Below are 57,671 nucleotides of genomic sequence, written 5' to 3'. Positions count from 1 at the left end.
CCGACGATAGCCACGTATCCGCAGCGGGTGGGCGAGGTGTCTGAATCGCTCAAGGGAAATCTCCGGGCCGTTTCGGCCTTCGCACAGGCCACTTCAGGGCCTGCGTCAAAAATGGGCATTTGATACTGATGCAGATTATAGAGTCAGCCCTGCCCGGTCAGTCGAGCGTAGGCTTCAGTGGCGGCGGCCTTTTCGGCGGCCCGGCGGTTACCGGCGGTACCGCGCACCGGTGCATTCAGCCCCGCCACACGGCACTCCACCACAAACTGCTGGGAGTGCTCTTCGCCGCCGATATCCACAACCCGGTAGTCCGGCAATGGCTTCTGACGCGCCTGCAGCCATTCCTGCAGGCGGGTTTTGGGGTCTTTGTCGGTTTCCAGAGACAGGTTTTGCAGACGCGAGGCAAACCAGGCCAACACGCGCTCCCGCGCCGCTTCGAGGCCAGCATCCAGGTAGATGGCACCGATAATGGCCTCCACCGCGTCCGCAAGGATGGACGCGCGGCGATGGCCACCACTTTTCATTTCGCCTTCGCCGAGGCGCAGGCACTCCCCCAACTCCAGCTCGCGCGCCAGTTTGGCCAGAGTTTCCCCACTCACCAGTTGCGCACGCAGACGGCTCATCTGGCCTTCGCGGCCATCGGGGAATTTTTCAAACAGCGCAGCACTGATGGTAAACCCGAGGATGGAATCGCCGAGGAATTCCAGCCGCTCGTTGTTGCGGCTGCCGTGGGAGCGGTGGGTCAGTGCCAGGGAGAGCAGGTCCGCCCGGGCAAATTGATACCCCAGGCGGTTGCCCAGTCGTTGCAGATGGAGGTCTGTCACCGGTCAGTAATCGTCTCGCTTGCGAAACTGCTCAAGATCCACCAACGGCTCACAGCAAAGCTCGGGTTTGGCAGTATTCAGTTGTTTGTCAAACTGCATCACCACGTCCACATTGTGAAACAGGGGCTGACGCAGCTCGTAATTAATGCTCACCAGGGTGCTGTCGGCACCGCGGATAATCTTTACCGACTGCGCCGGCTCGCCGCGCACATTGTTGATGGTAAAGAACCGATCCAGCTCGCGCTTGATCTCAGAATTGCTCATTTCACGAATGCCGTTCTGCTTGGACAGGGTCACCAGACCCTCTTCCACAAAATGCGCATCGATATAAGCCGGGCCCATTTTGGACACAATTGTCAGGCCGAAACCGAACACTGCAATCACAAACAGCCAGCCCCAGTAACTCATGCCCCGCTGGGCGGCCAGCGGCGTACGTTGTTGTAAAGCCATTGTGTAGTACCGTTTTATCGTTATTAACGCCGGTCCCTGGTTTCCCTGTTCACGGTAGCGGTGAAACAGCCACTGCCGCGACGGGCACCGATTCCTAATCGATGCCGCCTACCCGGTCGAAGCTGGGCAGGCTCAATAGTTTGTCCCAATGCATCCAGATTGCAAAGGCTTTGCCGACGATGTCTTTCTCCGGTACGAAGCCCCATTTGCGGCTGTCCAGGCTGTTGTCCCGGTTATCGCCCATCATGAAGTAGTGCCCTTCGGGGACCACCAGAGTGCGAATATTGCCGTAAACGCTCGGATTGACCTGCTTGGCCATCAGGTGGCGCTCGCCATCAATCTCTTCCCACAGGAACTCTTTCTGCGGGTTGCCCGGAGGCAGCGCCTGGATCAGCTCCTGGGGTGCCGGCTTGCCGTTGATGAACAGCTGGTTATTGACCACCCGAATCTGGTCTCCCGGCAGGCCGATGACGCGCTTGATGTAGTAGGTTTCATTGGCGTGCGGCGGGAAAAACACCATCACGTCGCCGCGCTTGGGCTCACCGATATTCAGCACCTTGGTACGGGACACCGGTAGGCGCAGCCCATAGGCGTATTTGTTGACCAGAATGAAATCCCCTACCTGCAGGGTGGGATCCATGGAAGCCGACGGAATCTGGAAGGGTTCTACCAGGAAGGAACGCAACACGAATACGATTGCCAGAACCGGGAAGAAGGACTTGGCGTACTCCACCACCACCGGTTCCTGCTCCTGCTGCCCCTTGGCGGAGCGGGCTTTGCGCCCGCGGGCCAGAAACAAAAGGTCCATCAGCCAGATAACCCCTGTCACCACCACCAGCAACAGCAAAATAAGGGGAAAATTGATATCCATTCAAACGTCTCTTTCTGACGGGTTCTTATCGATCGTCTTCCATCGCCCCGGTCAAACCACCGGGGCACCAAGTCTATTCAGGCCAGATATCAGCTGTCTACTTTCAGCACCGCCAGGAAGGCATCCTGAGGCACCTCAACCCTGCCCAGCTGCTTCATACGGCGTTTACCGGCTTTCTGCTTCTCAAGCAGCTTTTTCTTACGGCTGACGTCGCCACCGTAACACTTGGCAGTTACGTTCTTGCGCAGTGCCTTAACGGTAGTACGGGCGATCACCTGGCCACCAATGGCCGCCTGGATCGCCACATCGAACATCTGGCGCGGAATCAGCTCTTTCATCTTGTCGGCGAGGGCGCGGCCGCGCTGCTGGGCGTTGTCCCGGTGCAGAATGACCGCCAGAGCATCCACCCGTTCACCGTTGATCAGAATATCAAGGCGCACCAGTTTTGCCGCGTCAAAACGCACAAAGCTGTAATCCAGTGACGCAAAACCACGGCTCACGGACTTCAAACGGTCGAAGAAATCCATCACCACTTCACTCATGGGCAGCTCGTAGCGCAGGGAAACCTGGCCACCCACATACTGCATATCCTTCTGGATACCGCGCTTCTCCACACACAGGGTGATCACGTTGCCCAGGTAATCCTGCGGAACCAGAATACTGGCCTCCACAATCGGTTCGCGCATCTCCTCGATCATACCCAGGTCGGGCATGCGCGAGGGGTTGTCCATATTGACCAGATCACCGTTGGTCAGTTGCACTTCATACACCACAGTCGGCGCGGTAGTAATCAGGTCCAGGTCGTACTCGCGCTCCAGGCGCTCCTGGATGATCTCCATGTGCAGCATCCCCAGGAAGCCGCAGCGGAAACCGAAGCCGAGTGCGTCAGAGGTTTCCGGCTCGTAAAACAGGGAGGCATCGTTCAGGGACAACTTGTCGAGGGCATCGCGGAAGGCTTCGTAGTCGTCGGAGCTGACCGGGAACAGACCCGCGTAGACCTGAGGCTTCACTTTCTGGAAGCCGGGCAGCATCTGTACGTCCTCGGCGCCCTTGGCGTGGGTCAGGGTATCCCCCACTGGTGCGCCGTGAATGTCCTTGATACCTGCGACCACAAAGCCCACTTCGCCGGCCCGGAGAACACCGGTCTCTTTGCGCTTTGGCGTAAACACACCAACGCTGTCGACCACCTGCGTACGGCCCAGGGATTTGGTCACAATCTTGTCTTTGGTGCTGAGGGTGCCCTGCATGACGCGCACCAGCGACACCACGCCCAGGTAACTGTCGAACCAGGAATCGATGATCAGTGCCTGCAGCGGCGCATTTACATCCCCTTGCGGGGGCGGCACCAGGCGCACCAGATCTTCCAGTACCTCTTCCACACCCAGGCCAGATTTGGCACTACAGCGGGTCGCGTCGGTGGCATCAATACCGATGATGTCTTCGATCTCTTCCGCCACCTGCTCCGGCTCGGCCTGGGGCAGGTCCATCTTGTTCAGTACCGGAATGACTTCCAGGCCCTGCTCGATAGCGGTGTAGCAATTGGCTACTGACTGGGCTTCCACCCCCTGGGCCGCGTCCACCACCAGCAGCGCACCTTCACAGGCCGCCAGCGAGCGGGACACTTCGTAGGAGAAGTCCACGTGTCCGGGGGTATCAATAAAGTTCAGCTGGTAGGTTTTACCGTCGCGGGCGGTGTAGTCCAGAGTCACGCTCTGGGCTTTGATGGTAATGCCCCGCTCCCGCTCGATATCCATGCTGTCGAGCACCTGCGCCGCCATTTCACGTTCGGTCAGGCCACCGCAGACCTGAATGAATCGGTCGGCGAGGGTGGATTTTCCGTGGTCGATATGGGCGATGATGGAAAAGTTGCGGATATGGGAGAGATCAGTGGCCACTGCGAGGGTAAAACCTTTTTAAAATCAGTGAGTTAATAGGCGGACCGGGCCGCGCTGTGGGCGCAAGTCTAACAGGTTGCAGGAAAAGTGCATCCAATCTCCGCGGAGCCCTGACAGATCAAGGGTTCCGGGCCCTGAACCGGGCTCCCCACAGCAGTAGTACAACCGTGGGAGCCCGCCTACTCACTCAGGTCAATCCTCTTCGATCTGGATTGTGCGGAAGGTGGGCTGGCCACCGCGGAAGAAGCGGATCGGCAGCAGCTCGCCCTTGGGCAGCTTCTTGACGATTTTCTCGTAGTCGCCAAGGGACTCCACCTGGTCAAAGCCCAGCTGGGCGATGATATCGCCACCGCGCAGGCCGGCATTGGCACCGGCCTTACCCGGCACGACCTGTTTGACTAACACACCGCTTTCCACCCCCAGACGCTGCTTCACACCATCGGGGATTTCATCCACCACCAGGCCCAGACGGCCGCCGACATCGGAGCTCGCCGGTGCACTGGCAGCCTGCTGGTTATCGTCATCGCCGGGCAGAGCGCCTACACGAACCTTCAGCTTTTTCTGGTTGCCTTCACGCATCAGGGTTACCGGCACTTCGGCGCCCGGGCGGATCTGGCCCACCACGTGCGGCAGGTCACCGGACATATCGATTTTCTGATCGTCAAAATGGGTAATGATGTCACCAATCTTGATCCCGGCCTTGTCTGCCGGAGACCCGGCTTCCAGCTGACCAACCAGCGCACCGGACGGCTTCGCCAGGCCCATGGCCTTAGCCATCTTCCGGTCCACATCCTGGATACCGACCCCTAGCCAGCCGCGGTCCACACGCCCCTTCTCTTTCAGTTGCGCCACCACGTCCTGAGCCAGGCTCGCCGGAATCGCGAAAGAAAGGCCGATGGACCCACCGCTGCGGGTATAGATCTGTGAGTTGATGCCGACTACTTCGCCGCTCAGATTGAACAGCGGGCCACCGGAGTTACCCGGGTTGATGGCCACATCGGTCTGGATGAACGGCACGTAGTTTTCACGGCTCTCATTGGGAATACTGCGCCCCATGGCACTGACAATCCCCGCACTGGCCGAATAATCCAGCCCGAAGGGGGAACCGATGGCCACCACCCACTCGCCAACGCGCATCTTCTCCGAATCGCCCCAGCGCACGGAGGGAAGATCGTCCGCATCCACTTTCAGCAGCGCGAGATCCGAGCGCGGATCCGTGCCTACCACCTTGGCCTCGTATTCGCGACGATCCGTGAGGGTAACCAGGACCTCGTCGGCACCGTCCACCACGTGGTTATTGGTGACCACGTAGCCATCTTTGGAAATGATGAACCCGGAGCCCATACTGGCCACTGGCCGTTGCTGGCGCTGACGGGGCTCCAGCAGATGCCGGAAGATATCCGGGATCTCCTGTTGGTACTGAGGTGGCGCCCCGTTGCGTGCGACGCGGCTGCGTTCCACGGTGTTGATTTTCACCACAGCGGGTGAGTTCTGCGAAATGAGATCAGTCAGCTCCGGCAGGGCACGGGCGCTGACGTTGGCGGAAGCCAGAATACAAAGTACGAGCAGAAACTGCGAAAAGCGTGCAACCATATTTGTTACCCCTGATAAGCGCTTTTACTACTATTCAAAAAGTGTGTTCGGAAAGCTGGACTGCATGGCTGTCACTCAGTGTTCACCACCCAGTGAAGCCCACTACAGGCACCAATACCGGCCTCGTTGCCGGCCTCACCAACGGAGGGCGCCGGTCGGCCAGTTCCACACTGTTAGTTGGACGTTTCGCGGAAAAGTTCTCATAACTCAGTGTAAAACAGTGTTAAGGGCTCCATAACACAATATGAAACCAAGCCACCAGCAGACAGATTCCACACCGACGCTGCGCCCTCGCACTGAACGCGGGCTATTTCGCACCCAGCGACTGCAGTACGGGCAGTCGGTTCTGGGCGCCCCCCTGCTCTACTTCCCCGCGGATATATGCGACGAACATACCGGGATCGTCATGGCGGGCACCCACGGCGATGAGGTGGCCGCCGTGGTCACCCTCTCCTGCGCCCTGCGCTCACTGGAGGCCGGACTGCTCCGCCACCATGTGATTCTGGCGGTGAATCCGGACGGCTGCCAGCTCGGCATTCGCTCCAATGCCCGAGGAGTAGACCTGAACCGCAACTTCGCCACCATCAACTGGAAGGCCGGCGGCACCGTCTATCGCTGGAACAGTGCCGCCGACGAACGCGATGTCTACCTGTCCAGCGGCGACCGCGCCGGCTCCGAACCGGAAACCCAGGCGCTGTGCCGCCTGGTAAAAGAGCTGGAACCCGCCTGGATGGTCTCCATCCACGAACCACTGGCCTGCGTAGAAGACCCGATCCAGAGCCCGCTCGGGCACTGGCTGGCGGAACGTATGGAACTGCCACTGGTCACCGACTTGGGCTATCAGACGCCGGGCTCATTCGGCACCTGGTGCGCCGAACAGCAGTACCCCTGCATCACTCTGGAATACCCACCCATTGCCGCGGATATCGCCAGTGAAGAGTATCTGGAGGTAACCACCCAGCTTCTGCGCTATATCCCCTGACGCCGGCCTGACACTTACACCAGATATCTGCCCCTGACACTCATCGCTGACGCGCCACAAATACTCACGTCCAGTAAACGCGACCTTCCGAGAATCTCAGCGGCGCAATATCTTTTGCCAGCCAGGTGGGGCCGTCGAGATCCACAAACCGGGCGCACTTGCCTAAGGGCCAGGCCGCACGGATGGCGCGCGAGGTACACAGCATGCAGCCGAGCATTACTTCAAACCCCTGCGCCCTGGCCGCATCCGCCAGCGCCAGCGCCTCGGAAATACCGCCGGTTTTATCCAGCTTGATATTCACCATGTCGTAGAGGGGTTTCAATCTGGGCAGATCGGCGCGGGTATGGCAGCTTTCATCGGCACAGATCGGCAACGGGTGGGAGAATTTATCCAGAAACGCATCCTCCCCCGCGGGCAGCGGTTGCTCGAGCATCGCGACCCCCTGTCCGGCCAGGGATTCACACAGTGCCGGCAACCCGCTTGCCACCCAGGATTCATTGGCATCTATCACCAGCTGGCACTCCGGCGCCGCCGCGCGCACCGCCGATACACGCTCCAGTATTCGCTCGCGATCGAGTTTGAGCTTGAGGACCGACACCCCGGAATCCGCCGCCGCACGGGCCGCCTGCCCCATGGCTTCCGGCTCATCGATGACCAGTGTCTGCACGGTGGGAAGTGATTCAGGGGCGCCCATTTCGCGCCCGTTTTTTTTGCGCGCCCAATCTTCCAGCGCACAGTCCACCGCATTGCGCGCCGCGCCAGCCGGCATGACTTCTTGCAGTTTCTCCCGGCTCATCCCCTGGCCCAGCGCCGGCAACACTGACGAAATCTCGGCCAGTACCGACTCAATACTCTCCCCGTAACGGGGATAGGGCGTGCATTCGCCCACGCCGGTGACACCGTCCGCAGACACTTCCACCACAACGACCCGCGCCTCGGTGCGAGCGCCGCGGGAAATGACAAAGGCGGTACGTAAGGGCCAGCTTTCGGCAAAACAACGCCCCTCAAACATCCGTGCTCTCCTTATTCGAATCGTCCGGCGACATCGGCTGTGCCACCGCGCGGATCAGCACTCAGTGTAGAAAGTTATTTGCGAGGAATAGCTCGGGAAGCCAAAAAATCTGTCAGGAAGTGGGGTGGAAGTGGAAAGAAAAGCGGGTCACCCAGGCAGCTGGACGGCGGGAATGGTACAGGGCTTACCCTGCTCCACGCGCAAGAACTGCGGCGCCATAGCGGGGTTGTTGCGATTGAAATGACTGAAAAGGCGAATAGCGAATGCACCCAGTCCCAGGCCCATCGCGGCACCTGAGATGGCGCCGAGCTCACTGCCCACTACAACAGCATCACCCGCCAGTGCACCCAGCACCAATAACAGGAGCGGTACCAGATAAACCATCAGGGCGCTGGCAGCGAGTGTATTTTCCGCAACACCAATCACCACCGTGTCGTGCAACCGGATCCGCAGGAGGGTTTCAGGAGAAATCGAAACACGAACTTGAGACGCTTTGCTCCAGAAGTCACCCAGCAGCCCGGTGCCACAACCAGATTTGGCGGCACAGCTGTGGCAACCGCTGCGCTGCACGGTTTCCACCCAGATTCCACTCTGCTCGAGGGCCACCACCCTGCCGCGCTCTTCGATCATCAGTTTCGAGCATCCACTGATTTGGCCACCAACTGGGCGGTATTGTCCGGGATCTCACCCACCACGGTAATGGTATAGCGCTCCCCTTTTACATCCAGGTGATCCATATAGGCCACAGTGGCACCGCGCACCGCGCGTCCGGTGTAGTTCATATCCGGACCCAGCTTCTGTACAAATACCGTGAAAGCGCTCAGGCCATCACTGAATACCAGCATTTCACCATCGGCCAGTTCGCGTGTGGCGACAGCCTTGAAACCGGTGGGAGCCCATCCCAGGCGCCAGCGGCTGACCAGGCTGCCGCAGTGGCTGGACCTGTCGCTCTCCCGGGACTCACTGGATTGCGGTTGCAGATCGCTGTCTTTGATCGGCGCCAGGTCCAGCTCTACAAACTGGAATCGCTCCAGCACACGCCCGGCAGGCGCCACCAGCATGGATTTCAGTGGCAGGCCGGTCTCCCTGTCCACACTGATCACCACACCAAAGCGATGGGGATCTCGCGGTCGCGCCTCCAGCACCACTGCCTCGCGGTCGGCGATACGCTCTTCACCACGAATCAGGAAATGATAGATATTCTGCACATTCTGCAGCCCTGAGCTGCTCCAAAGTCCCGCGCGCGACAGCGGACTACCGTCGCGACGGCACGCCGCATCCTGGCCGCGGCTTACCAGCTCTCTCGGCGACCCGGTGAGGTAGCGAATACGCTCCACTTGCTCGCCATTGCGCACCCCGTGCACCACCTCCAGGGTTTCCATTACACCCACATGCTCAAAGGTCACAAGCCCGCGATACTCGAGGTTTGCAACGGCATCTGCCATTTTCGCCAGCAGCGCCTGAGTTTCCGCATCGGTGGCGGGTAATACCAGGCCAGATGACGGGCGCTCTGGGTCGCCGGCACTGGGCTCATCACCCGATACCTCGCCAGCGTTGGCCTCTGCAGAAGACACATTGGGTGCAGGAGTGCCGGGTACCGGTTGCGCAGGCGGACTATTCGCCGGCGGCTGTCCAGCACTTTGTGCGCTCGCCAGTGGCGACAGGGAAGCTGCCAACAGCAAAAAAGCCAACAGCGAGCTGTTGGCTTTAGGGGCGGTAAAACGGAAAACTTTCGCCATGATCATTCTTTATTAGTGGCTAACATCAGCGGGGGGAATTCATCGGTGACCGCAGGCGATGCGCGCTCCGGCCACCGCCATGTCATTCCGGAGGGCGCTCGCCGTAAGTGGCGCGGGCAAAGGGCACCATACCCTGACTACCCACTCGGGCCGCCTGCTCGGAGTGCTCAATCATAACCCGGTTGAGGTGACGCATCAGCTCCGGGGAGGGCACCATCTGCACCTGCGGCGAGGGGCTTCCCACACGCTGTTCGGGTACAAACTGGGGCGCAGTACTAACCGCGCGGGTATTCAGGGTAGGCACCAGGAAGCCGCTCGGCTGAGGCGCCGATTGTACCGGCTGCTGCGCCGGGCGCTCTACTTCAGCCAGTGTATCGACGCCGGGCTGGGGCGACTGCATCTGCTGCACACCCAGCACCGCGGCAAAGGCCACCGTTGCCGCCACGGCACCGCGGGACAGCGGGCGCCACCAGCGGCTGCGGCCGGCATCACTAGAATCATTGGCAGCGGACGGCTGCGCAGGCTCAGCCAGAGACGGCTCATCGGCAATTGCCGCAGAAATACTGGCTGCCAGACCGAGATCTACCGGCGCAACCTTCTCGCCCCGCAGCACATTGCCGGCAAGCTGATAGCGTGACCAGCGCTCCTGGAGGTCGCTGCCGGAGACATCGCTCTCCTTCAGCAGACGCTGAACCTCCAGCTCGGAAGCCTCGCCATCCATCAGAGCAGATAGCGATTCATTCAAACGCTGTTGATGATTCCCGTGGGACATACGGGGCAACCCTCTTTCAGTGCAATTCAGGGGATACAGCGGTATTCCGCCAAAGCATCCTGTTGTGTTGTTTTCTGAGACCGGCCTCTGCCGGAAAAGTTTTACCCAGCGGGCAAAATTTGTGTGAATTCGTCGAAATAATTAGCTGTCGTCCCGGTCACACCACCGTTTTAGATCAACAAGCTACCAGCCAGGCTCGCAACAAAACAAAACTGACTAAATCTTAGACGATCTCCTCTCGAGGCAACGGCGCTCAGCCGCGGCCATCCACCGGCTCCGGCTCCCCGGCCATCGCCGCCTGAACCGCGCGATCAATCGCCTCCCGGGCGCGGAAGATGCGCGAACGCACCGTACCTACCGGACACCCCATCACCTCGGCGATTTCCTCATAACTGAGACCTTCCATTTCGCGCAGGGTAACCGCGGAACGCAGGTCTTCCGGCAGATCGCGGATGGCGCGGTGCACCGTGGCTTCCAGCTGATCGCGGAACAACTGGTTTTCGGGGGTTTCGTTGTCGCGCAGAAGATCGGCGCCGGAATAGTACTCGGCGTCTTCCAGGTCCACATCGGACGATGGCGGGCGCCGGCTGCGGGAGACCAGATGATTCTTCGCGGTATTGATGGCGATGCGGTACATCCAGGTGTAAAAGGCACTCTCACCGCGGAAATTGCCCAAGGCCCGATAGGCCTTGATAAAGGCCTCCTGCACCACATCGTGTACTTCTGCGTGGTCATTGATGTAACGGCTGACCACCGCCATGATCTTGTGCTGGTATTTCAACACCAGCAGGTCAAAGGCGCGCTTGTCCCCTTTCTGAACCCGCTCTACCAGCTGGCGATCACTCGGTGACGCCTGTTGCCCTGTCATCCCCTACTCCCAACCGCAATTCCGGTCCAGATTGACCGCGAACCCAGGATTATTCTGTTGTGTCGAAGACACCGAAATTTGGTCATAAGTTCCTGACAAATCGGTAATTTTTGTAGATGGCGTATACTACGCGCCCCTCAACATGAATAAAACTCTATGAGCAGAGAGGCGAAGGAACCCTTGAGTACCGGCGAGACCAGCAGTAAGAATCACTATGACGTCCTGGTAATCGGCAGTGGCGCCGCAGGCCTCACCCTGGCCCTGCACCTGGCGACACGCCACCGGGTGGCACTGCTCTCCAAGCAGCGCCTGCGCGACGGTTCGACCTGGTTTGCCCAGGGCGGTATTGCCGGCGTTCTGGACGAGACCGACTCGGTCGACGCGCATATAGCCGATACATTAGATGCAGGAGCCGGACTCTGCCACCCGGATGCCGTGCGCTTTACCGTGGAAAACAGCCGCGATGCCGTGCACTGGCTGATCAACCAGGGCGTGGACTTTACCCGCGAGAGCGACGGCGATTACCACCTCACCAAAGAGGGCGGGCACAGCCATCGCCGCATCATCCACAGCGCCGATGCCACCGGGCGCGCGGTGCACAGCACCCTGATCGAACAGGTGCGTAACAGCCCGAATATCGACTGCTTCGAGCACCATATTGCCCTCGACCTGATCCGCCAGCCGGATGCGGATACCGGGCGTTTCCGCTGTGCCGGCAGCTACGTGTACAACAAACAGACCGAAGAAGTGGAAGTCTTCCAGGGCCGCGCCGTCATTCTCGCTACCGGCGGTGCCGCCAAGGCCTACCTGTATACCAGCAACCCGGACGGCGCCAGCGGCGACGGTATCGCCATGGCTTGGCGCGCCGGCTGCCGGGTGGCGAATATGGAATTCAACCAGTTCCACCCCACCTGCCTGTATCACCCCAAAGCCAAATCCATGCTGATTACCGAGGCGCTGCGGGGCGAAGGTGCGCAACTCAAGCTGCCCAATGGCCAGCGTTTTATGCAGCGCTTTGACAAGCGCGGAGAGCTGGCACCGCGGGATATCGTCGCTCGCGCCATCGACCACGAGATGAAGCGCCTGGGTGCTGACTGCCTCTACCTGGATATATCGCACAAAGATCCGGACTTCGTGCGCGAGCACTTCCCGACCGTTTACCGCAAGTGCCTCGAATACGGCATCGACATCACCAAAGAACCGATCCCGGTGGTGCCCGCGGCGCATTACACCTGCGGTGGTGTGATGGTGGACCAGCACGGTCGCACCGATCTGGATCAGCTCTACGCCATCGGCGAAACCACCTTTACCGGATTGCACGGGGCAAACCGCCTGGCCAGTAACTCTCTACTCGAATGCGTGGTATACGCGCGCTCCGCCGCCCTGCATATCGAGGAAACCCTCAACGGTGTGACATCACCGAAGCCCGCCCTGGCCTGGGATGCCTCACGGGTGACGGACTCCGACGAAGACGTTGTCATCTCGCACAACTGGGATGAATTACGGCGTTTTATGTGGGACTTTGTCGGGATTGTGCGCACCCGCAAGCGTCTGCTGCGGGCCGAACACCGGGTAAAACTGCTGCAACAGGAAATCCGCGAGTTCTACGCCAATTACAAGATTACCAGTGACCTGATCGAACTGCGCAACCTAGCGGTGGTATCTGAACTGATCATTCGCTCGGCGCTGGATCGCCGCGAAAGCCGCGGGTTGCACTACTCCCTCGACTACCCGGGGCTGCGGGAGCTGGCCATGGACACCATTCTGGTGCCGGAAAACTTCGCCAATCAGCGCCAGTTCATCGACCTGTCAGACACCCGCTAACAGCCCACTTGTATTGCGTACCCTCCCGCGTTCAGCGGGAGTAGCGCAGGGCGACCAGTAACCGCCGCCAGTCATCGGCGTCTGCGCCATCCCGACACAGCACCAGACGCATGCGTTTTCCGTCCAGATCGCGACCATTAATCACAATCAGCCAGCGCCACACGGTCAGTTCGCCGCAGAAGTGAATTTCCCGCTTGGCACCGCCCCTCCTTTGCCAGTACCAGCGCCGCTCCGACGTGGTAAGACGCCCCTCATACCGCGCTCCACGCCGCCATTCACAGTGGGCAAACACCAGAATTGCGGGTACGGCGACGGCCACCAGCCCCCAGGGTAGGCGTGACAGTGTCAATAACAGAACAGACAGGAACGCCATCAGGACAACGACGCCCTGCAACAGGCGGGAAGGCGAAAGGTCGCAGGCCAGGCGGGCGCTGCGCTCGGGGTGAGCGGCCCCCGTCTCGACGGCACTACAGCCCTTGGGGGCGGCAGCCTCGCGAGACGCTGAATCAGTCCTGCAGACCGGTGTTGTCACGGATGATCTGCACGATTATTTTCAGCTCAGGATCTTCCGGGTCATCCCGGCGCAGGAACCAGGCGAACAGATCCTGATCCTGCTCGTCCAGCAAGGTGATAAAGCGCTGCTTATCGTCCTCTGGCAATGTTTCATACACATTTTCCAGAAACGGCAGCAGCACCAGGTCCAGCTCCAACATGCCGCGGCGGCAGGCCCAAAACAGGCGGTTGCGATCCATACTTCTTTCTCAAACCCAGGTTGCGAATTGCGCGCAGTATAGCGGTAGTTGAAATCCCGCCGCAAAACCCCAAATACTGCATCATCGAAAACAGTGGCCGAGAACAACGGCCGAAAGCAGCGAGTTCAGCATGGATCAACAGCAGTGGCAGGAATATCTCAGCAGTCAGGGCGCACAGTGGAGCAACGGTGCTGCAGAGTTTGATACCGGAGCCGAGGCAGACTCCGCTGCCGACCTGCAACTGATCGACCTCACACCGATGGGGGCGATTTCCGTCTCCGGCCCAGACAGCCAAAAATTCCTACAGGGCCAGATCACCTGCGACCTGCTCAACCTACCTGATGAACACCTGACCCTGGGCAGCCACTGCAACCCCAAGGGTCGTATGATCAGCGCGTTTTACGCACTGAAAATCGACCAGAGTGAATTTGTACTGCTGTTACCCAGGGACCTGGTAACTACCGCCCTGGCTGCACTGAAAAAATACGCCGTCTTCTTCAAGGCCGAACTGGCCGATATCAGCGACCAGCAGCACTGGCTGGCACTGTGCGGCCGCGACGCGAGTACAGCCTCTAGCCAGCTGCTAAACCTGTCCAGCGGCGCCGACACCGACCTGCTGCCGGGCCAATTGCGCACCTTCGACCACAACGGCCAGCGCGCGCTGGCCGCCTGCGCCAATGAGCGCCTGGTAATGATCCAGGTGCCCACCGAACAGGCTGCCGACCTGTGGCAAAAATTGCGTGGCAGCCCCGCGGTTGCCGCTGGCTACAGCCAATGGCAGAAGCAGCTGATCGAAGCGGGCCTTCCCCTCCTGCACCAGAGCACCAGCGAGACCTTTATTCCGCAGATGCTCAATCTGCACCTGCTGGGCGGCGTCAGTTTCAAGAAAGGCTGTTACACCGGCCAGGAAGTGGTAGCGCGCATGCAATACCTGGGTGCCGCCAAACGCCGCATGTACCGCGTGCGTATCGACAGTGGTGAAGTGCCGGAACCCGGCGCGGATATTTTCACCCAAGCGGGTGGCTCCAGCGTGGGCAATGTTGTCATCGCAACCAGCGGAACCGATGAAGTAGACCTGCTGGCAGTACTGACCAAGAGCAAGGTCGCCGATGGCGAAAGCCTGCAGCTGAAAGATGCTCGGGTGCTGGAACTACTGGAGCTCCCCTACGACGCGGATGCAGATCCGCTGGCGTAAACGGCCTGCAGGCTCACACCTCCACCGCCACCCGCTGCAAGGCACTGGCCGCGGGTAACGCCCAGTCAATGGGCACTTCTCCGCGCTGCTGTAAATACGCATTGGCTTGCGAGAAAGGCCGGGTGCCGAAAAATCCCCGATGGGCGGACAACGGTGACGGGTGTGGCCCCTTCAATACCAGGTGCCGATGGCGATCGATAAAGCTGCCTTTTTTCTGCGCATAACTGCCCCACAGGATAAACACCAGCCCCTCCCTTTGCTCCGCCAGCGCGTGCACGGCCGCATCGGTAAACTGCTCCCAACCGCGCCCCTGGTGCGCACCTGCTTTACCCTCTTCAACCGTCAGCGTCGCGTTCAGCAACAGTACGCCCTGCTCCGCCCAGGGCTGCAAACAACCGTGCTCCGGGACTTCCACCCCGAGATCGGAATGAAGCTCTTTGTAGATATTCTTGAGCGAAGGTGGAACACGTACCCCGGGCATAACAGAAAAGCACAGGCCGTGAGCCTGCCCCGGGCCGTGGTAGGGGTCCTGCCCCAGAATCACCACTTTTACCTGATCAAACAACGTAGAGTTGAAGGCGTTAAAAATCTGGCCAGCGGGCGGAAAGATGTTTTTTCCGGACTGCTTCTCCTGCCGTAGGAACGCTCGCAGCTCGCCCATGTAAGGGCTGCTGAATTCCGATTCCAGGACGGAATACCAAGACGGATGAATTTTAATATTTTCCGGAACTTGCATACTTTCATTACCTGCCTCCAGGGCAGACCCCTACAAAATTTTGTGAACCTGCATACGCAGTGCCGGTACCACTTCCTGTTCGAACCACGGCCGGCGCTTGAGCCACAACGTATTTCTCGGACTCGGATGGGGAAGCGGGAAAAAGCCGTGGGGCAGTGCATCGATATAGTGGCGCACATTTTCGGTAATGCTGCCATACCAGTGGGGGAGATAGTAGCGCTGGGCATACTGCCCGATCAGTAACGTCAGCTGGATATTTGGCAGCTGCTCCAGCAACTGCCGGTGCCAGGTTGGCGCGCACTCGGGCCGCGGTGGCAGGTCTCCGCCTTTACCGCGTCCCGGATAACAGAACCCCATAGGCATAATGGCGATACGGGACTCATCGTAAAAACCTTCCCGATCCACCTGCAGCCATTCGCGCAGGCGGTCACCGGACGGGTCATTCCAGGGGATTCCGGTTTCATGCACCCGGGTACCTGGCGCCTGACCGATTATCAGCAAGCGTGCACTGTGGGCCGCACGCACTACCGGGCGCGGACCAAGTGGCAGGTGCGGCTCGCACAGGCGACATGCCCGCACTTCTTTCAGTAGTAGATTCAGTTTGTTCTGTGCCAAAACCGTTTTATCGAAACCCGTGTATCAACACCGTCATATCAATCTGTACCGAGCGAAGGGAAGGCCAGCTGCATCAGCAGGCCGCGACTGTCTTCTGGGGCCGCCACACGGGTGACACTGTTGTTGTCCAGTGCCACAAAAATACCCTGTGCATTTACCGCCAGCCCCTCACCTTTGCCAAAATTGGTTTTGCGGTATACGTACCCGGGCCCCTCTTCAATATGCCGGTACTCGATGCACCACTCGGCAACAAGGGTCGCCAGGCTTCGCCGGCATACGGCGAAGGCGTTGCGCTCCAGGGTAAACAGGGCGCCGTCATAAAATGCCAGTGCAGTCAGGTCTTCAGAGCGGTCGCGAAAATCCAGCCCGGCGACCGCCGGCAGGGTATAAAAATGCTGCCCCACCTGATCACCGGATTCAAGCTTGAGCAGACCCCGGGGATCGCGCTCCAGCGCCACCCAGAAATCGCCTCCGATTTTGACCAGCCCTTCGCTTTCGGCATTAAACAACTGCAGATAGCCCTGGTTGCGCGCAGATTCAGACCAACGCACCGGCATCCATTCGCCCTTGCCGCTGGCCTGATCCAGCCTGACGATACGGTTGTGCCTTTCGCTGAGCAGAAAGATCGCCGAGTCGTCACAGGTAATCCCTTCGAAGTCCATACTCAGCGGCGTACTCGCATAGTGCAGAGCACGCGCTTTTACCGAGATCGGTTGATCTTCCGGCAGTGGCGGTCGGGAAAAGTCAACTTTGGGAACCAGCGGTACCGAGTCGCTCCCGGGCTCGGGTGCAAGCCGGTAGATGCGCTCCGATACCTTATCCGCAACAGCGAGCAACTCTCCCCCACACAGACTCAGGCCGGATATATCCAGCCCCTCACTGCCATCCATCCACCAGGCCTGCAGCAATTGTGCCCGCACCACCGGAGTCTCCTCAGGTAGCTCCTCAATGAGTGATGACGGCTCAGCACACAATCCAGCGGCAACAAGCAAAAGCGACAGGCCGAGCATGTACCGGCGCAGCGGCCCTGACGCGCGAAAAATCCTTTTCAAACATCCCCCAATACGCCGCTACGGCGGTATTGCAATTAGACTCAATCGCGGAAATTGTTGAACTGCAGCGGCTGCTCCAGCTCCTTACCCCGCAACATGGCGATCACCTGCTGCAGGTCGTCGCGCTTTTTACCGGTGACCCGAACCTGGTCCCCCTGAATGGACGCCTGCACCTTCATTTTTTCTTCCTTGATGATCTTAACAATCTTTTTTGACAACTCTTTGTCGAGACCATTTTTCAGGGTGACGCCGACTTTAACCTGCTTGCCCGACTGCTCCTCTTCCCCAACTTCCATTGCCAGCGGGTCGATATCGCACTTGATCAGCGCCGCGCGCAACATATCCACCATCTGCTGCACCTGCATATCGGACTCGGCGCGCAGGGTCAGGGTGAATTCTGACATTTCCACCTCGGCATCCACGCCCTTGAAGTCAAACCGGTTGGTGATGGTGCGGTTCACCTGGTCCACGGCGTTGGTTAGCTGGTGTTTGTCTACTTCTGAAACAATATCGAATGAAGGCATTATCTGGCTCCGTATTTTGGCCCGCACACCGGCGGGCATGGTATGAATTCTATTTCCAGCGCTGGGGCAGCACTTCCACATTCTCGCTTTCCCCAGCTAACCACAGGTGACCGTCCTGAATGGTTACACTGAGGTCCATATTGCGCTGCGCGAGTGCGGCCAATTCCGCGCAGTTCTCCGCAGGGAGAAAAAAGACCTGCAGGTTTTCGAAACGCGCGCAGGCCGATTCCATTTTCTCCCACCAGACCGGCGCAGTGCGCTGCCCATAGGCGTAAACCAGCACTTTTTGTGCACGGCCGCAGGCCTTGCGGATCCGATCTTCCGCGGGCACGCCCACTTCAATCCAGGTTTCAATTTCCCCAATGAGGCTGTGCGCCCACAGGTCTGCCTCGTCTTCACTGGACAGACCGCGGGTAAACTCAAGTTGCTCACTGGCATTGTGCGCAAACGCCAGCAGGCGGATCATCATGCGCTCATCGGTTTCCGACGGGTGGCGCGCCAAGGTCAGCAGATGCTCGCTGTAATAATCCCGATCCATGTCGGCAATCTGGATCTTCGCCTTGAATATGGTCGCTTTTAGTGCCATTACTTGTCTCTAATTAAGCCGGCAGAACAGTCTTGCCGGATACCGACGGATTGGAGTCTATTATTGTCTTGTTCGGAACCAACATGGATGAACGGAATGAACGCTGCACTCACGGGAAAACCAAATTTTACACAACGCCGCCTCTGGCAATCCCTGCTACTTTCGCTGCTGGTATTTGGCTTGAGTGGCTGCGGAATCAACAATATTCCCACCTACGATGAAAATGTGAAGGCGGCCTGGGCCCAGGTACAGAATCAGTACCAGCGCCGTGCGGACCTGATTCCCAACCTGGTGAAAACCGTCAAGGCTTACGCCACCCACGAGCGAGAAACCCTGGAGGCGGTCACCGAGGCCCGCGCCAAGGTGAACTCCATGCAGGTGGACTCCGGGATCATCAACGACCCCGCCAAGCTGCAACAATTCGAGGCGGCCCAGTCCCAGCTCAGCAGTGCCCTCTCCCGCCTGATGGTGGTGGTTGAGCGCTACCCGGACCTCAAGGCCAATCAGAACTTCCTCGCACTGCAGTCACAGCTGGAAGGCACCGAAAACCGCATCAGCGTAGCCCGCCGGGATTATATCGCCGCGGTCGAACGCTACAACCGCGAAATCCGCACCTTTCCCGGTCGAATCTGGCACCGCGTCCTGTACAGCGACATGCCCATCCGCGACACCTTCGAGGCCACCAGCGAAGATGCTGAAAAGGCACCTGAAGTCGACTTCCAGTAACCTGCGGGGCCCTGTATGACGATCCAGCGGATCGCCCTACTCCTGTTTCTCGTGCCGGCACTGCTATGGGCCGGCGCTTCTCATGGTGACGTCACCTTTCCGTCTCTCAGCGGGCGCGTGGTCGACGATGCCAACCTACTGAGCCAGAGTACCCGCTACCAGCTCACCGAGATGCTGCAGGCGCAGGAAAAGGAAACCTCCAACCAGATCGTGGTTGTTACCCTGCAGGACCTGCAAGGGCTCACCATCGAAGAGTACGGCTACCAACTGGGGCGACACTGGAAAATCGGCCAGAAAGACAAGGACAACGGAGTGCTGCTGATTGTCGCACCCAGTGAGCGCAAAGTGCGCATCGAAGTGGGTTACGGCCTGGAAGGTGCGCTGACGGATGCCCTTTCCGCGAATATCGTCCACACCAAAATCCTACCCCAGTTCAGAAGCGGCAATTTTGATGGCGGGGTAACCGCCGGCGTCGAATCCATCATTGCGGCCATCAAGAACGAGTATGTACCCGAACCCACGGAATCCGGCAATGATCGCCGGTTAGCGCTGCTGGTTGGCATTTTCCTGCTGTTCATCATGCTGCAGATTTTTGGCGCCTCGGTGCTTGGCGCGCCGAGCGGTAGCAGCAACTATCGCCGCGGGCGCTACGGCGGCTATTACGGCGGTGGTGGTTTTGGCGGTGGGTACGGCGGTGGCGGCTTCGGAGGTGGAGGCTTCGGCGGGGGCGGTGGCGGCTTTGGGGGCGGCGGCGCCTCTGGAGGCTGGTAACCGGCCGGCCGAGACTGCAGATACGGAGCCCACAGGCCAAATGAGATAAAACCATGCTAAACGCACACGAAAAACGCACCCTGGCGGAAACCATCAAGGAGGTTGAAGCCCGCACCGATGCCGAGGTGGTCACGGTGCTGGCGGGCCAGGCGGACAATTACCTGTATATCTCCACCCTGTGGGCGGCTTTTCTGGCGCTGTTGATTGCACCGCTGATGCAGTTTCTGCCCTGGTGGATCGAATACCCGCAGGCATTCACCCTGCAGTGGATCCTGTTTATCGCACTGGCGGTGCTGTTCCGATGGCGCCCGCTCACTATGAAGCTGGTGCCCAAAAAGGTGCGCTTCTGGCGCGCGGCCAATCTGGCGCGGCGGCAGTTCCTGGAACACGAGCTGCACAGCACCAAAGACCGGCTGGGCCTGCTGATCTTTGTCTCCCAAGCGGAGCATTATGTAGAAATTCTTGCGGACCGGGGCCTGGCGGAACAGATTACCAATGAAACCTGGCAGGAGATCGTGGAAAACTTTATCCGCGAGATCAAAAAAGGAAAAACCGGTGAGGCCTTCGTGCACTGCGTAGAAAAGTGTGGCGAGCTTCTTGAAGAAGCGGCGCCCGCCACCACCATCAAGAATGAACTTCCCAACCACCTGGTGCTTCTATAATTTGCTACAGAGCGGAAAACGGCAGATTCTGGCGAAGGCAGATTCTGGCAAAAAACGAAGTCGATTGGTGAATCTATGATATTGCGCAAGCACGCCATCCCACTGGCGGCCATCTCCCTTCTTGCGGTGGGCGCAGCGATCGCTCACTGGACTTCCACCCCCTCCTCCGGGCAACCCACTACTCAGGAAACGATGTTTTCCAACACCGGCAACACTTCTGGGGATCTGGGAGATCGGGTCCAGCAGTTGGAAAAAACCCTGGATCAGACACTGAAAATCCAGGGGCAACTGCTGGAGCTGGTTAACGAACTGAGCAGTCGCCTCGACCCGGGGTCCGATGGCAACGAAACCCAACATGCATTCGACGCCCAAAACGAACATGAAGTCATCGCTCACCAACAACGCGCCCAGCGACGCCACCAGAACCGCTTCGAACGGATGCGGGAAAACCAGATTCGCCAGCTGACAGAGGCCGGCCTCAGCCCGGAGCGGGCTGCGTTTATCATCGACAAACAGGAGCGAATCCAGTACGAACAGATGCAGTTCAGCTATGAATACCACCACCTGCAAAACAAGCGCTCAGACCGGGCCAAAGAGCTGCAGGCAAACTTGCAGACCTACAGCAATCCTCGACGTGTATTCGAGCAGGAGCTGACCAGTGCGGAGTTCGAGCAGTATCTGGAAGCCTTCGGCGGCCGCACGGAAATGGAAATCGGCGACCTGCTCGAAGACACGCCAGCGTATGAGGCCGGCCTGCGCCCCGGCGACAAGATCATCCGCTACAACAACCAACGGGTGTTCCATATGGGAGACCTGCGCTCTCAGGTGTACCAGGCGGAACCCGGGTCATCCGTAGCGGTGGAAATACAACGCAAAGGCAGCTCTGCACCGGAGACGATTTACATTCCCGCCGGGCCGCTGGGTATTCGCGGCTGACCGTTTACGCCGCAACCTGAACCTCCAACAAAAAAGGGCGATGACCTTCACGGTCATCGCCCTTTTTCATTTTGTCGGTTTAACCCGCACCCATTTATTCAGGCGCAGTTTCCGGACGCATATGCGGGAACAAGAGTACGTCGCGAATAGACGGGGAGTTCGTCAGCAGCATTACCAGACGGTCGATACCAATACCTTCACCGGCGGTGGGCGGCAAACCGTATTCCAGTGCACGGATATAGTCGGCATCGTAGTGCATGGCCTCGTCATCGCCGGCATCTTTTTCTGCTACTTGCGCCTTGAAACGCTCCGCCTGATCTTCCGCGTCGTTCAGCTCGGAGAAACCGTTGGCGATTTCGCGGCCGCCGACGAAGAATTCGAAGCGGTCGGTAACAAACGGGTTGTTATCGCTGCGGCGCGCCAGTGGCGACACTTCAGTCGGGTACTCGGTGATGAAGGTCGGCTGGTCCAAGCGGTGTTCGACGGTTTTCTCGAAGATTTCGATCTGGATTTTGCCCAGGCCCCAGATTTCCTTGAGAGGAATCTCCAGCTTCTCCGCAACTTTTTTTGCACTCTCGATATTGTCGATATCAGCGGCTTTGAGCTCCGGGTTGTACTGCAAAATGGAGTCGAAAACACTGATACGATCGAACGGCTTGGCAAAGTCGTAGCTGCTGTCCTGATACTGAACAGTGGTGCTACCCAGCACGTCGGTGCAGATACCGCGGATCATGTTTTCGGTCAGATCCATCAGGTCGTTGTAGTCCGCATACGCCTGGTAGAACTCGAGCATGGTGAACTCGGGGTTGTGGCGTGTAGACAGACCTTCGTTGCGGAAGTTGCGGTTAATTTCGTAGACGCGCTCGAAGCCACCGACCACGAGACGCTTCAGGTACAGTTCCGGCGCAATGCGCAGGTACATGTCGATATCCAGGGCGTTGTGATGCGTCACAAACGGGCGCGCGGTGGCGCCACCGGGAATGACCTGCAACATGGGGGTTTCCACTTCCATAAAGTGGTTTTCATTCAGAAAGCTGCGGATGTAGCTGATCACTTCGGAACGGATGCGGAAGACATCGCGGGATTCCGGGGTGGCAATCAGGTCTACGTAGCGCTGGCGGTAGCGCATTTCCTGGTCGGCAATGCCGTGGAATTTTTCCGGCAGCGGGCGCAAGGCTTTGGTGAGCAGGGTGTACTCTTCGCAGTTGACGTAGAGGTCGCCTTTACCAGACTTGTGCAGCTGGCCTTTGACGCCAACGATGTCGCCGATGTCCCAAGTGCCCCAGCGCTCTTTGATGTCTTTTTGTGCGGTTTTGTCGGCGTACAGCTGGATGCGGTCAGATACATCCTGAATAACCATGAAGGGGCCACGTTTGGCGAGGATACGGCCGGCGACGCAGGCGGTGTTGCCCTCCCCTTCCAGCTCTTCCTTGGTTTTTTCACCAAACTCTTTTTGCAGGTCGGCGGCGAGGTGTTCGCGGCGAAAGCTGTTCGGAAAGGGATTCCCCTTTTCGCGCATGGCACTCAGTTTAGCGCGGCGCTCGGCGATCAGTTTATTTTCGTCTTGCTGAGTTGGTGTATTGCTCATGATCTATCACGTGTCTTTTTGGGTGTGGTGCGTGCTTCGTAGCTTGGTCGAGCTTTGTGCGAGTACCGTGGCGGCTGAGCACCGGGTATCCCTTTTCGAAACCGCTGTGAATACGTCCCTGTACGCTGCGGCGGCGACATCCCTGTCGCCGACGCTTTCGAAAAGGGATCCCCGGTACTCCGCCTTCGATTTGAAGCAATGTGCTTCGTAAGCCAGCAGAGTCCCGTAGCTTGGCTTTATAGACCCGCCTTCAGGCTCGCCTCAATAAACTGATCCAGATCCCCATCCAGCACTGCCTGACAGTTGCTGGTCTGGACATTGGTGCGCAGATCTTTGATGCGCTGGTCGTCCAGTACATAGGAGCGGATCTGGCTGCCCCAGCCGATGTCGGATTTGCTTTCTTCCATCGCCTGTTTTTCGGCGTTGCGTCTTTGCATTTCCTGTTCGTAGAGTCTGGCCCGCAGCATCTTCCACGCTTTATCGCGGTTCTGGTGCTGGGAGCGCTCGCTCTGACAGGCAACCACAATGCCGGACTCGATATGCGTCAAACGCACGGCGGAGTCGGTTTTGTTGACGTGCTGACCACCGGCGCCGGAGGCGCGGTAGGTGTCTTCGCGCACCTGGGATTTGTCCACTTCGATTTCGATGTTGTCGTCGATCTCGGGGGAGACAAACACGGAGGTGAACGAAGTGTGGCGACGGTTGCCGGAGTCGAACGGGCTTTTCCGTACCAGACGGTGTACGCCGGTTTCGGTGCGCAGCCAGCCGAAGGCATATTCGCCCTGGAAGTGGATGGTGGCACTTTTTATGCCCGCAACTTCGCCGGCGGAGGCTTCTTCCAGAGTGGTTTTGAAACCGTGGGCTTCGCCCCAACGCAGATACATGCGCAGCAGCATTTCGGCCCAGTCCTGGGCTTCGGTGCCACCGGAACCGGACTGGATGTCCAGGTAGGCGTTATTGGGGTCGGTCTCGCCGGAGAACATGCGTCGGAACTCGAGGGTCTCCAGTTGCTGCTGGAGACTTTCGAGCTCGCTGGAGACTTCCGCTACGGAGTCTTCATCATCCTCTTCCACAGCCATATCCAGCAGTTCACGACTGTCGCTGATGCCGCTGTCGAGGTCTTCGATGGTTTTGACCACGGTTTCCAGAGCGGAGCGTTCACGCCCAAGGTCCTGGGCGCGGTCGGGATCGTCCCAGACACTGGGCTCGGCCAGTTCCAGTTCGACTTCGGTCAGGCGTTCTTTCTTGCCAGCGTAGTCAAAGGTACCCCCTAAGAACGTCGGTGCGCTCTTCGAGGTCTTTCAGCTGGTTGAGAAGCGGATTAATTTCCATAGATGCGTCGGCTTCTGTCGGTTTAAATCGGGCGCGCATTCTACCGCAGGCGGCCCCGAGAAATAAGGGGGCAAGGGTATTCGTGCGCGCGCTGGCCCCAGGGGCTTGAACTTAGCGTCTCCCGTTGAAGGTCTTGGGTTGAGGACCTTGTATTGAAGACCCTTGAGCTGCTGGTCATACCAGCGCTAGAATGGCCTGACCAATAAGCAAAGCTATCAGGCCAATTTTGAGCGGAGCGGATGTCATGGCAACGCCTGTTGTTAACCACCTTTCTTCCCTTTCCCGCCTGCCGGGGATACTGATTCTCAGCGTGTACGCAGCGTGCGCGAGCGCCACCCCGGCAGAGCACATATTTGACGCGGTGGTCAGCAAAAACCCCGGCGAGACCTCTACCGCCAGTTATCCAACCATCTCTGAGGCCCTGGCAGCAGCCCCGCAAAATAGCGACGAGCCATTCGTCATCTATCTCCCCGCCGGCCGGTATACCGAGAAAGTACTGATCAGTAAGCCCAATATCCACCTGGCGGGTGCCGGGCGCGACAAGACGATCATCCGCTACGGAGACTATGCCGGCATGCCCGCACCCGGGGCAGAACCCGGCTCTGATGTGACGATGGGGACTTTTGCCACAGCGACACTGACGGTGGAAGCGAAAGACTTTCTCGCGCAAGACCTGACCATCGAAAACAGCTTTGACTTCCTTGCCAGCGATGCCCTGCCCAGGGATCACCCCCAAAAGGTCAACGGCACTCAGGCGGTAGCGTTGGAAACGGGATTGGGCAGCGACCGTTCCGCATTCCGCAATGTGCGCCTTCTGGGGTACCAGGACACGCTGTTTGTGCAAGGTGGCCGCAGCTATTTTCTGGACAGCGTGATCGAGGGCAATGTGGACTTTATCTTTGGTGCTGGCCAGGCGCTGTTTGAAAACAGTGATATTGTCACCCGGCCTCGCGGTACCGAACGCGCCAATGTGGGTTATGTGACGGCACCGAGCACCAATATCAGCAACGAATTCGGGCTGGTATTTCTGAATTGCCGGCTGCTGAAAAAGGAAGGCGTACCGGCCGGTTCATCTCCACTGGGGCGCCCCTGGCACCCCACCACCAGGTTTCCGGACGGCCGCTATGCGGACCCGGACGCCATAGGTGCAGCGGTGTTTATCAATTCTTATATGGATGATCACATCCCTGCCGATGGCTGGGCTTCCATGCGCGGCACCAGCCGCGACGGTACCAAGTCCACGGTTTTCACGCCGGAGAGTGCGCGGTTTTTCGAGTACAGGAGCTACGGCCCTGGCGCTGCAGACAATACGCAGCGCCGCCAATTGAGTAACGAGGAAGCCGAGAAATATACCCGCGAGCGGATTATGGCAGGGTGGGAACCCGCATTCTGAAGTGCGCGTGGGGTGCGTCGGCGGTCGAAAATTGCCAGCACCCCGACGCAGGGAGTCGATTCACCTGTCCCGCGGCGTGCCGGGGTTTACTTGCGGACAGTCGACCAGCTTGTACTGACCCTGTTTGGCCGGGTCAAAGCCCAGCTCTAGTGCGGCGTCGAGAAAACTGGCCGGAATGCGATGCATCAGCAGATCCCCGGTCGCACCACCGCAGACGCTGGGGTACATCCGGTCCGTGCGGACCCCGCAGCGGGACTCCTGCACCTTGATCCCGTTTTGCGCGAGGTCGGCGCCACTGGATTCGAGACTTTTGCCCCCGCCTTCGCACTGGCGGTTACCGCGGGGCTGCATGACCCAGAGGCTCTGAGCGCCCTGTTTCTGTTCACCCGTATCAGTATTTGAAGCAGATTCCGCGCCTTTCTGGTCAGACATTGGCGACGCCTCCTCAGTTTGCTGCGGTGTTTGCTGCTGGTGACTCTCAGGCTTGTCCGGAGACTGTTTACCCGGCCCCTGTTTTTGCGATGAGTCACAACCGCCGATGACTGCGGTCAATACGACTGCCAAAACCACTCGTAACCAGGCATGACACATAAACCTTCTCCTTTTTCGCTATTTTGCCGCGCCTGAGCAAACAGGCCACGAACAAACAAAGTTCCATCTGATCAGCTTAGCGCGAGCCACCCGCCCACGCCCAGCATCAAGGTGCCGGCGATGCGGTTCATCAGGCGCACATTTTCTCCTTTGTGTAACAGCCGGCTCAGTGTGCGACCTCCGCTGGCGTAAATCAGCATACAAATAAACTCCAGCGTCAGGATAATACACAGTAGAACCACCATCTGTGCAAGCAGCGGCTTGTCCTGGTGAATAAACGGTGGCAACAGGGCGATGAAAAAGGCCCAGCCTTTCGGGTTGGCCACAGCAGTTACGAACCCCTGGGTCATCAGAGAAATCGCCGGCACCGCGGGCTGCGCTTCGGCTGTGGGTTCCACCAGCACCATGCGCCCGCGCGCACGCCACATCTGGATTCCCAGATATGCGAGATACAGGGCGCCGCAGTATTTGAACACCTGAAACGCCGTTGGGTGCTTCAGCATAAACGCAGCAATACCCACCACCGCCGCGATCGCCACTACAGCAACACCACACAATTCGCCCAGCATCATCCACAGCGTACGGCGCACCCCGAAGGCCATGCCCATGGTCAGCGCCAGAGTCATGCACATACCCGGGGTGATAGACACAAAGAAAAATGTCGGCACAAACAGCGCCAGTACAGATAAATCAATCACAACTAATTCCAACGATGCACCGTTTGCGATACCTCATCAGTGATGGGTTCCGGCGTGGGCGCCGTAGCGGCTCAGCAACATACCTGCCAGCATCAACCCACAGCCCAGTAATTCATGGCCGGTAAAAACTTCACTCAGGATCAACCAGCCGGCGATCAATGCGAATACCGACTCGAGGCTCATAATCACCGTCGCGTGCGAAGTTGCCGCGTGCCGCAACCCCAGCAGTTGAAAAGTAAACGCGATAGCGGTTGAAAATATCATCATATAGACGATGGGCCAGGCCGCATCAATAGCACCCTGTAACGTCGCCTGCTCGATCAACAGGGAAGCCGCGGCCGAAAACACCCCGCAGAAAATAAACTGGATGGCCGCCAGGCGCAGCGCGTGATAACGCTGTACCAGGCGATCCGCCGTCAGCACCTGCAGTGCAAACGCAAACGCGCCGGAGAAAACCAGCAGGTCGCCAATCATCTGGGACTCTTGTGAAAAGTCACCCAGTACGTAGAGCCCGATCAACGCGACTCCGATACCTGCCCAGGTCCAGCGATTGGTTGCCACACCAAGAGACAGACCAATCACCGACACCAGCAGCATCTCCATGCCGGAAATAAATCCTGCACGCCCGGCACCCGTGTATACCAGCCCCCACTGCTGTAACGCCGCACCGAGAAACAGCCAGAAACCGAGCACCGCCCCACCGGGCAGGCAGTTGCGCCAGCCGGTTTTGATCTCTGCGTCCTCTTGTGGGGTAGCCACTTCGCGTCGGGAAGAAAGCCAGTACACCAGCGGTATCAGAATCAGGCCACCGAGCAAAAATCGCCACGCGTTGAACGCCAGTGGCGGCAAGTGGTCCATGGCCATTTTCTGTGGCACAAACGCGATCCCCCAGAAAAGCGCCGCCAGCAACAGCAGGAGCTCAGCACGAGCCTGTTTTTGATGCATAAATATTCCAGTCATTCCCACACGTAGGAGTCTGCTCGCAGACGCCTAAAGATCGGCTAAAAATTGAGATGTGTTAAAGCGGTTGGATATGGCTGACCATCAACTGCAGTGACTGCCGCCCGCGGAATTCATTGATATCCAGCTTGAACGCCAGCTGGATTTTCTCCACCTGTGCAGGCCAGAAATCCGTATCGATATTGAAGGCAATCGCATCAATGGCCTGCTGCGGTGCAACCACCGGCGCTACGGTCATCTTCAGGTGGCGCTCGCCCACAATCCGCTGTTGCAACAACAGAAACTCGCCATCGAATTCCGGCTCGGGAAACGCCTGCCCCCAGGGTGCGCAGGCACGCAATATTCCTGCGGTCTCCATCGAGAATTCATGCGGCTGCAGTTCGCCATCGGTCTCAATCACCGCCTGCAAATGCGATTCCTTGAGACGCCCGCGCACCGCCTGCTCAAACGCCTCGGTAAACGCCGGTAACTTTTCCGCCGGCAGGCTCAGGCCCGCGGCCATGGCGTGGCCGCCGAACTTGCTGATGAGTTGCGGGTTTTTGGCGGCCACATCACTCAAGGCATCGCGAATGTGCAGACCAGAAATGGAGCGTGCAGAGCCCTTGACCAGGCCATTATCGCCATCGGCAAAGGCAATCACCGGGCGGTGGAATTTTTCCTTGATACGGCTGGCGAGAATCCCTACCACACCCTGGTGCCAGGCACTGTCGTACAGACACAGGCTCCAGGGCAGCCCCTCCTCTGCCAGTTGCAGTTTTTCCAGAGCCACCATGGCTTCCCGCTGCATACCGGCTTCGATGGCCTTGCGGTCGCGGTTGAGGCCATCCAGCTCTGCCGCCAGCTCGCGCGCCTCGTCCGGATCGCGCGTCAGCAAACAGCGGATACCGGTACCGATGTCGTCCAGCCGGCCTGCCGCATTGATGCGTGGCCCAAGGATAAATCCAATATCGGTGGTAGAGAGCCGCGAACGATCCCTGCCCGCAACATCCATCAGTGCCTGAATACCGGGGCGGCAGCGGCCGGCACGGATACGCGCGATCCCCTGATGCACCAGCACACGGTTGTTGTGATCCAGCGGCACCAGATCCGCTACAGTGCCCAGCGCCACCAGGTCCAGATACTCCGCCATATTGGGCACGGGGATACCGGCTTGTTCAAACCAGCCCTGTTGTTGCAGCACGCTTTTCAGGCGACTGAGCAGATAGAAAATGACGCCAACCCCGGCGAGATTTTTACTGGGAAAGTCACAATCCGGCTGGTTGGGGTTAACGATCGCATCGGCGTCGGGGAGTTCGCTCCCGGGCAGGTGGTGGTCGGTGACGATCACCTTGAGGCCCGCGGCGCGGGCCGCGGCCACACCGTCGATGCTGCTGATACCGTTGTCGACAGTAATCAGCAGATCCGGATGGTATTCCCGCGCGACCTCAACAATTTCCGGAGTCAGGCCATAACCGAATTCGAAACGGTTGGGCACCAGAAAATCCACCGGCCCGGCGCCCAGCGCACCCAGTGCCAGTACAGACAGCGTGCTACTGGTAGCACCGTCTGCATCGAAGTCGCCCACAATCAGGATTTTTTGCTGGCCGCGCACCGCCTCCACCAGCAAGTTTACCGCCGCTTCCACACCGCGCATGGAAGCCGGGCTGTGCAGGCGGGTCAGCTGGTGGTCCAGTTCGCCATCGCTGGCCACACCGCGGCCAAGCAGCACTCGCTGGAGAATTTCGGGGGTGGAAGAAGTAAAACGGCCAGAGGAGAGATCCACTGGCCGTCTTCGAATAATTGCGTTCATTGCATCCGGTCGCTTTTGGGGTTGCCATGGTTTGCTGTCGGCTCCTGCCAACACTACCCACTAAACACCCATTCTACCGCCGACCGGCTGCGACTCAAGCGGGGCTTAGCCCAGTTCGCGGGAGATGAAATCGTGTACCGCAGAAAGGTCGTTTTGCAGAACTTGCACCCGCTCTTCCCGCTGAAGCAGGTCCTGCATATGGTGCGGCAACGGCACTTCCGTACCCGGCAACGCCTTGTCCACCGCCTCGCTGAACTTGGCCGGGTGCGCTGTGGCGAGACACACCATGGGTTCGGCTTTGGATTTGCGAGCGCGGCGGGCAGCCTCCACACCGATGGCGGTGTGTGGATCCAGCAGGTACTCGGTGGACTCAAACACCTCGCGAATCACCTCTACCGTGCGCTCGTCCCCTACCCGCTCGGAAGCAAACAGGGTGCGAACTTTATCCAGGGCCGCTTCATCCAGCTTCAACGGTGCACTGCGATCCTTCAGCAGGTCGGCTACCGCCTCACCGTTGCGATCGACCATATCAAACAACAGACGCTCAAAGTTGCTGGATACCATAATGTCCATACTCGGCGACAGGCTGTGCACCAGCGGCTGCGGCGAGTGATCATTGGCGCTGATACAGCGGTGCAGAATATCGTTGGCGTTGGTTGCGATCACCAGCTGGTTGATCGGCAGGCCCATTCCACGCGCCAGATAGCCGGCAAAAATATCGCCGAAGTTTCCGGTGGGGACAGAGAAGTTCACCGGGCGGTGAGGACCGCCAAGGCTCAGGGCAGCATGGAAGTAATAAACGATCTGCGCCATGATCCGCGCCCAGTTGATGGAATTCACCGCCACCAACCGGCGACCATCCGGCAGGAAGGACTGATCGGCAAAACTGGCTTTGACCATATTCTGGCAATCGTCAAAATTGCCTTCCAGTGCGATGTTGTAGACGTTGTCCGATAGCACCGTGGTCATCTGCTTGCGCTGCACTTCCGATACCCGGTTGTGCGGATGCAGGATAAAAATATCGATGTTTTCGCAGTGGCGACAACCTTCAATGGCGGCCGACCCGGTATCGCCGGATGTCGCCCCCAATACCACCACCTTTTCACCGCGCTTTTTCAGCAGCAGGTCGAACAGCTGGCCGAGGAACTGCAGAGCGAAATCCTTGAATGCCAGAGTGGGCCCCTGGAACAACTCCATCACCCATTCGTTGTGGCCGGTCTGTACCAGTGGCGCAATGGCGGGATGGCGGAAGTTGACGTAGGCGCGCTCAATTGCCCCCCGCATCTCCTCTTCGGTCAGGTCTTCGGAAACGAAAGGCCACATGATCCGAAAAGCCAGTTCCTGATAATCCAGTCCGGCCATTTCCGCGATTTCATCGCGGCTGAAGCTGGGCAGTTTTTCGGGAACATACAGGCCGCCATCACTGGCGAGGCCGGTAAGGACGGTATCGGCAAAACTGAGAGACGGCGCGCGGCCGCGGGTGCTGACAAATTTCACGTTGTGATTACTGGCTTAGTTGGTACTGATTTGAATGATTCGGAATGGAAGAGTCGAGGTGGCGGCGCAGCCTCCACCTCAACGTCATCGCTGGGCTCAGCCCAGGGGCTCGACACGAATGCGCACAACCGGACCCTGAATACTGTCCAGGGCTTCGATCTGATTGACTGCTTCCTGCAGCTGCGCTTCGCGCGCGCGGCTGGTCAGCAGTACTACCGGTACCAGCTCTTCGTCTTCCGCAGGCTCGTGCTGAATCAGGGCTTCGATACTGATGCCCTGATCACTGCAGATCTTCGCTACCTGAGACATGACACCCGGCTTGTCAAAGGCGGAAATACGCATGTAATAGCTGGTCTCGGCTTCTGACATGGGCAGGACATCATCCAGATTTCCCTGGCTGTCCTGGGTCACGCCGGCCAGCGGCACACGCTGGTCCGGGCGCACATTCAGTGTACGCGCTACGTCCACAATATCGGCGATTACCGCAGAAGCTGTCGCTTCGGCACCAGCGCCGGCGCCGTAATAGAGCGTCGGGCCTACGGCATCGCCGTTGACCAGCACTGCATTCATCACACCGTTTACATTGGCGATCAGGCGGCGCTGGGGAATCAGGGTCGGGTGAACCCGCAGCTCCACGCCGTCGTTGGTGCGACGCGCAATACCCAGATGCTTGATGCGATAACCCAGCTCGTCAGCGTACTGGATGTCCTCTTTGGAAACGCCACTGATCCCCTCGGTGTACACCTTATCGAAGGCAAGCGGCATACCAAACGCAAGGGACGCCATGATGACCAGTTTGTGAGCGGCATCGATCCCCTCCACATCAAAGGTGGGGTCTGCCTCGGCATAGCCCAGCGCCTGAGCCTGGGCCAGCGCTTCGTCAAAGCTGCGCCCTTTCTCGCGCATCTCGGTAAGGATGTAGTTGCCGGTACCATTGATGATCCCCGCCAGCCACTGGATACGGTTGCCCACCAGGCCTTCGCGCAGGGATTTGATGATCGGGATACCACCCGCTACAGCGGCTTCATAGGCGATGGTAACGCCCTTGTCGGCGGCCGCGGCGAACAGCTCATTGCCGTGCTCGGCAATCAGCGCCTTGTTGGCGGTTACCACGTGCTTACCATTGGCAACGGCAGTCAGTACCAACTCACGGGCCACCGTGGTTCCGCCAATCAGCTCGACCAGTACATCCACGTCGGGGTTATTCGCCACATCGAAGATTTCGCGGGTGACATTCAGCGGGGTCATATCACAATCGGCGTTGTCCCGACGGGCACCCACCTGAACGATCTCTACCGGGCGGCCACAGCGCGCGGCAATTTCTTCACAGTTGCGCGCCATGACATTGACCGTACCGCTACCTACGGTCCCAAGACCACAAATACCGATACGTACCGCAGGCAGTGCGCCGGCTGTGTTGGATTCTTTTGAGGCTTGCGCCCCACGACTGGTGGCTTCTTCGGTAACTGCGCTCACAACTTCCCTCCGCGCATGACACTGTGGAACACAGCGCAATAACTGGCGTTTAATTCAAAAAAAGGTCGACAACCTTACTGAGATCAGGGGGAAATTGTCAATTAAATTGCGCAAGGTGGTCAAACAATCACCAAACAGCCCAACTCAAAGCTGTGCCTTCAGCGATCAACCCTAACCGGTTGCCGCAAATAGAAAAAGCCGGCATTCGCCGGCTTTTTCATGTCACGGGGCTGTGTGCTATCGGGCTCAGATCCCCAACGCTTTGACCAGAGTATCGGGAGGCAGGTACCCGGGCACTACTGTGCCATCTTCCATCACGATGGTGGGCGTGCCGCGCACATCAATCACCTCGTTGCCCAGCTTGTACTGGGCCGCCACTGGATTGTTCTTACACACCTCCATCGGCACGTTCTTGCGGTTCTTCAGGTCGGTCAGGGTTTTGTTCGGGTCGTCAGCACACCAGGCGGTCGCAACCTTGCGGTAGCCCACCGAGTTGAGGCCAGCGCGCGGGAATGCGAGATAGCGCACTTCGATACCACGGCGGTTCAGTTCAGGCACGTCGTCGTGCAACTTGCGGCAGTACCCGCAATCCACATCGGTAAACACGTAGATGTGTGCTTTGGCTTTGCCCTTCGGAGAAAAGACGATCATTTCGCCCTTGTCCTGCTGGTCCATCACTTCCGCGCGATGGCGTCCGCGGCGCTGCTCGGAGACATTGACGACTTTCTGCGGGCCCACCTCGAACAGGTCACCGGCAATAAAGTGGCCGCCATCTTTGGAGACGAACAGAACATTGCCGCCGTTGACGTCCACCTCGTACAGACCGGGCATCGAGCTCTCGCGTACGTCGCCGAAGGTCGCCTGGGGATTTCCCGCAGCCAGCTTGGCCTTGATCTGCTTGGCGACAGCGTCATCCACATCTGCGAATGCGGCCTGCCCTAGTAACAGGGAAGCTGAGGCTACGAGCGCAGCCAGGGCAGTAAGTGGCTTGGCAGGAAAAGTCATGGTTCGGTTCGCTCCAGATTATTCGTCATTATCTGACCGCGTTCGCGGCCGGGGGTTCACCCCAGTATGGCACTAAACACTCGCATTCAAGCGGCCAAGGCGCGTTTTACTACAGACAGAGGGCAATTACCACGAACGGATCACCCTCGGGGGTGATGCTCCCCATGCAAAGACTGCAGCCTGGCCCGGGCGACCGCGGTGTAAATCTGGGTAGTCGACAGATCAGAATGCCCAAGCAGCAGCTGCACTACCCTCAGATCGGCGCCGTGATTCAGCAGATGGGTCGCAAAGGCGTGGCGCAGCGTGTGCGGTGACAGCGGCTTTTCGATACCTGCCACTTTCGCCCAGTGTTTTATCCGATACCAGAACGTCTGCCGTGTCATGGCGTTGCCGGAACGCCCGGGAAAACAGGCATCGCTCTCGCCCATCGCCAGCAACTGCGGCCTCGCACTGCGCAGATACCGCTCCAGCCAGCGCTCCGCCGCCTGCCCCATGGGCACCAGACGCTCCTTACTCCCTTTGCCGTACACCCGCACCACTCCCTGGCGCAGATTGAGCTGGGACATGCTGAGTTCTACCAACTCACTGACCCGCAGCCCGCAGGCGTACAACAATTCGAACATGGCTCGATCGCGCAGGCCGATTGGGGTTTCGATGTCAGGGGCCTCCAGCAGTGCCTCAACATCCCTCTCTGACAGGGACTTGGGAAGGGGCTTGGGAATCTTTGGATTGTCGACCAGGGCCACCGGATCGTGCTCGATCAACCGCTGCCGCAGACAGTGGCGATAAAAACTGCGCAGTGCCGCCAACGCGCGGGCACTGGAGCGAGCGGACTGACCCGCCGCGTGGCGCGTGCCGAGGTAGGTGAGAATATCCTCCCGCGCAATCTGCCCCAGGTCTTTACCGGCGCCCTCACAGAAAGCGGCAAACGCACGCAGGTCGCGCCCGTAGGCGGAACGGGTATGCTCGCTGACACCCCGCTCGGCCCACAGCATATCCAGCCAGGCGGTAATCAGTTGTTGCGTATCGGTGAAGCCAGTCATTTGCGCATTAAATCACACGGCACCAGAAAGCAGGTTTTACAGGCATAAAAAAACCGGAGACAAGCTCCGGTTTTTTATCTCAAGAAATAACTCAGCCGAGTTTTTCCTTGATACGTGCGGCCTTGCCAGTCAGGCTGCGCAGGTAGTACAGCTTGGCCTGACGAACGTCACCACGACGCTTCACAGTAATGCTATCTACCAGACGGCTGTGAGTCTGGAAGGTACGCTCTACGCCAACGCCGTGGGAAATTTTACGCACGGTGAAAGAAGAGTTCAGGCCGCGGTTACGCTTGCCAATCACCACGCCTTCAAACGCCTGCAGACGCTCACGGTTGCCTTCTTTTACCTTTACCTGAACGATAATGGTATCGCCCGGAGCAAATTCAGGCAGTTCAGCTTTCAACTGCTCGGTTTCGAGCTGCTGGATAATCTTGTTAGTCATTTGGAGTTCTCCAAAAGGGATTTATGTAGCCTCACGGCTAGATCACCGAATTACTCTCGCCTCCCGGCGAATCCGATATTAATTCTTCTCCCCGGCCGGCAGCTCCTGCAGAAAATCTTCCAGCAGTTGCGCCTGCTCCGGGGACAGCGCCAGCTTTTCCAAAAGGTCTGGCCGGCGCTGCTGCGTGCGCCCCAAGGCCTGCTTGAGGCGCCAGCGGCGTATTTTTTCATGGTTGCCAGAAAGCAAAACTTCCGGAACCCGGTTGCCCCGATAATCCTCAGGGCGAGTGTAATGCGGACAATCCAGCAGTCCCTGGGCGAAGGAATCCTCCACCGCCGACTGATCGTGCCCGAGCGCGCCCGGTATCAAACGCGTAACCGCGTCCACCAGCACCATGGCGGCAAGCTCGCCACCACTCAGGACGTAATCCCCGATCGACCACTCTTCATCAATCAGAGATTCCACCACTCGCTCATCAATTCCCTCGTAGCGCCCGGCCAGTAAAACCAGGTTGCCACTTTGCGAGAGGGTTTCCACACCTGCCTGATCCAGCTGCCGCCCTTGCGGGGACAGGTAAATAGACCGTGCGGGGCCGGACTCTTCCGCCCAGGTGCGCGCTTCGCGCAGTGCCTGAGTGAGAGGCTCCGCCAGCATCACCATTCCAGGTCCGCCGCCGTACGGGCGATCGTCCACGGTGCGATGCCGGTCACTGGTGAAGTCGCGCGGATTCCAGCAGCGCACTTCCAAAAGGCCGTCCTTCACGGCCCGACCACTGATACCGTAGTCGGTCAGTGCGGCAAACATCTCCGGGAAGATGCTTACCAGAGCCACGCGTCTGGGCTTTGTGACAGGCTCAGCCGCCATCAGAACTCGGGGTCCCAATCGACGGTTATCTGGCCCGCATCCAGATCAACATTGGTGATGTATTCGCCGGGCAGATACGGAATCAGACGCTCGCGCTCATCCTCTCCACCACGCACCACCATGACATCGTTGGCGCCGGTCTCCATCAGCCGCACCACTTCACCGAAGCGAAATTCACGGCCTTCAAACTGGCCTACCACCTGCAGACCCTGCAGTTGATGCCAGTAATATTCACCATCTTCCAGTTGCGGCATTTCACTGCGCGCAACGGCAATATCCCTCTGGCAGAACTGTGCCGCGAGATCGCGGTCGCCCACACCCTTGATAAGTACGATCAGGCCTTTGCCGTGGCGCTTGCCATCCTCGATCTCAAGGGGTTGCCACTGCCCTGCACCCTGCTTGCCGCTCGGACCAGCAGCTTCGAGCCACCAGCGGGAGAACTGCAGGATATTGTCCATTGGCTCGGTAAAGGAATGCACCTTCACCCAACCGCGTACCCCGTATACTGTGGTGACACGACCAACGGTAACCAGATCTTCACCAACTACCGAATGCTCAGCCACAGAAGTACCCCGGAATACAGACTATTGGGCAGATAGAGATCAGGCGGATTCTTTCAGCAGCTTGCTGACGCGATCGGAAACCTGTGCGCCCTGGCCTACCCAGAACTCAACGCGCTCGCGATCAACACGCAGACGCTCTTCCTGACCGCGGGCTACCGGGTTGAAGAAGCCAACACGCTCAATGAAACGACCGTCGCGGGATTTGCGGCTGTCGGTCACGGTCAGGTGATAAAACGGGCGCTTCTTCGCACCGCCACGAGCCAAACGAATGGTTACCATGTAGCTATCCTGTAGTTTCAACACTCACCGGTCACCCTTTGCGACCGGTATATCCCGCCTCACGGCGGTATTTCAGACCCTGCCCAGACAAAACGTCGCGACAAGAATCTGCTTTTAAATCAACACTCAGCGGCCAAGGGCCAGCTGAAAGGCGGCGTATTCTAATGCACGGTTTACAGTTTGTATAGCAGCGAATAAAGCCGCCACCACCCCCGCTTTCCCGAGGCCACCCGGCGTTACTATTTTCGGGTTACCGGTCAAGAATCACTTCTTGCGGAAACCCGGCGGCAGGCCACCGGGCATACCTCCCATCCCACCGGCACCACCCATGCCACCGGCGCCGCCGCCCATACCGGGAAGCCCACCCATGCCGCGCATCATCTTGCTCATGCCGCCGCCTTTCATTTTCTTCATCATCTTGCCCATCTGCTTATGTTGCTTGAGCAGGCGATTCAGGTCCTGAATCTGGGTGCCGGAACCCGCCGTGATGCGGCGCTTGCGTGAACCGCTCAGAATATCCGGGTTGCGGCGCTCTGCCGGGGTCATGGAGCCGATGATCGCATCCATTCGGCGAAACTCCTTGCCCATATCCGCCTGCTGCGCCGCCTGTGCAAGACCACCCATACCTGGCATCTTGTCCATCAGAGCGCCCAGGCCGCCCATATTCTGCATCTGCTGCAGCTGGTCGCGCAGGTCCTCAAGGTCAAAACCTTTGCCCTTCTGCACCTTTTTGACCAGCTTTTCGGCCTTGGCCCGGTCGATGGTCTGCTCGGCCTGCTCGATCAGGGAGAGAATGTCGCCCATCCCGAGGATGCGGGAGGCAATCCGATCCGGATGGAAGGTTTCCAGCGCATCAGTCTTTTCGCCGACACCAATGAATTTGATGGGCTTGCCAGTCACATGGCGCACGGACAGCGCCGCACCACCGCGGGCGTCACCGTCCGCCTTGGTCAGAATCACACCGGTCAGCGGCAGCGCGTCATTGAAGGCGCTGGCGGTATTGACCGCGTCCTGGCCGATCATGGCGTCGATCACAAACAGGGTTTCCGCCGGGTCCAGCACCTCGTGCAGCTCCCGGATCTCCCCCATCAGCTCGTCATCGATGTGCAGGCGACCAGCGGTATCGACGATCAGCACATCGGCAAACTGTTTGCGCGCGGCGTCCATCGCCCCCCTGGCGATATCTACTGGTCTCTGATCGGGCTCGGAAGGGTGGAACAGTGCCCCCACTTCCCCCGCCAGCGTTTCCAGCTGTTTGATGGCCGCCGGGCGGTATACGTCCGCACTGACCACCATGACTTTTTTCTTTTCCCGCTCCTGCAGGTACTTGGAAAGCTTGGCCACACTGGTGGTTTTACCCGCACCCTGCAGGCCCGCCATTAGGATGACTGCCGGGGGCTGCACCGCCAGGTTCAGCGGGGTAGCCGCCTCCCCCATGACCTTTACCAGCTCGTCCTGTACGATCTTGACGAACTGTTGGCCCGGGTTCAGCGCCTTGCTGACCTTCTGGCCCACCGCAGCGGTGCGCACCTGCTGCACAAATGCCTTCACCACTGGCAGCGCCACATCTGCTTCCAGCAGTGCCTTGCGCACTTCGCGCAGCGTGTCGCGGATATTGTCATCCGTCAGACGGGCTTTGCCTGTGACTTTTTTCAGTGCCGACGACAGACGGTCGCTCAGGTTATCGAACATATCACCTTCTCAAATCGTAAAAGCCGTGGTGGGCCGGCTGACTACCGGTACCCCAAAAACGCGGCAGTATAGCTCAGGCGGGCTTTCCAGCACAGGCGCGCTGTGACACACTGCCCGCCCGGTACATATAAGAACCAGCAAGACGGAATCACCCCAATGGCGGCGTTCGCCCACTGGACGGCAATTGCACTTTATCTGGCCACTACAGGTGTAGCGGCTGTCACCCTGTCTCGCCAATCCCAGGCCCGCCTGCAGCCCCTGCTACTGGCGCTGCTCACCTGCGCCGTCGTCGCTCATGCGATCTCACTGAAGTTTGTCCTGCAGACCGATAGCGGCTTCCGTTTCGACCTCACAGCCATGCTGTCACTGATCACCTGGTCTGTGGCCCTGCTTCTGTTGTTCCTCTCGTTCAAACACCGGCTTACCCTGCTGATTCTGGCCATTGCCCCGCTCGCGGCATTATCTGAGCTGGCAGCCGTACACGCCTGGGGCGGCGTATCGCCACTGGCGAATATTTCGCCGGGTATCGCGGCACACGCACTCTTCTCGATCTCGGCCTATTCCCTGTTGACCCTGGCCACCCTGCAGGCCATCTACCTGTACTGGCTCAATCAACAACTGCACAACCACCGGCCTTCGGGCATCAGCAGGCTGCTGCCACCACTGCAGACTATGGAAAGCCTACTGTTCGGGCTGGTGGCCTTCGGCCAGCTGCTGCTCACTGCGTCACTGGTCACCGGCGCCCTGTTTGTCGATGATCTGTTTGCACAGCATCTGGTACACAAGACCGCGCTTTCGATTCTCGCCTGGATTCTGTACAGCATCCTGCTCTGGGGGCATTGGAAAAACGGCTGGCGCGGCAACACTGCGGTGCGCTGGACACTCTCGGCTTTCGCCATCCTGATGCTCGCTTTTTTCGGCAGCAAGCTGGCGCTGGAAGTCATTTTGCCCCGCGGCTGACCCTGCCGACTTGCGACACACACAGATCTGATCCAATATCGCCCTGATTCAATAGAAAGAGTTCCCCCTTGAACGACCTCCCTCCCGGCCTGTTATTTGGATTAATTGGCCTGCTCATCGTTATTTCCGCCTTCTTCTCCAGCTCCGAAACCAGCATGATGGCGCTGAACCGCTACCGCCTGCGCCACCAGGCGAAGAGCGGGCACCGCGGTGCCAAACGCGCCATGGAGCTGCTGGCGCGCCCGGACAAGCTGATCGGCGTAATCCTGATCGGCAACAATATGGTCAACATCCTCGCCTCGGTGATTGCCGGTGCAGTATTCACCCGCCTCTACGGTGAAGCCGGCGTCTGGTACGCCACTGCCGCACTGACGGTGATCGTACTGATCTTTGCCGAGGTGACCCCGAAGACCATTGCTGCCCTGCACCCGGAAAAAGTCGCCTTCCCTGCGAGCGTAGTGCTGCGTCCGCTTTTGTGGCTGCTGTCCCCGTTTGTGTGGATGGTAGGTAGTGTCTCCAATGCGCTGGCGCGTCTGGTAGGCGTTGAAGCGGGCAAAGAGTCCGAGGCCGAACACCTGGCCCCGGAGGAGCTGCGCTCGGTGGTGTTCGAATCCGGCGCACTACTGCCCACCAAGCACAAGGGGATGCTGCTGAACGTTCTGGACCTGGACCAGGCCACGGTGGAAGACATCATGATTCCGCGCAACGAGGTGATCGGCGTCGACCTGGACAACTCCGCCGAGGCCATACTGCAGCAACTGGCAGAAAGTAGTTTTACCCGCCTTCCGGTCTACCGCGGCGATATCAACCAGGTAGTAGGTATTCTGCACTTACGCCGGGCGGCACAGATCCTGCGGGACGGCCCGGAAAAGCTGACTGCAGACACACTGAAATCCCACCTGAACGAACCCTACTTCGTCCCCGAAGCCACCCCCCTGCCCACCCTGCTGATGAATTTCCAGCAGAAGAAACGGCGCATGGGACTGGTGGTGGATGAGTACGGCGAGGTAATGGGGATTGTGACTCTGGAAGACCTGCTGGAAGAAATTGTCGGCGACTTTACCGCAAGCTCGGTTCCCAGTGACGATGAGGAAATCGTGGAACAGGAAAATGGCTGGTATCTGGTGGACGGCGGTACGTCCATTCGGGAAATCAACCGCACCCTGCACTGGCACCTCCCCACCGATGGTCCGAAAACCTTCAACGGGCTGATCATGGAACACCTCGAAAGTATTCCGGAGGGCAATATCAGCCTGTATATCCAGGACTACCTGATCGAGATTGTGGAAGTCTCCGACAAGATGATCACCAGCGCGCGGGTAATGAAAGCGCGCAGGTAATCCTAAACTAGATCAATTCCAGCTGTCGGCGCACCGGCGCAAAGCTCTTGCGGTGGGCCGGCGTAGCACCCAGCCTTTCAAGAGCCTCCATGTGTATTTTGGTCGGATACCCCTTGTGGCCGGCCAGACCGTACCCCGGATACTCCTTGTCCAATTCGACCATTTCACGGTCTCGGGTGACCTTGGCCAGAATCGAGGCTGCCGCAATCGCCGCGACCCGGTCATCCCCTTTCACCACGGTATCGCAGTCGTAATGCCAGCGCGGCTTGCGATTACCATCCACCAGCACATATTCCGGCTGTACCGACAACTGCTCCACCGCTCGCTTCATCGCCAGCAGGCTCGCGTGCAGGATATTGAGCTGATCAATCTCTTCAACCGTCGCCCGCGCAACGGCAAAACTCAGGGCTTTCTCCCGAATCTCATCAAACAGAAGTTCGCGCTTTTTTTCCGAGAGCTTTTTTGAATCTGCCAGCCCGGCAATGGGCGCTTGTGGATCAAGAATAACCGCAGCAGCCACCACATCCCCGGCGAGCGGCCCGCGCCCTACTTCATCCACTCCCGCCAGCAGATCACCGGAATAGCTACAGACATAGGGAGGCAAAGTAGATTTGGACTTCATGAGGGGGGTACGCGTAAAAGTTATTGATCGATCAGATTACAGACCGCATCTGCAGCCTTTTCCGAAGCGTCACGACGAAGCTCCTGATGCAACTCACTGAACTCCCTGCGCAGGCGATCGCCCAGCAGGGGGTCCTCAAAGTAGTTCAGTATTGCAGCCCCCAGGGCTTCCGGTGTCGCATCGTCCTGAAGAATTTCCGGCACCAGCTCCCGTTGCGCCAAAAGGTTGGGAAGGGATACCCAGGGCGTGTGCAGCATGCGGGAAAAAATGGCATACGACAGGCTCGCCATTTTGTAAGCCACCACCATCGGCTTATTCATCAACATGGTTTCCAGGGTAGCGGTACCCGATGCGATCAACACCGCATCCGCCGCCGCCAGCGCCTGCTGCGATTGCCCGTCAAGAATGGTAAGTGGCAATGCCTCGATACCCGGCATACTGGCGATCTGCTGCTCCAGCTGTGCCTTTCGCTCTGGGCTGGCTGCAGGCAGCACAAACCGCAGGCTCCGACGGCGCTGGGAGCACCACAGCGCCGCCTGTAAAAACAGCGGGCCCAGCAACCGCACTTCACCGCCACGACTGCCCGGTAACAGTGCCACCACCTCGTCTTCGGCCTCGAAGCCGAGCGCCGCCTTCGCTGCCGGCACATCAACTTCCAGCGGTATTTCATCCGCCAGCGGGTGGCCAACAAACGTCACTGGCACCTTGTGCTCTCGATAAAATTCCGCCTCAAACGGCAGCAGCGTGAGCATATGGTCGACCGCGCGGGCAATTTTCTTTATCCGCCCCTGGCGCCATGCCCAGACAGACGGACTGACATAGTGCACCGTAGGAATTCCCGCAGCCCGCAGGGACTCCTCAAGGCCGAGATTAAAATCCGGCGAGTCGATACCGACAAAAAGATCTGGAGGATTGGCAATAAAGTGCTGGCGGAGAGAGCGGCGAATCTTCAGCAATTCGGGCAGGCGCTTGAGCGGCTCCACCAACCCCATGACCGAAAGGCGCTCCATGGGGAATAGAGATTCGGCACCCAGGGCCTGCATCCGCGGGCCCGCAATACCGGTAATTTCGACGGTGCGAAAGCGCTTTTGCAGCGCCGCAATCAAGCCGGCACCGAGAATATCCCCGGACGCCTCGCCGGCAAGAATGCCGATACGCAATACTTCACGCTCAGATACATCACCTTCTGACACAAGGCATCCTCAGCGGACGATGCCGCGGGTGGAACTTTGCAAAGAATCAATCCACGGCTGGATCACAGCGGACTCCTGACGGAGCTGCGCCAGGGACTCCAGCGCCTCATCGGCGGTCAACCCGCGACGATAGACAATCTTGTAGGCTTTATTAATCAGGGAGATATCTTCCCGGCTGAAACCTCGGCGGCGCAACCCTTCGGCATTGACCGTTTTGGCTTCCGCTGGATTACCGGCCACCATCACATAGGCTGGCACGTCTTTACCGATACCCGCGCCCATACCCGTAAACGCATGCTCGCCAATGGTGCAGTATTGATGCACCAGGGTATAGCCGCTCAGGATGGCCCAGTCGCGGACAAACACATGGCCGGCCAGCGCAACATTATTGACCAGAATCGTGTGATTGCCGATAACGCTGTCGTGACCGATATGCGCATAGGCCATGATCAGGTTGTCATTGCCAATGGAGGTCTCGCCACGATCCTGCACCGTGCCGCGGTGAATGGTGACACCCTCGCGAATGACGTTGTTGTCACCGATCACCAGGGTGGTGTGTTCGCCCTGATACTTTTTGTCGGGGGTGTCCTGCCCAACCGTCGAGAACTGATAAATACGGTTGTTTTTTCCCAGAGTGGTGGGCCCACTCAAAACGACATGCGAGGCTATTTCACAGCCATCGCCAATTTCCACGTCTGGCCCGATCACGCTGTAAGGGCCAACCTTCACGCCCGCACCGATTATTGCCGAGTCGTCGACGATCGCCGTCGGGTGAATACTGGTCTGCATTCTGTGGTCTTCTCCTCACCGACTCGGGTTCAGATTTTTTTGACTGCGCAAAGAATATTGGCAGAGGCGGCCAATTCGCCGTCCACACTGGCCTTGCCGGCAAATTTCCAGATGCCGCGGCGTTCGGAGACCACTTCAGACTCCAGCTGCAGACGGTCACCCGGGACCACCTGGCGCTTGAAGCGCACATTATCGATACCGGCAAACAGGTACAGATAGCCATCTTCCGGTTTCTGACCAAGGGTCTTGAACCCGAGAATTCCAGACACCTGCGCGAGTGCTTCCACGATCATCACACCCGGGAAAATCGGAACTTCCGGGAAATGGCCGTTGAATACCTCTTCATTAATCGAGATATTCTTGTAGCCCTTGATCAGCTTACCCTCTTCCAGCTCGACAACACGGTCCACCAGAAGAAAAGGATAGCGGTGCGGCAGGTATTGACGAATTTCCTGTACGTCCATCATGACGATATGTCCCCAGAAACCACTTCGGGGCGCCTGACGCCCCGAACTTACTGATAAAAAATCTTCTTACGATCTGAGACCGGCGACTTCCCGCCCTCAACTTACTCACCTTGTGGCGAATTATCCGGTTGCAGCGCCCGCGAAGCAGCTGTCTGCTCAACCTGCTCCAGTGCTTTTTCGACGCTGTTCAGACGTCGCGCCATCTGATCCAGCTGCCCGTAGCGCACAGCATTGCGGCGCCAGGAACGACTGTCAGAGAAAGGGGTACCACTGGAATAGGAGCCGGCCACCTCAATGGACTTGGTGACCAGCGTACGTGCGGTAACGTGACTGCGGTCGGCCAGGGTCACATGCCCCACAATGCCCACACCACCAGCGATGGTGCACTGCTTGCCGATAATGGCGCTGCCCGCCACCGCCGAACAGGCAGCCATGGCTGAGTAGTCACCAATCTGCACATTGTGCGCGATCTGGACCATATTGTCGATCTTGACCCCACGCCCGATCACGGTATTGCCAAGTGCGCCACGATCTATACAGGTATTGGCCCCAATCTCCACTTCGTCGGCAATTTCCACACCGCCCAGCTGGTGAATCTTGGTCCACTTGCCATCGCTCGGGGCAAATCCAAAACCGTCCGCACCGATCACGGTATTGCTGTGGATGGTGCAGTCTGCCCCCACCGAGCACCCATGGTAGAGCACGACCTTGGGCAGCAAGCGGCTACGCGCGCCGATCGTCGTTCCTTCACCAACAAAGCTGCCAGCACCGATGACGACGCCCTCGGCGATTCTGGCGTGGGCTTCGATCACCGCCCCCGGGCCGATATAGGCAGTCTCATGTACATCGGCACTGGGAGCTACAGCCGCAGACGCATCAATACCCGCGACATATTGCGGCGTGCGGTCGTAAATTGACGTCGCCAACGCAAAGGCCAGATAGGGGTTGGGGACAACCAGCGCGGTTGCCGGGCAGGATTCCGCCTGGTCTGCCGTCAGCAGTACAGCGCAGGCCTGCGTGGAAGGAAGAAAGCGCTTGTAGGCCGCACTGGCCAGAAAGCTCACTTCATGTTCGTTGGCGTCTTGCAGGGTGTTGAGCCCTGTAGGCACCAGCTGCTCGCTGGCCCCCACCGCCAGGCGCAATTCTGCGCCCAGCTCTTCAGCCAACAGCGCCAGTGTTGGCTGCTCGCTCATAAATAACGCTCCGAATGCGTTGCTCTCTATGCCGAATGCCGATTATTTGGCGGCGTTGAGGCGCTTCACCAGCTCTTCTGTCAGGTTTGCATCGGTACCGGCATATACGGCAGAAGTAGCGTCCAGCACCAGCTCCAGCTTGCGCTCTTTGATCACTTCTTCCAGAGCGGTCTTAGCCTTGGGCAAAAGCTCTTTTTGCAAGTCCTGTACGGCCTGACCTTCCATCGCCCGCAGTTTTTTCACGGCAGTTTCGAAGTCAGAACGCTTAAAGTTCATTTTGCGCTGCTGCTCGGCCTTTTTCTCTTCAGACCAGGTAACACCGTTTTTCTGCGCGTCTTCTGCCATCTTCTGCACTTCAGCGCGAATGCTCTCCGCGCTGTTCTGCAGCTGGGAATATTCAGAGCTGGTTTTCAGGGCATTGATTTTGGAGGTAGCCTTTTCTGTGCTCATGATCGCAGCCTGGATATTGACCACTGCGACCTTGGTTTGCGCTACAGCCGCACCGGTAAACAGCAGACCCGCCAGTAAAATTGCACTTGCTTTAACAAATTTGAACACGTTTATTCTCCGTATCTCTGTCCATTTCCTGTGCTCTTTGAAACACAGATCTTTTTTATAAATCAGAAGCTGTTGCCCAGTGAGAACTGGAACACTTCAATTTCATCATCCTCATTCTCTTCCAGCGCTTTGGAGAGACTGAAGGTGAGAGGGCCAAAGCCGGTAATCCAGGTCAGGCCGATACCCGCCGAAACGTTGATATGTTTGGCGTCGATATCGTAACAGTTCAGCTGAGATACACCACAGCTGGTACTGAAAACATTGCCCGCATCAATAAAAAATGCCGACTGCATGGAGCGCTGATCTTTTACGAACGGAATCGGGAAGATGACTTCTGCACTACCTTCCACCAGGATATTGCCACCGAAGGGGTCCGGGCGACGGCCAGAAGAAATCGTCTCAAGCTCTCCCGTGGAATCATTGAGCACGTAAGAAACCGTCAATTCATCCGCATCGACGACCCCATCACCATTGGTATCCTCCCACGCGGAAGTTTCAGTACGGTAGTTCTCTGCGGGGGTTGAACGCGGGCCCAGGGAGTTCCGCTCGAAGCCGCGCACCGAGCCAAAACCACCGCCGTAGAAGTTTTCAAAGAATGGCAGCTGATCGGTATCCCCATAGCCTTCCGCATAACCCAAACGGGTGCGCAGGCGTAAGGTGAGATCCTTGGTCAGAGGACGGAAATACTGGGCGGTGTAAATGAATTTGTAGTATTCAAGATCGCCACCGGGCAGCGCGATTTCCATCGATGCCCGCTGGGAAGCACCACGAGTTGCCAGAATACCGCGGTTCAAAGTGGATCGTGCATAAGAGGTGGTCAGCGACCAGGTATCGAATTCATCACCGTAGAGGTCCACAAAACCATCGGGGTTGGTATTCAGCAATCCGGTGTCCACCGGTTGGGCAAAATCAAACTCAATCGGGTCCGGCACCTGCTCCCCGTCAGGCCCTTCAACGGTATTGCTGAGATCTGCAATCGCCTGACTGACATCATCCGAATCCATCTGCGTATCGACACTAGGATAAGGGAGCGGGCTATCTTTGATTTCCTGAACGGAACTACTGTGCGTACTCAATTCCAGGTGGTTGAAACCGACGTTCAGACCCACGCGGGAAATTTCAGAAATTGGATAGCCGAAGCTGAGGCCCGCACCATAAGTGGTGGTGTTATAGCTGGAGAGGTTGATCTCTGAGTAATCCCGCTCCTGGTAAAACACATTAAAGCCACGGCTTACACCGTCCGGCGTGAAATAGGGATCGGTGTAGGAAAAGTTCACCACCGACTGGTACCTGGAGGTGTTCACCGCAAAACCGACGGATTTGCCGGTACCCAACCAGTTGTTCTCCTGAACGTTCGCACCCAGTACCAGACCGCTTCCCTGGGCGTAGCCCACGGTGCCGCCAATGGTGCCAGAGGGCTGCTCTTCAACCGTGTATTCCACATCGATCTGATCGGAAGTGCCGGGCACCTCGGTGGTTTCCACCTGTACTTCCTTGAAGTAACCGAGGCGTTCAAGGCGCACCTTGGATTGCTCGATACGCGCAGAAGACGCAGATGCAGATTCCATCTGGCGCATCTCGCGGCGCAGCACATCGTCAGAGGTGCGCGTGTTGCCGCGGAAATTGATACGGCGCACGTAGGCGCGATTACCCGGATCAATAAAGAACGTAACTTTTACCGTCTTATCTTCTTCATTGGCTTCCGGCATGCCGTTGACTTCGGCAAAGGTGTAGCCCTCGTTACCCAGCCGCTTGGTGATGTAGTCCGAGGTGGTGGTCATTCGCACCTGGGAGAACGTCTGCCCCTTACGCACCAGCAATAGTCGACGAATCTCTTCTTCGGATACCACCGGGTCACCGGCGAGCTCCACGTCGGACACCTTGTAAATGTCACCCTCAGTAATATTGACGGTAATAAATACACTCTGCTTGTCCGGGCTCAGGGAGACCTGGGTCGAGTCGATTTTGAATTCCAGATAACCGCGGTCGAGATAGTAAGACTCCAACCGTTCCAGGTCACCGGTCAGCTTTTCCCTGGAATACTTGTCGTCACTGTTCAGCCAGGACAGCCAGCCAGTGGTCTGCAGCTCGAAAATCTCAGCCAGTTCGTCGTCGGAAAAAGCTTGATTGCCTACGACATTGATATGCTTGATCGCGGCGACAGAACCTTCATCCACCACAACCTTCAGTTCCACCTGGTTGCGCGGCAGCTCGTTGACTTCAGTTTTCACACTGGCGCCGTAACGGCCTTGTGCCACGTACTGGCGCTGCAACTCCTGGGCCAGGCCTTCGAGGGTCGCGCGCTTGAAGATCTGCCCTTCTGCAAGGCCATTATCGTTCATGCCCTTCATCAGATCTTCGGTCTTGATCGCTTTGTTACCGGTGATTTCAATCTTGGAAATCGCCGGGCGCTCGCGCACAGTAATCACCAGCACACCATTTTCCCGGCCTATCTGGATATCCTGGAAATAACCGGTTCGGAATAACGCGCGCGTTGCACTCTGGATATCCAGGCTTTCGATCTGGTCGCCCACCCTTACCGGCAGGGAAGCAAACACGCTACCCGCAGACACACGCTGCAGGCCTTCAACGCGAATATCGTTGACTACAAACGACTGGGCATAGGCGGCAACAGGCAGTGCCAGGCCGAGCGAAGCCGCTTTCAGGAAATTCTTCATCTACTAATTCCGAGTTGTTATTCGCAATTCCAACCGGGCCCGTTCGCCCGTACATACATCGCCAGCGCCGATCCGTCCGATCGGGGCTGGACTCTAAAGGCGCAGGATATCGTTGTACAACGCCAGCGCCATGATACCGAGCACCATCGCCATACCTACCTGCAACCCGACCATCTGTACCCGCTCCGATACCGGAGAGCCCTTGATGGCCTCAATACCGTAGTAGAGCAGATGCCCGCCGTCGAGCACCGGGATGGGCAGCAGATTCAACACACCAAGACTGATGCTAAGCAATGCCAGCAGGGACAGGAATGACTGCCAGCCCGCGTCCGCCGAAGTGCCGGCCACTTTAGCAATGGTGATAGGGCCACTCAAGTTGCGGGTTGAGAGCTGCCCGAACAATAGTTTTTTCAGGCTCTCCAGGGTGAATACCGTTTTACCCCAGGTCTCTTCCAACCCCTTGCTGAAGGCGCCCAATACCCCGTAGTGGTATCGACGCACCCGGTCTTCCGGCCAGGAGGTCGCCACTGGTAAAACACCAATGCGCCCTATTTCCTCACCAGTATCGAGTTTTACCGCATCCGGAGTCAGCGAAACCTGCTGCTCTGCACCATCACGCACGACCTTTACGTCCAACACCTGGTCCGGGCGCGCCTTGATATAGGTGGTCCAGGCGTCCCAACTGTCGAACGCCTGGCCGTCAGTACCGACAATCTCATCTCCGGCCTTCAGGCCACCCTGTTCCGCAGGGCTCCCCGGAACCACCTGAGCAAGCTGCATGCTTACCGATGGCGTCCAGAGTTTGATACCGATTTCCTGCAGAGGGTCGGGCACTTCCTGGCCCGCCAGCCAGCGCTCTACATCGGCGTACATATGATATTCAAGGGTGGAGTCCGGGTAGCGCACCGAGAACTTGATATGCCCGGTATCCCCCAGACGGTTGGCGAGCTGCCAATTGAGCGCCTGCCAAGTGGGCGTGGCCTTGTCATCGACGGCGATAATCTCCTGGCCGGATTCCAGCCCAGCGTATGCCGCGAGACTACCCGGCTCCACCTTGTCGACAATAGGAACCGCACCGGAGGTGCCACCCAGAAAAACACACCAGAAGAGCACGATGGCCAGCAGGAAGTTGGCGATGGGGCCCGCTGCGGCGATCGCCATCCGCTTCCAGACGCTCTTGCGATTGAAGGCCTGATCCAGCTCTGCCGGCGGCACGTTCCCCTCGCGCTCGTCAAGCATCTTGACGTAGCCACCCAGGGGGATCGCGGAAATTGTGAATTCGGTGCCATGGCGATCGTAGCGCGACACCAGCCGGCGGCCGAAGCCTACGGAAAATCGCAGCACCTTGACCCCACACCAGCGCGCCACAATAAAGTGGCCGAACTCGTGAAAGCTCACCAGCACACCGAGGGCAATCAGGGCCCAGACTGCAGTTTGTAAGAAATCTAGCATGGGGGTCAGTTTACATTGATCTCGATTGCGGGCACGGCTGGTCTTCAGAGACACCGTACAACTCTTCCAAAATGTCGCAGGCCCGCTCGCGAGCGATCCGGTCAGCGAGTTCGACTGCATTCAGGTCTGTCAGTTCAACCACTTCGCTGGTTTTCATGACCTTTTCAATCAGCCGGGCGATCCCGGTGAACGGTAACTGGCCGTTAAGGAAGGCCTCGACGGCCACCTCATTGGCGGCATTCAGAACCGTGGGCGCACTTCCCCCCACTTCCATTGCCTCCCGCGCCAGTCGCAGACACGGAAAACGCGCCTCATCCGGCGCTTCAAAATCGAGCCGCCCCTGGCGAATCAGGTCCAGGGCCGCAACACCACTGTCGATGCGATCCGGGAACGAGAGCGCGTGGGCGATTGGGGTGCGCATGTCCGGATTGCCCATCTGTGCCAGAAGCGAGCCATCCCGGTACTGCACCATGGAGTGCACGATACTCTGGGGATGAACCACTACTTCAATATCCGCCGGACTGGCGTGAAAAAGATAGCAGGCTTCAATGAATTCCAGCCCCTTGTTCATCATGGTGGCGGAATCCACCGATATCTTACGCCCCATGGACCAGTTGGGGTGCGCGCAGGCTTCGTCGGGTGTCACTGAATCCAGCGCCGAAGGTGGCGTGGTGCGAAAGGGGCCACCGGAGCCGGTCAACAGAATGCGCTCAACACCTGCGCTCTCGAGTGTTTTACAGGGGTACGGCAGGCACTGGAAAATGGCATTGTGCTCACTATCGATTGGCAGCAGCTGCGCGTCACTTTCCGCCAACGCCCCCATAAACAGGGGCCCGGCCATAACCAGGGATTCTTTATTCGCGAGCAGGACCTTTTTGCCCCCGCGCACCGCCGCGAGGGTTGGCTTGAGCCCTGCCGCGCCAACAATCGCCGCCATGACCACCGAAACCCGGGAATCGGACGCCACCTGGCACAGTGCATCCATACCCCAGAGCACTTCCGTGGGCAGATGTTCGCCCTGAAGCAGGTGCCGAAGCTCGTTGGCCCTGTCTTCTTCGAGTACCACAGCGTAGCGCGGCGAGTATTTACGACACTGCTGCGCCAGATCTTCCACGCGCTCACGCGCGGTCAGGGCAAATACAGAATATCTGTCCGGGTGGCGAGCCAGTACATCGAGAGTACTTACACCGATAGAACCGGTGGAGCCGAGCACACAGACAGATTGTGGAGCGAAGGAATGCATGAAAACGAACTACCTCTGAGCCCCACCGGCACACCGGGGAAAACCGGTGGCGGGGCCAATTTTCGTTAACGACTCGCGAGCTGGGCGATCCACAGACAAAGCGCCCGGTTTACAGATACTTGGGAAGTTCACTGGCCAGGGCCGCCATGGTAAATACCGGCAGCGCCGCTGTAAGACTGTCCAGACGATCGAGAATACCGCCGTGTCCCGGCAGAATACGACTGCTGTCTTTGATACCCCGATGGCGCTTGAACATACTCTCGACCAGGTCCCCGATCACCGACGCCAGCGCGGTAACCAGAACCCCGAAGGTAAACAGAATCGTGTTTTTAGTGGGCAGGTCAAAGGCGATGGACACCCCCAGCGCCAACACCAGACAGGCGGCCAGGCCGCCAAAGAACCCCTCCCAGGATTTGCCAGGGCTCACTTCCCGCGCCAGCTTGTGCTTGCCAAATTTGCGCCCGACAAAATAGGCACCCACATCCGCGGCAACCACTACCGCCACCACAAACAGCACCAACCAGGCACCGTGATCCAGCCCCTGCAAGATGACGACTGAAAGCCAGGCGGGCACCAGCACCACAAGGCCTATCAGGCCGCGTGCCCAGCGATTCCCCCACAGCATGGCGCTGGCGGGATATCCCTGCACCCACAAAAAAGCCAGCGCCCACCAGCCACAGGCAACCGCCAGAATCTGGCGGGCGCGGTCAGTATCGGGGTTGGAGAAATCGAAATCGAAGACGTAGCGCGCGGTGCCGACCAGTGCAGCACCCAACGCCGCAAGGAATACGAACCGCAGAGCGCGATTCAGGTTGGACAGATTGGCCCATTCCCAGCCACCGAGAAGTATGACACCAGCAATGGCAATGGCGAACCATTGCAGTGGCACCCAGAACAGCAGCCCCAGAAAAAGAGCCACCAACACCAGCGCGGTAATTATTCGTTGTTTTAGCACCGTTAAACCCTTGATCAATTTATTCTGGTGACCGGCCGCATCCGAGAATTCGGCCGGGATAGATTCACCCCGGCCCTCAGGCCTGCGCCTCCAGGCCGTCCTGACTGCGCCCACCATAGCGGCGATCACGCCGCTGGTATGCTTTCAGCGCTTCGTCCAGCGCCTGTGTATCAAAATCCGGCCACAGGGTTTCAGTAAAATAAAACTCACTGTAGGCGGCTTGCCAGAGTATGAAATTACTGATGCGTTGCTCGCCACTGGAGCGAATCAACAGATCAACCGGCGGCAGGTCCGCCAACTGCACACGCTCACCCAAGGCCGCGTCATCGATGGACTCTACGGAGCGCTCGCCCCTAGCCACCTCTTCGGCCAGCGCGCGGGCTGCCTGGGCGATATCCCATTGACCGCCGTAATCCGCAGCAATCACGAGCGTACCGCTTGCGCCATCGCGGGTCAGCTCTTCGGCCTCCACAATGGCCCGCTGCAACCGCGGCGAAAAGCGGTCCCGGCGACCAATCACCCGCAGGCGTACACCCTGCTCCCGCATCTTGCGCGCCTCGCGACGCAAGTAGGAGTGGAACAGCGTCATCAACAGTTCCACTTCCTTGGGCGGGCGCTGCCAGTTTTCACTGGAAAAGGCGAACAGCGTAAGCACCTCAATATGGCGCTCCTTGCAAGCCTCAATCAGATCGCGAATCCGTTCGACCCCGGCCTTGTGGCCAGCGGAGGGAGACAGTCCACGGCGTGCGGCCCAACGACCGTTGCCATCCATGATGATGGCAACATGGCGAGGTCCCAACCGCTCAAACCCTGTCTCACCGGTACCACCTGTAGACATCAGATTTCCATCAGGTCTTTTTCTTTTGCCGACAGTGCTTTTTCCACTTCAGCTACGTATTTGTCCGTCAGCTTCTGGATCTCGTCCGCCGCACGACGCTCGTCGTCCTCAGAGATTTCCTTGTCTTTGGTCAGCGCCTTCACTTCGGCCAGTGCGTCGCGGCGGTTGTTGCGAATAGATACCCGCGCGTTCTCTGCCTCGCCTTTGGCCTGCTTGATGAAGTTTTTACGGGTTTCCTCGGTGAGCATCGGCATCGGAATACGGATTACCGCACCCGCTGTGCTCGGGTTCAAACCGAGATCCGACTTCATGATGGCCTTTTCGATGTCGGGCACCAGGTTCTTTTCCCAGGGCGTCACCGACAGGGTGCGCGCATCTTCCACGTTGACGTTGGCCACCTGGGAAAGCGGCGCATCGGAACCGTAGTAGGAAACCTGGATACCATCGAGAATACTCGGGTGCGCACGGCCAGTGCGGATTTTATTGAAGTTGGTACCCAGTGCATCCAGGGCCTTCTTCATACGCTGTTCCGCGCCTTTCTTGATATCGTCAATCACTGATTCACATCCTCTTCAATAAGTGTGCCCTCTTCACCACCCACAACGATATTCAGCAGTGCGCCGGTCTTATCCATCCGGAAAACCCGCACCGGCATGTTGTGCTCGCGGCAGAGGCAGATTGCGGTTAGATCCATTACGCCGAGCTTCTTATCCAGAACCTCGTCGTAAGTAAGTTGGTCGTAGCGGGTAGCATCCGGCACCAGCACCGGATCCGCGGAGTAAACACCGTCTACTTTGGTCGCCTTCAGTACCATCTCCGCTTCAATCTCGATACCGCGCAGGCAGGCAGCGGAATCGGTGGTGAAAAACGGATTGCCGGTACCGGCGGCAAAAATCAATACTTCTCCCCGCTCCAGGTAACGGATAGCGGCACGGCGATCGTAGTGATCCACGATGCCGCTCATCTGGATCGCGGACATGACCCGGGAGGAGATGTTGGAGCGCTCAAGCGCGTCACGCAGTGCTAGCGCATTCATTACGGTGGCCAGCATGCCCATGTGGTCACCGGTAACCCGGTCAAGGCCGGCCGCATTCAGGGCCGCGCCGCGGAACAGGTTGCCGCCGCCGACCACCAGGCCAACCTGGACTCCAATTCCCACCAACTGGCCAATTTCAAGGGCCATTTTATCCAGCACTTTGGGGCTGATACCAAACCCCTGCTCGCCCATCAGCTCCTCTCCGCTGAGCTTTAACAGGATTCGCTTGTACTTACGGTCTTTAATACCTGGCATCCCTTGTTCCTCAACTGTCACGGGCTAAATTCTGTGTTGAGACGCAAACGGCATTCCAGTTTGCGCCCGCCGAACATTACAACAAATTCGGCGCTATACCTATGGCCCCGCCGCTCAGGAGGGCTCATTAACTCTATATTCGGCCCTGCCCTCCACCCAACTGCTCAAATTATGAACACAAGGATGTGCGCAAGCCAGATACTACAACGGGGTGCCCCGGCAGTATTCTGATGAACACCCCGGGAGCACCCCGCTGACGCCAGCGGCACAAGGCCACTGGCAAAACAGGCATCAAGAGCTGGATTTAACCTGTGCAGCCACTTCTGCTGCAAAGTCCACCTCTTCCTTCTCAATACCTTCACCCACTTCGAAACGCACGAAGTTGGATACATCACCACCGGCATCCTTAACCAGCTTACCAATGGAGACGTCCGGGTTCTTAACGAAAGGCTGTTCCACCAGGCTGTTTTCCTTGAGGAACTTCTTGATGCGGCCGCCCATCATCTTCTCGACGATCTCAGCAGGCTTGCCTTCCATATCCGGCTGCGCCTTGATGATGTCCTTTTCCTTCTCCAGCACGTCTGCCGGCATATCTTCCGGCTTGACAACCTGCGGGTTGACCGCAGTTACGTGCATGGCCACGTCGCGTGCGGTTTCCGCATCGCCACCGCTCAGGGCAACAATTGCCGCAATACGGTTGTTGGAGTGTACGTAGGCACCGACCACCGGGGCTTCAACCAGCTGAACACGACGCACGCCGATGTTCTCACCGATTTTCTGTACCAGCGCTTCACGCGCTTCTTCCAGCTCGCCTTCCATCAGTGCAGCAACATCTACCTGACGATCGGCAAACGCCTTATCAACAACCTTGGCAACAAACGCCTTGAAACCTTCGTCACGCGCTACGAAATCGGTCTCGGAGTTCACTTCTACCAGAACACCGTAGCTGCCATCTTCGGCAACCTTGGCGGCAACAACGCCATCGGCAGCGGTGCGGCCAGCTTTTTTAGCCGCTTTCAGGCCGGAGGCCTTACGCAGATCTTCAATCGCTTTTTCGATATCACCATCGGCCTCGGTCAGTGCTTTTTTGCACTCCATCATCGGCAGGCCGGTGCGCTCGCGCAGTTCTTTTACCATTGACGCGGTAATCGCCATGATTCAATCCTCGGGTTCAGATTCAAATTCTTGGATGGATTTGAAAAAAAGGGGCCGGATAAGCGGCCCCTTTTCCCTGCAGCGTAACTCAATAATGTTACACCGCCAGTAGCCTGCGGCTATGACTCAATAATCAAGAGTCAGCAGCAGCCTGATCGTCGCTTGCTTCTACGTATTCGCTCTGCGCAGCACCGCCCGCTTCGGAGGTACCGGCCACAACGGCGTCGGCCACCGCAGTGGTGTACAGCTTGATGGCGCGAATGGCGTCATCGTTGCCGGGGATTACGTAGTCAACGCCTTCAGGGCTGCTATTGGTATCAACGATACCAATAACCGGGATACCCAGCTTGTTGGCTTCCTGAATAGCGATGCGCTCGTGCTCAACGTCGATCACGAACAGCGCGTCGGGCAGGCCACCCATGTCTTTGATACCACCGATGGAGCGCTCGAGCTTATCCATGGTGCGAGTACGCATCAGAGCTTCTTTCTTGGTCAGCTTTTCGAAGGTGCCGTCCAGGGACTGGGCTTCGAGTTCGCGGTAACGTCGGATGGAAGCGCGGATGGTTTTGTAGTTGGTGAGCATACCACCCAGCCAGCGGTTGCTGACGTAAGGCTGACCTGCACGCTCGGCCTGCTCTTTGATGGACTTCTGCGCAGCGCGCTTGGTGCCAACGAAAAGAACTTTCTTCTTCTGCGCTGCCATGCCTTTGACGACTTGCAGAGCTTCATTGAAGGCCGGAACAGTGTGCTCCAGGTTGATGATGTGGATCTTGTTACGGGCACCAAAGATGAATTGACCCATCTTAGGGTTCCAGTAGCGGGTCTGGTGACCAAAGTGGACACCAGCCTGCAGCATATCGCGCATGCTGACTTGCGGCATAATAAACCTCAGTTTTCAAATGGAAGCGGCGGACACTACTAAAACGGCCGATCGCTCCCCGGGTTACATCCTCCATATACCCCATTCACCAATCCCCACCATCAAAACTGACAATGAAGACACCCAGGAGAATGTGCCGGTATATGTGCGGCGTTTGTTCAGGGCCAAGGAAAATTCCCGCCCCGGTTTGGTTTGTTTCGCCCGGGCACCGCCCAAAGCGGCGCGCTTTATACCACATTACACTGGGCGCTGGAAGTATAGGCTCGCAAGGAGAGCGCCTGAGACCACCCCAATCTGCACCTCCGCCCCGATAATGCTGCAGGGCGGTAATTCCGCTACAATACCGCGCCGCACGGGCATCGCCCCAACCGCAGGTACTGTCGCTGGATGCTGACAATCTGCGCACAAATGTACAGAATTTCCGGGAAAATCCATGACCAATGCCGTAAAGACCCCCGAACAGATCGCTAAAATGCGCACCGCCGGCCGCCTGGCTGCCGAAGTGCTGGAAATGATTGGCGAGTATGTTGTTCCCGGTGTCACCACGGAAGAGCTGGACCGCCGCTGCCACGACCATATCGTCAACGTCCAACAGGCCATCCCTGCGTGTCTGGGCTACCGCGGCTTCCCCAAGTCCATCTGCACTTCCGTAAACGAAGTGATCTGCCACGGCATCCCTTCGGAATCCAAGGTGCTGAAGAAAGGCGACATCATCAATATTGACGTTACGGTCATCAAGGATGGCTGGTACGGCGACACCTCCAAAATGTACTTCGTCGGCAAGCCGGTTCCCCACGCCGAACGCCTGGTGAAAATCACCCAGGAATGCCTGTACAAGGCCATCGAGATCGTGCGCCCCGGGACTACCTTGGGCGATATCGGTCACGTCATCCAGCAGCACGCCGAGAAAAACTACTACTCCGTGGTAAAAGATTTCTGCGGACACGGGATTGGCGATGTGTTTCACGAAGACCCGCAGATTCTTCATTACGGTAAGCCAGGCACTGGTCAGGCACTGGAAGAAGGCATGACCTTCACCATTGAACCCATGATCAACGCCGGCAAGCCCGGCAGCCGCGTACTGCGCGACGGCTGGACTGCAGTTACCGTAGACCGTCGTCTGTCCGCCCAATGGGAGCACACCATGGCAGTGACGTCAGATGGTGTCGAAATCCTGACCGCGCGCAAGGAAGAATCGTTTTAAACCGGTCACTACAAACCGGAAAACGCGCGAAATTGGCTTTTACCGATCGCGGTAGCGGCCAGGGAAGGAACAACCGGCAACAGGGGCAGATCGCACACAAGCGGCCCCCTGCGCCGAACCGGAATCGATACAGATGAATTCCCCAAAGCTGGCCCAGATCCCGCACTTTGAAAAGCCCCTGTTCTTCTTTGACCAGTCTCGCTTCCGGCGCGACCTGGAAGCCGGTGAGCGCCCGGCACTGGAGATTTTCAAGGAC

The 57,671-nt window shown here is 58.3% G+C and carries 60 protein-coding genes (2 of these 60 cut by a window edge); 12 read left to right on the top strand and 48 right to left on the bottom strand.

The annotated features are described in order from the left end of the window. From era to Q1A74_RS02355, 6 genes are all read right to left on the bottom strand, one after another. Positions 1-53, bottom strand: partial view of a GTPase Era gene (gene era, locus Q1A74_RS02380; RefSeq protein WP_299592037.1) — the 5' portion only. Its footprint begins 859 nt before the window's first position; 53 of the gene's 912 nt are visible here — the first part of the coding sequence; it begins with the start codon at positions 51-53; the stop codon falls past the left edge of the window. 90 nt (positions 54-143) lie between these two features. Next, positions 144-824: a ribonuclease III gene (gene rnc / locus Q1A74_RS02375; RefSeq protein WP_299592035.1), complete on the bottom strand. Its 681-nt coding sequence runs from the start codon at positions 822-824 to the stop codon at positions 144-146. Between the two features lie 3 nt (positions 825-827). Next, positions 828-1,274, bottom strand: coding sequence for a DUF4845 domain-containing protein (locus Q1A74_RS02370; RefSeq protein ID WP_299592033.1), 447 nt, complete (start codon positions 1,272-1,274; stop codon positions 828-830). Between the two features lie 94 nt (positions 1,275-1,368). Further along, a complete protein-coding gene (lepB, locus tag Q1A74_RS02365; protein ID WP_299592031.1) occupies positions 1,369-2,145 on the bottom strand; it encodes a signal peptidase I in 777 nt (258 codons plus the stop codon). 89 nt (positions 2,146-2,234) lie between these two features. Then, the gene (gene lepA / locus Q1A74_RS02360) at positions 2,235-4,040 is read right to left on the bottom strand and encodes a translation elongation factor 4 (RefSeq protein ID WP_299592029.1); all 1,806 of its coding nucleotides are present in this window, start codon (positions 4,038-4,040) and stop codon (positions 2,235-2,237) included. A gap of 192 nt (positions 4,041-4,232) precedes the next feature. Continuing rightward, positions 4,233-5,633 carry a DegQ family serine endoprotease gene (locus Q1A74_RS02355; protein WP_299592027.1) on the bottom strand — a complete coding sequence of 467 codons (1,401 nt, stop codon included), beginning with the start codon at positions 5,631-5,633 and terminating at the stop codon, positions 4,233-4,235. 244 nt (positions 5,634-5,877) lie between these two features. Here Q1A74_RS02355 and mpaA point away from each other — a divergent pair, with 244 nt between their 5' ends. Next, positions 5,878-6,615, top strand: coding sequence for a murein tripeptide amidase MpaA (gene mpaA, locus Q1A74_RS02350; protein WP_299592025.1), 738 nt, complete (start codon positions 5,878-5,880; stop codon positions 6,613-6,615). Positions 6,616-6,679: 64 nt separating this feature from the next. Here the strand turns inward: mpaA and ycjG are convergent, their stop codons facing one another. From ycjG to rpoE, 5 genes are all read right to left on the bottom strand, one after another. Beyond that, complete coding sequence (ycjG, locus tag Q1A74_RS02345; RefSeq protein WP_299592024.1) at positions 6,680-7,627, bottom strand: L-Ala-D/L-Glu epimerase; 948 nt, start codon at positions 7,625-7,627, stop codon at positions 6,680-6,682. A 147-nt stretch (positions 7,628-7,774) separates the two neighbouring features. After that, positions 7,775-8,257: a SoxR reducing system RseC family protein gene (locus Q1A74_RS02340; protein WP_299592022.1), complete on the bottom strand. Its 483-nt coding sequence runs from the start codon at positions 8,255-8,257 to the stop codon at positions 7,775-7,777. Further along, positions 8,257-9,366 carry a MucB/RseB C-terminal domain-containing protein gene (locus Q1A74_RS02335; RefSeq protein WP_299592020.1) on the bottom strand — a complete coding sequence of 370 codons (1,110 nt, stop codon included), beginning with the start codon at positions 9,364-9,366 and terminating at the stop codon, positions 8,257-8,259. The genes Q1A74_RS02340 and Q1A74_RS02335 overlap by 1 nt, the downstream gene beginning before the upstream one ends. Before the next feature lie 82 nt (positions 9,367-9,448). After that, positions 9,449-10,138 carry a sigma-E factor negative regulatory protein gene (locus tag Q1A74_RS02330; protein WP_299592019.1) on the bottom strand — a complete coding sequence of 230 codons (690 nt, stop codon included), beginning with the start codon at positions 10,136-10,138 and terminating at the stop codon, positions 9,449-9,451. 253 nt (positions 10,139-10,391) lie between these two features. After that, complete coding sequence (gene rpoE / locus Q1A74_RS02325) at positions 10,392-11,006, bottom strand: RNA polymerase sigma factor RpoE (protein ID WP_299592017.1); 615 nt, start codon at positions 11,004-11,006, stop codon at positions 10,392-10,394. Between the two features lie 156 nt (positions 11,007-11,162). On the opposite strand from rpoE, the gene nadB reads away from it, so the two are divergent. Further along, positions 11,163-12,830 carry an L-aspartate oxidase gene (gene nadB / locus Q1A74_RS02320; protein ID WP_299592016.1) on the top strand — a complete coding sequence of 556 codons (1,668 nt, stop codon included), beginning with the start codon at positions 11,163-11,165 and terminating at the stop codon, positions 12,828-12,830. 31 nt (positions 12,831-12,861) lie between these two features. Here nadB and Q1A74_RS02315 read toward each other — a convergent pair whose 3' ends face one another. Together Q1A74_RS02315 and Q1A74_RS02310 are read right to left on the bottom strand one after the other, a co-directional pair. Beyond that, entirely contained in the window at positions 12,862-13,362 is a 501-nt protein-coding gene (locus Q1A74_RS02315) for a protein YgfX (protein ID WP_299592015.1), read from the bottom strand. Then, entirely contained in the window at positions 13,337-13,582 is a 246-nt protein-coding gene (locus Q1A74_RS02310) for a succinate dehydrogenase assembly factor 2 (protein WP_299592013.1), read from the bottom strand. The genes Q1A74_RS02315 and Q1A74_RS02310 overlap by 26 nt, the downstream gene beginning before the upstream one ends. 130 nt (positions 13,583-13,712) lie before the next feature. Between Q1A74_RS02310 and Q1A74_RS02305 the strand changes: the two genes are divergently transcribed. Then, positions 13,713-14,777 (top strand): folate-binding protein YgfZ, encoded by a 1,065-nt coding sequence (locus tag Q1A74_RS02305; protein ID WP_299592012.1) that lies wholly within the window; start codon positions 13,713-13,715, stop codon positions 14,775-14,777. 13 nt (positions 14,778-14,790) lie between these two features. Here the strand turns inward: Q1A74_RS02305 and ung are convergent, their stop codons facing one another. From ung to Q1A74_RS02280, 5 genes are read right to left on the bottom strand one after another with little or no spacing between them, the layout of a single operon-like run. Next, entirely contained in the window at positions 14,791-15,513 is a 723-nt protein-coding gene (gene ung, locus Q1A74_RS02300) for a uracil-DNA glycosylase (RefSeq protein WP_299592010.1), read from the bottom strand. A gap of 30 nt (positions 15,514-15,543) precedes the next feature. Beyond that, positions 15,544-16,128 (bottom strand): uracil-DNA glycosylase family protein, encoded by a 585-nt coding sequence (locus Q1A74_RS02295; RefSeq protein WP_299592008.1) that lies wholly within the window; start codon positions 16,126-16,128, stop codon positions 15,544-15,546. Positions 16,129-16,166: 38 nt separating this feature from the next. Further along, the gene (locus tag Q1A74_RS02290; protein WP_299592006.1) at positions 16,167-17,180 is read right to left on the bottom strand and encodes a hypothetical protein; all 1,014 of its coding nucleotides are present in this window, start codon (positions 17,178-17,180) and stop codon (positions 16,167-16,169) included. A gap of 41 nt (positions 17,181-17,221) precedes the next feature. Then, entirely contained in the window at positions 17,222-17,704 is a 483-nt protein-coding gene (locus Q1A74_RS02285) for a YajQ family cyclic di-GMP-binding protein (RefSeq protein ID WP_299592005.1), read from the bottom strand. Positions 17,705-17,753: 49 nt separating this feature from the next. Beyond that, positions 17,754-18,290 (bottom strand): YaeQ family protein, encoded by a 537-nt coding sequence (locus Q1A74_RS02280; RefSeq protein WP_299592003.1) that lies wholly within the window; start codon positions 18,288-18,290, stop codon positions 17,754-17,756. Between the two features lie 96 nt (positions 18,291-18,386). On the opposite strand from Q1A74_RS02280, the gene Q1A74_RS02275 reads away from it, so the two are divergent. The 4 genes from Q1A74_RS02275 (at position 18,387) to Q1A74_RS02260 (ending at position 21,385) form a co-directional block, all read left to right on the top strand. Continuing rightward, positions 18,387-19,016, top strand: a complete 630-nt coding sequence (locus tag Q1A74_RS02275; RefSeq protein ID WP_299592001.1) for a LemA family protein — start codon at positions 18,387-18,389, stop codon at positions 19,014-19,016. Positions 19,017-19,031: 15 nt separating this feature from the next. Beyond that, positions 19,032-19,787 (top strand): YgcG family protein, encoded by a 756-nt coding sequence (locus Q1A74_RS02270; RefSeq protein ID WP_299592000.1) that lies wholly within the window; start codon positions 19,032-19,034, stop codon positions 19,785-19,787. A 53-nt stretch (positions 19,788-19,840) separates the two neighbouring features. Beyond that, complete coding sequence (locus tag Q1A74_RS02265) at positions 19,841-20,449, top strand: TPM domain-containing protein (protein WP_299591998.1); 609 nt, start codon at positions 19,841-19,843, stop codon at positions 20,447-20,449. Between the two features lie 75 nt (positions 20,450-20,524). Then, positions 20,525-21,385, top strand: a complete 861-nt coding sequence (locus Q1A74_RS02260) for a PDZ domain-containing protein (RefSeq protein ID WP_299591996.1) — start codon at positions 20,525-20,527, stop codon at positions 21,383-21,385. A 94-nt stretch (positions 21,386-21,479) separates the two neighbouring features. Here the strand turns inward: Q1A74_RS02260 and lysS are convergent, their stop codons facing one another. After that, a complete protein-coding gene (gene lysS, locus Q1A74_RS02255) occupies positions 21,480-22,973 on the bottom strand; it encodes a lysine--tRNA ligase (protein WP_299591994.1) in 1,494 nt (497 codons plus the stop codon). A gap of 236 nt (positions 22,974-23,209) precedes the next feature. Further along, positions 23,210-24,305 (bottom strand): peptide chain release factor 2 gene (gene prfB / locus Q1A74_RS02250; RefSeq protein WP_299591992.1). Its coding sequence is split into 2 segments (ribosomal slippage): positions 23,210-24,232 and positions 24,234-24,305, totalling 1,095 coding nucleotides; the frame shifts between segments, so codons are not numbered across the junction. A gap of 244 nt (positions 24,306-24,549) precedes the next feature. Between prfB and Q1A74_RS02245 the strand changes: the two genes are divergently transcribed. Further along, on the top strand, positions 24,550-25,698 hold the full coding sequence (locus tag Q1A74_RS02245; protein ID WP_299591990.1) for a pectinesterase family protein: 1,149 nt from the start codon (positions 24,550-24,552) through the stop codon (positions 25,696-25,698). A gap of 60 nt (positions 25,699-25,758) precedes the next feature. Here Q1A74_RS02245 and Q1A74_RS02240 read toward each other — a convergent pair whose 3' ends face one another. From Q1A74_RS02240 to ffh, 13 genes are all read right to left on the bottom strand, one after another. Then, complete coding sequence (locus Q1A74_RS02240) at positions 25,759-26,130, bottom strand: hypothetical protein (protein ID WP_299591988.1); 372 nt, start codon at positions 26,128-26,130, stop codon at positions 25,759-25,761. A gap of 230 nt (positions 26,131-26,360) precedes the next feature. Continuing rightward, entirely contained in the window at positions 26,361-26,987 is a 627-nt protein-coding gene (locus Q1A74_RS02235) for a LysE family translocator (RefSeq protein ID WP_299591986.1), read from the bottom strand. 36 nt (positions 26,988-27,023) lie between these two features. After that, entirely contained in the window at positions 27,024-27,932 is a 909-nt protein-coding gene (locus tag Q1A74_RS02230; RefSeq protein ID WP_299591984.1) for a DMT family transporter, read from the bottom strand. Positions 27,933-28,005: 73 nt separating this feature from the next. Beyond that, positions 28,006-29,736, bottom strand: coding sequence for a single-stranded-DNA-specific exonuclease RecJ (recJ, locus tag Q1A74_RS02225; protein WP_299591982.1), 1,731 nt, complete (start codon positions 29,734-29,736; stop codon positions 28,006-28,008). 105 nt (positions 29,737-29,841) lie between these two features. Further along, the gene (thrC, locus tag Q1A74_RS02220; RefSeq protein ID WP_299591980.1) at positions 29,842-31,233 is read right to left on the bottom strand and encodes a threonine synthase; all 1,392 of its coding nucleotides are present in this window, start codon (positions 31,231-31,233) and stop codon (positions 29,842-29,844) included. Positions 31,234-31,329: 96 nt separating this feature from the next. After that, entirely contained in the window at positions 31,330-32,637 is a 1,308-nt protein-coding gene (locus Q1A74_RS02215; RefSeq protein WP_299593818.1) for a homoserine dehydrogenase, read from the bottom strand. Positions 32,638-32,955: 318 nt separating this feature from the next. Continuing rightward, on the bottom strand, positions 32,956-33,714 hold the full coding sequence (locus Q1A74_RS02210) for a thioredoxin fold domain-containing protein (protein ID WP_299591979.1): 759 nt from the start codon (positions 33,712-33,714) through the stop codon (positions 32,956-32,958). Positions 33,715-33,854: 140 nt separating this feature from the next. After that, on the bottom strand, positions 33,855-34,757 hold the full coding sequence (gene xerD / locus Q1A74_RS02205; protein ID WP_299591977.1) for a site-specific tyrosine recombinase XerD: 903 nt from the start codon (positions 34,755-34,757) through the stop codon (positions 33,855-33,857). 91 nt (positions 34,758-34,848) lie between these two features. After that, positions 34,849-35,199, bottom strand: a complete 351-nt coding sequence (gene rplS, locus Q1A74_RS02200) for a 50S ribosomal protein L19 (protein WP_299591976.1) — start codon at positions 35,197-35,199, stop codon at positions 34,849-34,851. Between the two features lie 78 nt (positions 35,200-35,277). Beyond that, positions 35,278-36,063 carry a tRNA (guanosine(37)-N1)-methyltransferase TrmD gene (gene trmD / locus Q1A74_RS02195; RefSeq protein ID WP_299591974.1) on the bottom strand — a complete coding sequence of 262 codons (786 nt, stop codon included), beginning with the start codon at positions 36,061-36,063 and terminating at the stop codon, positions 35,278-35,280. Continuing rightward, the gene (gene rimM / locus Q1A74_RS02190) at positions 36,063-36,626 is read right to left on the bottom strand and encodes a ribosome maturation factor RimM (protein ID WP_299591972.1); all 564 of its coding nucleotides are present in this window, start codon (positions 36,624-36,626) and stop codon (positions 36,063-36,065) included. Before rimM ends, trmD begins: the two co-directional genes overlap by 1 nt. Positions 36,627-36,665: 39 nt before the next feature. Continuing rightward, on the bottom strand, positions 36,666-36,905 hold the full coding sequence (gene rpsP, locus Q1A74_RS02185; protein ID WP_066965320.1) for a 30S ribosomal protein S16: 240 nt from the start codon (positions 36,903-36,905) through the stop codon (positions 36,666-36,668). Positions 36,906-37,169: 264 nt separating this feature from the next. Next, complete coding sequence (gene ffh / locus Q1A74_RS02180; RefSeq protein ID WP_299591970.1) at positions 37,170-38,597, bottom strand: signal recognition particle protein; 1,428 nt, start codon at positions 38,595-38,597, stop codon at positions 37,170-37,172. A gap of 156 nt (positions 38,598-38,753) precedes the next feature. On the opposite strand from ffh, the gene Q1A74_RS02175 reads away from it, so the two are divergent. Beyond that, entirely contained in the window at positions 38,754-39,557 is an 804-nt protein-coding gene (locus Q1A74_RS02175; protein ID WP_299591968.1) for an inner membrane protein YpjD, read from the top strand. Between the two features lie 68 nt (positions 39,558-39,625). Beyond that, positions 39,626-40,897: an HlyC/CorC family transporter gene (locus Q1A74_RS02170; RefSeq protein WP_299591966.1), complete on the top strand. Its 1,272-nt coding sequence runs from the start codon at positions 39,626-39,628 to the stop codon at positions 40,895-40,897. A 7-nt stretch (positions 40,898-40,904) separates the two neighbouring features. Here the strand turns inward: Q1A74_RS02170 and rnhB are convergent, their stop codons facing one another. From rnhB to rpsB, 15 genes are all read right to left on the bottom strand, one after another. After that, on the bottom strand, positions 40,905-41,519 hold the full coding sequence (rnhB, locus tag Q1A74_RS02165; protein ID WP_299591964.1) for a ribonuclease HII: 615 nt from the start codon (positions 41,517-41,519) through the stop codon (positions 40,905-40,907). A 20-nt stretch (positions 41,520-41,539) separates the two neighbouring features. Further along, positions 41,540-42,712 (bottom strand): lipid-A-disaccharide synthase, encoded by a 1,173-nt coding sequence (gene lpxB, locus Q1A74_RS02160; protein ID WP_299591962.1) that lies wholly within the window; start codon positions 42,710-42,712, stop codon positions 41,540-41,542. Between the two features lie 9 nt (positions 42,713-42,721). Continuing rightward, positions 42,722-43,501, bottom strand: a complete 780-nt coding sequence (gene lpxA / locus Q1A74_RS02155; RefSeq protein WP_299591960.1) for an acyl-ACP--UDP-N-acetylglucosamine O-acyltransferase — start codon at positions 43,499-43,501, stop codon at positions 42,722-42,724. Between the two features lie 29 nt (positions 43,502-43,530). Then, the gene (gene fabZ, locus Q1A74_RS02150; protein ID WP_299591958.1) at positions 43,531-43,968 is read right to left on the bottom strand and encodes a 3-hydroxyacyl-ACP dehydratase FabZ; all 438 of its coding nucleotides are present in this window, start codon (positions 43,966-43,968) and stop codon (positions 43,531-43,533) included. Positions 43,969-44,069: 101 nt separating this feature from the next. Further along, positions 44,070-45,161 carry a UDP-3-O-(3-hydroxymyristoyl)glucosamine N-acyltransferase gene (lpxD, locus tag Q1A74_RS02145; RefSeq protein WP_299591956.1) on the bottom strand — a complete coding sequence of 364 codons (1,092 nt, stop codon included), beginning with the start codon at positions 45,159-45,161 and terminating at the stop codon, positions 44,070-44,072. Positions 45,162-45,203: 42 nt separating this feature from the next. Then, positions 45,204-45,719 carry an OmpH family outer membrane protein gene (locus Q1A74_RS02140; RefSeq protein WP_299591954.1) on the bottom strand — a complete coding sequence of 172 codons (516 nt, stop codon included), beginning with the start codon at positions 45,717-45,719 and terminating at the stop codon, positions 45,204-45,206. A 62-nt stretch (positions 45,720-45,781) separates the two neighbouring features. Next, positions 45,782-48,397, bottom strand: a complete 2,616-nt coding sequence (gene bamA, locus Q1A74_RS02135) for an outer membrane protein assembly factor BamA (protein WP_299591953.1) — start codon at positions 48,395-48,397, stop codon at positions 45,782-45,784. Between the two features lie 93 nt (positions 48,398-48,490). Continuing rightward, the gene (gene rseP / locus Q1A74_RS02130) at positions 48,491-49,849 is read right to left on the bottom strand and encodes an RIP metalloprotease RseP (RefSeq protein WP_299591952.1); all 1,359 of its coding nucleotides are present in this window, start codon (positions 49,847-49,849) and stop codon (positions 48,491-48,493) included. A 10-nt stretch (positions 49,850-49,859) separates the two neighbouring features. Beyond that, on the bottom strand, positions 49,860-51,092 hold the full coding sequence (gene ispC, locus Q1A74_RS02125; protein ID WP_299591951.1) for a 1-deoxy-D-xylulose-5-phosphate reductoisomerase: 1,233 nt from the start codon (positions 51,090-51,092) through the stop codon (positions 49,860-49,862). Between the two features lie 109 nt (positions 51,093-51,201). Continuing rightward, a complete protein-coding gene (locus Q1A74_RS02120; RefSeq protein WP_299591949.1) occupies positions 51,202-52,047 on the bottom strand; it encodes a phosphatidate cytidylyltransferase in 846 nt (281 codons plus the stop codon). 76 nt (positions 52,048-52,123) lie between these two features. Further along, positions 52,124-52,885, bottom strand: a complete 762-nt coding sequence (gene uppS / locus Q1A74_RS02115; RefSeq protein ID WP_299591947.1) for a polyprenyl diphosphate synthase — start codon at positions 52,883-52,885, stop codon at positions 52,124-52,126. After that, positions 52,885-53,442: a ribosome recycling factor gene (frr, locus tag Q1A74_RS02110; RefSeq protein WP_299591945.1), complete on the bottom strand. Its 558-nt coding sequence runs from the start codon at positions 53,440-53,442 to the stop codon at positions 52,885-52,887. The genes uppS and frr overlap by 1 nt, the downstream gene beginning before the upstream one ends. Next, positions 53,439-54,176 (bottom strand): UMP kinase, encoded by a 738-nt coding sequence (gene pyrH / locus Q1A74_RS02105; RefSeq protein ID WP_299591943.1) that lies wholly within the window; start codon positions 54,174-54,176, stop codon positions 53,439-53,441. The genes frr and pyrH overlap by 4 nt, the downstream gene beginning before the upstream one ends. A 291-nt stretch (positions 54,177-54,467) precedes the next feature. Next, positions 54,468-55,331 carry a translation elongation factor Ts gene (tsf, locus tag Q1A74_RS02100; protein WP_299591941.1) on the bottom strand — a complete coding sequence of 288 codons (864 nt, stop codon included), beginning with the start codon at positions 55,329-55,331 and terminating at the stop codon, positions 54,468-54,470. A 133-nt stretch (positions 55,332-55,464) separates the two neighbouring features. Then, a complete protein-coding gene (gene rpsB / locus Q1A74_RS02095; protein ID WP_299591939.1) occupies positions 55,465-56,211 on the bottom strand; it encodes a 30S ribosomal protein S2 in 747 nt (248 codons plus the stop codon). A gap of 433 nt (positions 56,212-56,644) precedes the next feature. Between rpsB and map the strand changes: the two genes are divergently transcribed. Both map and Q1A74_RS02085 read left to right on the top strand, forming a co-directional pair. Further along, positions 56,645-57,415, top strand: coding sequence for a type I methionyl aminopeptidase (gene map, locus Q1A74_RS02090; protein ID WP_299591937.1), 771 nt, complete (start codon positions 56,645-56,647; stop codon positions 57,413-57,415). A 133-nt stretch (positions 57,416-57,548) separates the two neighbouring features. Continuing rightward, positions 57,549-57,671, top strand: the start of a protein-coding gene (locus Q1A74_RS02085; RefSeq protein ID WP_299591935.1) for a [protein-PII] uridylyltransferase. The gene runs 2,613 nt beyond the window's last position; 123 of the gene's 2,736 nt are visible here — the first part of the coding sequence; it begins with the start codon at positions 57,549-57,551; the stop codon falls past the right edge of the window.

The sequence above is a fragment of the uncultured Microbulbifer sp. genome (assembly GCF_947504145.1).
In the GTDB taxonomy this organism is placed as follows: domain Bacteria; phylum Pseudomonadota; class Gammaproteobacteria; order Pseudomonadales; family Cellvibrionaceae; genus Microbulbifer.
This window is presented reverse-complemented; position numbering and strand designations above follow the sequence as displayed.

Coding starts and splice junctions, on each gene's coding strand:
- Q1A74_RS02370 (WP_299592033.1), bottom strand. CDS start 1,274: ATGGCTTTACAACAACGTACGCCGCTGGCCGCCCAGCGGGGCATGAGT.
- lepB (WP_299592031.1), bottom strand. CDS start 2,145: ATGGATATCAATTTTCCCCTTATTTTGCTGTTGCTGGTGGTGGTGACA.
- Q1A74_RS02355 (WP_299592027.1), bottom strand. CDS start 5,633: ATGGTTGCACGCTTTTCGCAGTTTCTGCTCGTACTTTGTATTCTGGCT.
- mpaA (WP_299592025.1), top strand. CDS start 5,878: ATGAAACCAAGCCACCAGCAGACAGATTCCACACCGACGCTGCGCCCT.
- ycjG (WP_299592024.1), bottom strand. CDS start 7,627: ATGTTTGAGGGGCGTTGTTTTGCCGAAAGCTGGCCCTTACGTACCGCC.
- Q1A74_RS02340 (WP_299592022.1), bottom strand. CDS start 8,257: ATGATCGAAGAGCGCGGCAGGGTGGTGGCCCTCGAGCAGAGTGGAATC.
- Q1A74_RS02335 (WP_299592020.1), bottom strand. CDS start 9,366: ATGGCGAAAGTTTTCCGTTTTACCGCCCCTAAAGCCAACAGCTCGCTG.
- Q1A74_RS02330 (WP_299592019.1), bottom strand. CDS start 10,138: ATGTCCCACGGGAATCATCAACAGCGTTTGAATGAATCGCTATCTGCT.
- rpoE (WP_299592017.1), bottom strand. CDS start 11,006: ATGACAGGGCAACAGGCGTCACCGAGTGATCGCCAGCTGGTAGAGCGG.
- nadB (WP_299592016.1), top strand. CDS start 11,163: ATGAGCAGAGAGGCGAAGGAACCCTTGAGTACCGGCGAGACCAGCAGT.
- Q1A74_RS02310 (WP_299592013.1), bottom strand. CDS start 13,582: ATGGATCGCAACCGCCTGTTTTGGGCCTGCCGCCGCGGCATGTTGGAG.
- Q1A74_RS02305 (WP_299592012.1), top strand. CDS start 13,713: ATGGATCAACAGCAGTGGCAGGAATATCTCAGCAGTCAGGGCGCACAG.
- ung (WP_299592010.1), bottom strand. CDS start 15,513: ATGCAAGTTCCGGAAAATATTAAAATTCATCCGTCTTGGTATTCCGTC.
- Q1A74_RS02285 (WP_299592005.1), bottom strand. CDS start 17,704: ATGCCTTCATTCGATATTGTTTCAGAAGTAGACAAACACCAGCTAACC.
- Q1A74_RS02280 (WP_299592003.1), bottom strand. CDS start 18,290: ATGGCACTAAAAGCGACCATATTCAAGGCGAAGATCCAGATTGCCGAC.
- Q1A74_RS02275 (WP_299592001.1), top strand. CDS start 18,387: ATGAACGCTGCACTCACGGGAAAACCAAATTTTACACAACGCCGCCTC.
- Q1A74_RS02270 (WP_299592000.1), top strand. CDS start 19,032: ATGACGATCCAGCGGATCGCCCTACTCCTGTTTCTCGTGCCGGCACTG.
- Q1A74_RS02265 (WP_299591998.1), top strand. CDS start 19,841: ATGCTAAACGCACACGAAAAACGCACCCTGGCGGAAACCATCAAGGAG.
- Q1A74_RS02260 (WP_299591996.1), top strand. CDS start 20,525: ATGATATTGCGCAAGCACGCCATCCCACTGGCGGCCATCTCCCTTCTT.
- lysS (WP_299591994.1), bottom strand. CDS start 22,973: ATGAGCAATACACCAACTCAGCAAGACGAAAATAAACTGATCGCCGAG.
- Q1A74_RS02245 (WP_299591990.1), top strand. CDS start 24,550: ATGGCAACGCCTGTTGTTAACCACCTTTCTTCCCTTTCCCGCCTGCCG.
- Q1A74_RS02240 (WP_299591988.1), bottom strand. CDS start 26,130: ATGTCTGACCAGAAAGGCGCGGAATCTGCTTCAAATACTGATACGGGT.
- Q1A74_RS02230 (WP_299591984.1), bottom strand. CDS start 27,932: ATGCATCAAAAACAGGCTCGTGCTGAGCTCCTGCTGTTGCTGGCGGCG.
- recJ (WP_299591982.1), bottom strand. CDS start 29,736: ATGAACGCAATTATTCGAAGACGGCCAGTGGATCTCTCCTCTGGCCGT.
- Q1A74_RS02210 (WP_299591979.1), bottom strand. CDS start 33,714: ATGACTTTTCCTGCCAAGCCACTTACTGCCCTGGCTGCGCTCGTAGCC.
- xerD (WP_299591977.1), bottom strand. CDS start 34,757: ATGACTGGCTTCACCGATACGCAACAACTGATTACCGCCTGGCTGGAT.
- rplS (WP_299591976.1), bottom strand. CDS start 35,199: ATGACTAACAAGATTATCCAGCAGCTCGAAACCGAGCAGTTGAAAGCT.
- trmD (WP_299591974.1), bottom strand. CDS start 36,063: ATGGCGGCTGAGCCTGTCACAAAGCCCAGACGCGTGGCTCTGGTAAGC.
- rpsP (WP_066965320.1), bottom strand. CDS start 36,905: ATGGTAACCATTCGTTTGGCTCGTGGCGGTGCGAAGAAGCGCCCGTTT.
- ffh (WP_299591970.1), bottom strand. CDS start 38,597: ATGTTCGATAACCTGAGCGACCGTCTGTCGTCGGCACTGAAAAAAGTC.
- Q1A74_RS02175 (WP_299591968.1), top strand. CDS start 38,754: ATGGCGGCGTTCGCCCACTGGACGGCAATTGCACTTTATCTGGCCACT.
- rnhB (WP_299591964.1), bottom strand. CDS start 41,519: ATGAAGTCCAAATCTACTTTGCCTCCCTATGTCTGTAGCTATTCCGGT.
- lpxA (WP_299591960.1), bottom strand. CDS start 43,501: ATGCAGACCAGTATTCACCCGACGGCGATCGTCGACGACTCGGCAATA.
- fabZ (WP_299591958.1), bottom strand. CDS start 43,968: ATGATGGACGTACAGGAAATTCGTCAATACCTGCCGCACCGCTATCCT.
- lpxD (WP_299591956.1), bottom strand. CDS start 45,161: ATGAGCGAGCAGCCAACACTGGCGCTGTTGGCTGAAGAGCTGGGCGCA.
- bamA (WP_299591953.1), bottom strand. CDS start 48,397: ATGAAGAATTTCCTGAAAGCGGCTTCGCTCGGCCTGGCACTGCCTGTT.
- rseP (WP_299591952.1), bottom strand. CDS start 49,849: ATGCTAGATTTCTTACAAACTGCAGTCTGGGCCCTGATTGCCCTCGGT.
- ispC (WP_299591951.1), bottom strand. CDS start 51,092: ATGCATTCCTTCGCTCCACAATCTGTCTGTGTGCTCGGCTCCACCGGT.
- uppS (WP_299591947.1), bottom strand. CDS start 52,885: ATGTCTACAGGTGGTACCGGTGAGACAGGGTTTGAGCGGTTGGGACCT.
- pyrH (WP_299591943.1), bottom strand. CDS start 54,176: ATGCCAGGTATTAAAGACCGTAAGTACAAGCGAATCCTGTTAAAGCTC.
- tsf (WP_299591941.1), bottom strand. CDS start 55,331: ATGGCGATTACCGCGTCAATGGTAAAAGAACTGCGCGAGCGCACCGGC.
- rpsB (WP_299591939.1), bottom strand. CDS start 56,211: ATGCCGCAAGTCAGCATGCGCGATATGCTGCAGGCTGGTGTCCACTTT.
- map (WP_299591937.1), top strand. CDS start 56,645: ATGACCAATGCCGTAAAGACCCCCGAACAGATCGCTAAAATGCGCACC.